This is a genomic window from Mesonia algae (assembly GCF_003253545.1).
In the GTDB taxonomy this organism is placed as follows: Bacteria; Bacteroidota; Bacteroidia; order Flavobacteriales; family Flavobacteriaceae; genus Mesonia; species Mesonia algae.
The window spans coordinates 113,574-171,244 of the sequence record NZ_QKYV01000005.1; the positions used below are offsets into that span (position 1 = coordinate 113,574).

The window sequence follows — 57,671 nt, forward strand, 5'->3', positions numbered from 1 at the left end:
CTTGTTCCTAAAGATCCAGAAGATGCTAAAAATGCAGTGGTAGAAGTACGTGCAGGAACAGGTGGCGATGAAGCGAGTATTTTTGCAGGAGACATTTTTAAAATGCTTACCAAATATTGCGAAAGCAAAGGGTGGAGTGTTAGTACTGTAGATTTTAGCGAAGGTACCAATGGTGGTTTTAAAGAAATACAGTTTGAGGTTTCTGGAGAAGATGTTTACGGAACTCTCAAATATGAAGCAGGAGTACACCGAGTACAACGTGTACCACAAACCGAAACGCAAGGTCGTGTACACACGAGTGCTGCGACGGTAATGGTTTTTCCTGAAGCAGAAGAATTTGATGTTCAAATAGAAGCTAAAGATGTAAGAATAGATTATTTCTGTTCTTCAGGTCCAGGAGGACAATCGGTGAATACTACCTATTCTGCAGTTCGTTTAACACACGAGCCAACAGGATTGGTTGCACAATGTCAAGATCAAAAATCTCAACATAAAAACAAGGAGAAAGCATTTAAAGTATTACGTTCTCGTTTGTATGATCTAGAGTTAGCCAAAAAGCAAGAAGAAGATGCTGCAAAACGTGGCTCTATGGTAACGAGTGGAGATCGTAGTGCTAAAATTAGAACTTACAATTACTCGCAAGGTCGAGTAACCGATCATAGAATTAACTTAACCCTTTATGATTTGCAAAATATCATAAATGGGGATATTCAAAAAATAATTGATGAGCTACAATTAGTGGCCAATACAGAAAAACTAAAAGAATCTTCGGATGCTTTTTAATAACACCGCCCGCTTTTGCGGGCTTTTTATTACAACCCTATGACTACCCAAGAACTTGTAAAGCAAATTCACACAAAGAAATCATTTTTATGTATAGGCTTAGATGTTGATCTAGAAAAGGTGCCAGCACATTTATTACAAGAAGAAGATCCTATTTTTGCATTTAATAAAGCCATTATAGATGCGACTCATCATTTGGCAGTTGCCTATAAGCCCAATACTGCTTTTTATGAAGCTTATGGGTTAGAAGGGTGGGAATCCTTAGAGAAAACGATAAAGTACCTTAACGAAAACTATCCTGAAATCTACACGATTGCCGATGCAAAACGTGGTGATATAGGTAACACCTCAACACGCTATGCTAAAACTTTTTTTAGTCATTTAAATTTCGACTCTATCACGGTGGCGCCTTATATGGGAGAAGATTCTGTGGTTCCTTTCTTAGAATTTGAAAATAAGCAGACTATTTTATTAGCTTTAACTTCAAATCGGGGAGCCTTTGATTTTCAGACCCAAAAAGTAGAGGGAGAAGAAGTGTATAAAAAAGTAATACAAACTTCTCAAACTTGGAAAAACCACCATAATCTCATGTATGTGGTTGGAGCTACTAAAGCTGAATATTTTAAAGAGATTAGAAATATAGCACCTAAAAACTTTCTCTTAGTTCCTGGAGTTGGCGCACAAGGCGGAAGTTTAAAAGAGGTTTGTAAATATGGTTTAAATGAGGACGTTGGTTTGTTGATCAATTCTTCAAGGGGAATTATTTACGCTTCCGCGGAAGCTAATTTTGCAGAGGCGGCAGCTTTAAAAGCTCAAGAACTTCAAACGGAAATGAAAGAGATACTCGACAAAATATAAGTAATAACATTTTAGTGAATTTTAAAGATCAATTAGGTAGAAGTATTACATTAAAAAAAATTCCGCAGCGAATTATTTCTCTAGTCCCTAGTCAAACGGAATTGTTAGTAGACTTAGGATTGGAAGACAATATCGTTGGAATTACCAAATTTTGTGTACATCCAAGCCGATTAAGAAATGAAATAGAAATTGTGGGTGGAACAAAATCGGTTCATCTAGAAAAAATTAAAGCCGCTCAGCCAGATATTATTTTGTGTAATAAAGAAGAGAACACAAAAGAAATGGTAAAAGAATTAGAGAAAGTAGCTCCAGTCCACGTTTCAGATATTCAAAATTTGGCCGAAAGTTATGAGTTAATTCTGCAGTATGGAAATATGTTTCAAGTTTCAAAAAATGCTCATAGTTTAGTAAAATCTATTCAAGAAGAACATCAAAAGTTTCAGCAGAGTATTTCTAATAAATCAGTAAAAAAAGTAGCATATTTTATTTGGAAAAACCCTTATATGGTAGCAGGAGGAGAGACTTTTATAAACTATTTACTGAAAGAAAATAAATTTAAAAATGTTTTTGAAGAAGTTCCTCGTTACCCAGAAGTAGACTTGAAGAATTTACCAGATTTAGATTATGTTTTATTGTCTTCAGAACCTTTTCCGTTTAACGAAAAACATAGTAAGGATTTTGAAAAATTTTTACCTAAGGAAAAAATTAAGTTTGTAGATGGAGAATTCTTTAGTTGGTATGGCTCACGTTTAGAAAAAGCCTTTTCTTACTTTCAAAAATGGCACGATATAGAAAACTAGGCATTGTTAGGAGGTAATAAATCTCTAGGATCTTTTCTTACTTTTAAAGGAATATCTTCTTCATTTCCGTAAAGTTTAAGTTCGGTAATATCTGCAGGTAAATTAAAGCCTGTATCACTAAGAGCTTCTTTTACGTTTTTAATAATTATCCCTCTTAAAATTCTTGAAGACACCCGATAATCTACCGTATTTACCCAGAAAAATACTTTGAGATTAACTGTACTGGCAGCGAGTTCGGTTTCGACTACAAAATTTTCGTGATTAATGTCATTCTGAATTACATCGGGGTGCGATTGAATGACTTCTAAAATAAGCCGTTTAGCCGATTCAATATTATCTTCATATCCTATCCCGACAATAAATTCATTTCTATAGAAACCATCTGCAGTATAATTTTCTACAGGTTTGGTAAGCACATCACTATTCGGAATATAAATATCTCTACCGTCTGAAGTTTTTATGTGAGTATAGCGAAAGTTTAATGCTTTAACTTTTCCAAAAATGTCACTTATTTGTATTGTATCATTCACATTGAAGGGTCTATTGAAAGCTAGTATAATTCCGGCAAGAAAGTTTTTTCCAATATCCTGAAAAGCAAACCCCAATATAATAGCAGCTCCACCTGCAGCGGTTAGGATACCAGTTGCAATGTTGCTAAGCCCTGCAGCTTCTAAAGCCAGCATGATAGTAATGATGATAAGGATGGTTTTTACAGCTTGTGCTAAAAACCTGGCCATTAATGCATCATTGGCTTTTTTTAAAAATTTATTCCGATAGAAATTAGTGATTAATTGAGCAATTAACACGCCCACAACCACGATAAAAATACCGAGTGCTATTCTAGGAATGACCTCAATGATATAATCATAATAATTACTCAGTGATTCTTGGATCTTCCCTGAAATAGATATATTCATAAATAAATAATGTAAAAGAGGTAACTGTAATTAATGTAAACGATTAAGCTCTAGTTTTCTAATCTCAATTAAAACAACTCTTGCTTTCTCATTGAGTTTATCACTTTTACGTTTATTTTTGGGAGCAATTTGATAAGCACGTTTCATAAGCTCACAATATTTTTCTTTTAAACGCTCCTTTTTGGTTTTCTTTTTTATCCAATCTAGCATCTTCATCATTGTGTTTTTACAAAGATAAGAGTAGACAATGCTTAGAAAGTATTAAAGATAGTTAATAGTGTTTTAAAAGTTGAGGCGTATAGTGAAGTTTTGCTTAATTAATTAACAAAAAAAAGCCGCAAGTTTCCTAGCGGCCTAACTTAACCCAAATAATATGAGACACCCTAAATCTCATGACAAAGATGACATTCTTTTAAAATTTAGGTGTTACCTTAATATGATGCTAAGGTTATTTGTTATCTTGTAGAGCAAACACCTTTCTTAAAAGATCTGTGGTTCTCGAAGAATAATTATTTCTAATTTCTTTTTCTTCTTCAGCAATCATAGTAAACACTCCGCTTAAAGCTTGTGTGGTGACATAGTCTGTAAGATCTGGATTTACATTTTGCGTAAGAGGAAGAGCGTTGTACTTGTTAATTAAATTGCTCCAAATTTGATCAGCTTCAACTTTAGCAAAGGAGTTTTTGATTACGGGATTAAATTTGTTGTACAAACTATTAGTTGTCTTATCTTCTAAGTAGCTTGTTGCAGCTTTATCATCTCCTAATAAAATATTTTTTGCGTCTGTAAACGTCATCTCCTTTACTGCAGAGACAAAAATAGGTGTAGCTTCTTTTACAGCATCTTCAGCAGCTCTATTAAGTGCTTTAATTCCTTCATCGGCAAGACTACCAAGACCAAAATCTCTTAATCCTTTTTCCACTTTTTGAAGTTCCTCAGGAAGTAGAATTTTTACAGCGGCGTTACCATAAAAACCATTTTCTTGTGTTAATTTTTGTACTTGGTCATCAATTCCTTTGTTAAGTGCTTGTTTCAATCCGTTTGCAATATCTTGCTCAGTCAGTCCATATCCTTGCTGAGGTAGGTTGTCGGCAATGGTTTGTAATTCGGCGCAGCTAAATGTGGCTAAAATTAAAAAGAATAACGAAGTCTTCTTCCAAAAATTATTCAATTGTAATGCTATCATCTTTTTCTAAGTTTTTATTATTAAAAGCGTTATAGTTAGAAGGATACCTAAAAGCCTTAAAGGTTTGATTTCCTGCTAATGGTATTTTATATTTCCAAACTAATGTTTTATTAATATCTATTTCATATATAAGACCACTTGTTCCTTGAGTAATAAGAGTATTTCCGTTCTCTAGTCTTCTAGCTCCAGAGACTCTTGGAGAATAAATGTCTGCATTTTGGTAGCTCCAAACTATACTCCCTAAAGAAGCATTAGCTGTAGGATAGCTTCCATCTGAGTTTTGAGGAATTTTAATTTCATCTACGGAAGACATCGTAGGTGAAAATGCATTATTGAAAACAAGAAAATTTCCGCCGTGATTTTGTTTGTTGCCTAGCCAAGTAACATCGTGCTGAGCGAATAGTGTTTGATTATTCTCATCACCACTTTTATATGCATAAGGATTTCCATACCTAAATAATAAATCTCCACCCTTATTGAAATTACCACCTGTATGTCCTTTAGCTTCTATTGTTGTCGTACTATGATCAATTACCCAAAATTCGTTGAATTTTCTTGAGCTAAGAATTATTTGATCAAATTCTTCAACATAATCAATACTATTAATATGATTAAAGTTAGCCTCTCCTAAGGTATGATTAATATTTACTAGTTCTGGATGATTTTCAATATTTCCAAAAAAAGATTTTTCATCATCATAATCTTGGATTAAATGATCCCATACCGTCCACTCCCATACAATTTCAGCTTCATTATTGCCTAGAATCTTAATCTCGATAACCTTGTCAGGCCACATTTCGTTCTCAGTAAGTAATGATGGGTCTCGACCCGCTTCAATAGCTTCATTTTTAGTCTTCTTTTCCCAAACACTTGCTAATATGTTTCCATTAGGCAAGAGAGCAATATCGTGGTGTAAAATTTTATGATCATCGCTATAAATCCATTGCCATACAAGATTACCTTCAAAATCAAACATTTCTATACCTCCCATACTACCACCTGAATTAAAATTTGAATTTTTTGTATCAAAAACTCTATATAAATTACCATTCTTATCTAAATAAGAAACTAGTCCTTTATGCTCTGAAACCCATTCTTTAACAGGGTGTCCTTCCATATTAATCAGAAAACTTTTATTTGAAACAGTGGGAGTGTATAATGTAAAGCCTGAAAGAAAATTATCTTCATCATAAATTGATATACTCTCACTCAAATTAACAGGAGTATCATCTATTGAAGAGTTTTTAATTTCATCATCATTCGAGCAAGAATAATTAATAAGCAATAATAATAGTATAAATTTCTTCATAATTTGTAAAACTTAAATTAAAATACTAAAGTAAAGTTTATTTGTTTTAAACAGAAATTTGAAGCGTAATTATAGAAATATAAAAAAAACCTATCACGATTAAATAATAATTTCCTTCAAGTCTTGTACTTTTATAGAAATCAAAAAGTTATATCATGAGTGAGAAAAAGAAATTAACAACAGCTTCGGGACGTCCTTACGTTGAAAATGAAGATTCTTTAACAGTAGGAAGAAGAGGACCAATACTATTAGAAGATTATGTGCTTCACGAAAAAATGGCGCATTTTAATAGAGAAAGAATACCAGAGAGGGTTGTACACGCGAAAGGATCGGGAGCTTTTGGTACTTTTACTGTTACTCATGATATTACAAAGTATACCAAAGCCAAAATGTTTTCTACCGTTGGTAAAAAAACTGATATGTTAGCACGTTTTTCAACCGTTGGAGGTGAAAAAGGTTCTGCGGATACTGAAAGGGATCCTAGGGGTTTTGCTTTAAAGTTTTATACAGAAGATGGAAACTGGGATCTAGTAGGAAACAACACTCCTGTATTCTTTGTGAAAGACCCTAAAAAGTTTAGTGATTTTATTCACACGCAAAAAAGACATCCATTTACTAATATGAAATCACCAACTATGATGTGGGATTTTTGGTCTTTAAACCCAGAGTCTTTACATCAAGTACTTATTTTAATGAGTGATCGAGGTACACCATTTGGATATAGACATATGAATGGATATGGTTCACATACCTATTCATTAATTAATGCAAATAATGAACGTCATTACGTGAAATTTCACTTTAAAACCGATCAAGGAATTAAGAATTTTAACGATGCTGAAGCCACAAAAATGAAAGGGGAGAACCCAGATTTTGCTCAGCAAGACTTAATAGAACATATCGAAAACGGAAATTACCCTAAATGGAATTTAAAAATACAGGTAATGACCGAAGAAGAGGCTAGAAATTATAAATGGAATCCTTTCGATTTATCTAAGGTTTGGCCACATGGAGACTTTCCTTTGATTGATGTTGGAGTTATGGAGCTTAATAAAAATGCAGATAATTATTTTGCGCAAATAGAACAATCTGCTTTTGCACCAGCGCATATTGTTGATGGTGTGGGGTATTCTCCAGATAAAATGTTACAGGGTAGATTACTCTCTTATCCCGATGCTCACCGTTACCGCCTGGGTGTAAATTATGAGCAGATACCTGTTAACCGTTGTCCATACGCAGTTAATAATTACGAAAGAGATGGATTTATGCGAGTAGATGGTAATCAAGGACGAGCTGAAAATTATTTTCCAAATAGTTTTGACGACATAAAGGTAGATGAAGATTATAAATTAAAATCTCCAGAGGTGAATGACGCTTCCGCGGATTGGTATGATCGAAATTCTGCTGCAGCAAATGAAAATGACCACTATACGCAGCCAGGGAATTTATACCGAATCATGAGTGACCAAGCTAAAACCAACTTAATAAATAATACGGTAGGAGCTATGAGTGGGATTGAAGGTCCTAAAAAAGAGGAAATCACTAAAAGACAACTAGCACATTGGTATAAAGCAGATGAAGAATTGGGAAGACGAATAGCTGAAGGCTTAGGTGTAAATATGTAAAAGCTACCACAACAAAATAAAAAAAGCTCTGCAATCGCAGAGCTTTTTGTTGTTAAGACAATAAAACAAATTGTAATATATATGAATACCCCTATAAATATATAAATCAAATATATGAGCCTTTTTCGCTTAGTACAATACCCAATAAAAGGTATATTTTTAAATGTGGGAATAAAAAAAGGCAACAATTTAATCAATTAAGAAAAAATCATTGCCAAAACAAACGTAAGTTGTTTAAAATTCAAATTATCTACCCCCTATAAGATAATATTGATATGGTAAAGATACAGATTATTAGAGATTTGCATATACCCAGTATTGGGTATATTCTAACTTTTCGATTAAAGGTGGGTTTGTGCGATTTGTTACAAATCATTAATTCTTAATCGCTTCTCTTAAGTCAGCGTTTTTTAGTAAATTTACGCTCCAAAAATTCAGAATAAATCCATGGAAGAACAAGCACCATATAAACCAAAACATAAAGTAAGAATTGTAACTGCAGCCTCATTATTTGATGGGCACGATGCCGCTATTAATATTATGCGTCGTATCATTCAATCAACAGGGGTAGAAGTGATACACTTAGGGCACGATAGAAGTGTAGAAGAAGTTGTAAATACAGCTATACAAGAAGATGCCAATGCAATTGCAATGACTTCTTATCAAGGTGGTCATACCGAGTATTTTAAATATATGTATGATCTTTTAAAAGAAAAAGGAGCAGAGCACATCAAAATTTTTGGTGGTGGTGGAGGTGTAATTCTTCCAGAAGAAATAAAAGAATTGCAAGAGTACGGAATCACGAGAATTTATGCTCCAGATGATGGTAGAGAACTTGGTTTGCAAGGAATGATTAATGATTTGGTGAAACAATCAGATTATGCAATTGGAGATAAGCTAAATGAAGAAGTAGATAATTTAGCTTCAAAGAATGATAAATCTATAGCAAGAGTTATTTCTTCAGCAGAAAACTTTCCAGAGATTGCAAAATCTGCTTTAGATCAAATTCACGAGAAAAATAAAAATATAAAAACTCCAGTTTTAGGTATTACCGGAACTGGTGGAGCAGGAAAATCTTCTTTAGTAGATGAATTAGTACGTCGCTTCTTAGTAGATTTTGAAGATAAAACCATTGGTATTGTATCTGTAGATCCTTCTAAAAGAAAAACAGGAGGAGCTTTATTGGGAGACCGTATTCGTATGAATGCAATTAACTCACCACGAGTTTATATGCGCTCTTTAGCCACACGTCAATCTAATTTAGCGCTTTCAAAATATGTGCAAGAAGCAGTTGAGGTTCTAAAAGCAGCAGAATACGATTTAATAATTTTAGAAACTTCAGGTATTGGGCAAAGCGATACCGAAATTTTAGATCATTCAGATGTTTCTCTATATGTGATGACACCAGAGTTTGGAGCTGCAACACAGTTAGAGAAAATCGATATGTTAGATTTTGCTGATATCGTTGCTATCAATAAATTTGACAAACGTGGTGCTTTAGATGCGTTACGTGACGTTAAAAAGCAATACCAGCGTAATCACGGGTTGTGGCACGAAGACCCAAAAACGCTTCCAGTATACGGGACAATTGCTTCTCAGTTCAATGATCCTGGGATGAATACCTTGTATAAAAAAATAATGGATACGCTTTCAGAAAAAACGGAAACTCCATTAAAAAGTGATTACCATATTTCAGATGAAATGTCTGAAAAAATATATGTAATTCCACCAGCAAGAGTACGCTACCTTTCAGAAATCGCTGAAAATAATCGCGGTTATGATGATAAAGTAGAATCTCAAGTAGAAGTAGCACAAAAGCTTTACGGAATTTATAAAACCATAGAATCTGTTACTGGTACTAAAATTCAGTTAACAAAAAATGGATTAGATGAAGAAGCTTTAAACGAAAATACTTCCGAAGAGAATAAAGAGCTAGTTAACTTATTAAAAAAGGAATTTGATCGTGTAAAAATGGATTTTGATCCTTACAATTGGGAAGAAATTCTTAAGTGGGAAGATACCGTTAAAAAATATCGTGATCCTATTTACAGCTTTAAAGTTCGTGATAAAGAAATAAAAATAGAAACTCATACCGAGTCACTTTCGCACCTACAAATACCTAAAGTAGCCTTACCTAAATATAAAGCTTGGGGAGATCTCTTAAAGTGGATTTTACAAGAAAATGTACCGGGAGAATTCCCTTATACTGCAGGTTTATATCCTTTTAAACGCCAAGGAGAAGACCCTACAAGGATGTTTGCAGGAGAAGGCGGGCCAGAACGTACCAACCGTCGTTTTCACTATGTAAGTTTAGGCTTGCCTGCAAAACGTTTATCTACTGCTTTTGATTCTGTTACTCTTTACGGAAATGATCCAGATCACCGACCAGATATTTATGGTAAGATTGGTAATGCAGGAGTATCTATTTGTTGTTTAGATGATGCTAAAAAACTATACTCTGGGTTCGATTTAGCTCACGCTTTGACATCTGTAAGTATGACTATTAATGGGCCAGCACCAATGTTGCTTGGTTTCTTTATGAATGCTGCTATCGATCAACAATGTGAGAAGTATATTAAAGAGAACGATTTAGAACAAGAAGTAGAAGATAAAATTAAAGCCATTTATAAAAAAAGTGGTTTAGAGCGTCCAACATACCGCGGAGAATTGCCAGAAGGTAATAATGGGTTAGGACTTATGTTATTAGGAGTTACTGGTGATCTAGTACTTCCAGATGATGTATATCAAAAGATTAAGTATGATACGTTAGCTGTGGTTCGTGGAACTGTACAAGCAGATATTTTAAAAGAAGATCAAGCTCAAAATACCTGTATTTTCTCTACAGAATTCGCTTTGCGTCTTATGGGAGATGTTCAAGAATATTTTATTGAGAATAAGGTTCGTAATTTCTATTCGGTATCAATCTCTGGCTACCACATTGCAGAAGCTGGAGCTAATCCAATTACTCAATTGGCGTTAACCTTAGCAAATGGTTTCACTTACGTGGAATATTACTTGAGTAGAGGAATGGATATTAATAAATTTGGACCTAACCTTTCTTTCTTTTTCTCTAACGGAATTGATCCAGAATATGCTGTGATTGGACGTGTATCTAGAAAAATATGGTCTAAAGCTTTAAAACATAAGTATGGAGCTAACGCTCGTGCTCAAATGTTGAAATACCACATCCAAACTTCGGGAAGATCACTTCACGCACAAGAAATAGATTTTAACGATATTCGTACTACGCTTCAAGCTCTGTACGCAATTTATGATAACTGTAATTCGTTGCATACCAATGCTTACGATGAGGCAATTACCACACCTACAGAAGAATCTGTAAGACGTGCAATGGCTATTCAGTTAATCATCAATAAAGAATTAGGTTTAGCGAAAAACGAAAATCCTATCCAAGGTTCATTTATCATTGAAGAATTAACCGATTTAGTTGAAGAAGCGGTCTTAGCAGAATTTGATAGAATTACAGAACGAGGAGGAGTTCTTGGAGCAATGGAAACCATGTACCAGCGTTCGAAAATACAAGAAGAAAGTTTATATTATGAAACTTTAAAACACAATGGTGATTTCCCTATCATTGGCGTGAATACTTTCTTGAGCAGTAAAGGTTCTCCTACCGTAACACCAGGAGAGGTGATTAGAGCTACAGAAGAAGAAAAGCAGTTTCAAATCACTACCTTGAAGAAATTACATAAAACCTATGAAGATAGTGCGCAAGAAGCTTTAGATAAAGTACAGAATGCTGCTATCCACAATAAGAATATATTCGAAGAACTAATGGAGGCAACCAAAGTTTGTTCACTTGGGCAAATCACCGAATCCTTATTTGAAGTTGGTGGACAGTATCGAAGAAATATGTAATTTCTTTATTTTATATAAAGATATTATTAAGAAAAACCCTGTTTAAGCAGGGTTTTTTCTATTTTAGAGGAGTTATAAAAATTCTGAAATGAAAAACCTCTATAAAATCACACCCAAAAATAGATGGCGTATTATTTTAGGCTTGTCGGTGGTGCTTCTTCTTATATTTCTTACCAGTCTGTTTGAAAATAAACAGCTTAAAGAAATTAATGAAAGTTTTGGATCGTTGTACAAAGACCGACTTATTCCTGCTTCAGAGATCTATCAAATCAATACTTATTTTACACAAAAAAGCTTTGTTTTAGAAGAGCTCAAAAATGTAAATGATAGTTTATCTTTTAATTTTTCGCCATTACTTTTAAAAAACAATAAAAAAATAGATTCCTTACTAAAAGCTTACGAAGAGACTTATTTTGTAAAAGAAGAAAAGTTAGCCTTTGTAAAGTTTAAAGAGAATTATGAAGATTATCAAAAAAAAGAGGTTCTTGTAACTCAAGGTATGAAAAATTGTGAGCTTTCTATTTCAGAAAAAAAAGATATAGGAGAAGCTTTAGTTTTTCTAAATAAAATTAATGTCAATTTAGCCGAACTTGTAGCTATTCAATCTTCTGTAGGGAAAGAACTTTTAGATGATTCTAAATTTAATTTTGGAAGCAGTACGCTGCTCTTTTATTTTAGGTTTGGTTTAACGTTATTAGTTACAGCTGGTATATTACTTTTAGTGAAAACCTCAGAAACTAATCAGCGAAAAAAAGATCCTCATATTAATACGATGAAAGTAATAAAAAATAAGAAAAATTTGTGAATAGACTCTTTCTAAAATTTTAATTTTACTGAAAATTTTTTACATGCGTTTTAATTTATACTTCACCAGCCTAGTTTTAATATTTAGCTTTCATTATGTTTCCGCACAGACGACTTTAGATAGTCAAGCTTTTCACGAAAAATTAAATAAAGAATTTAAAAATAAGAATTCTTCTCCCTTAAAAGAAAAAGATAGAAAAGATTTTAAAGGATTAGAAACCTTTGCAATTGATAGTAGTTACATTATTTCGGCTAATTTTAAAAGAACACCTTATGAGAAACCCTTTTTAATGCCCACAACAACAGACATGCAAAGTATTTTTGTAAAATATGGAGAAGTAAGTTTCGTTTTGGAAGGTGAAAAGGTGGTGTTAGAGGTTTATCAAAATCAACGCTTAAAGATGCAAAATGAGTTTAAAGATTATTTGTTTATACCTTTTTATGATCTTACCAATGGAGTTTCTACGTATGGAGGAGGCAGGTATTTAGATACTCAAATTCCTAAGGGAAATAGGATGATAATAGATTTTAATCAAGCCTATAATCCTTACTGTGCTTATAATGAAAAGTATTCTTGTCCCATACCACCAGAAATAAATTTTATTGATCTTGAAATAAATGCTGGAGTTAAAAAATTTAATAAAATCTACTAAATAGTTTTAGTAAGCCACATCCCTAAAAATACGGCTGCAAAACCTACGATGATACTTGCAGTAGCATAAAGACCAAAACTTAAAAAATCATTATTTTTCAACAAAATATGGCTTTCATAAGCAAAGGTTGAAAATGTAGTAAAACCTCCACAGAAACCTGTAGCTAATAATAGCATTGTATTTTGGGAAATGGTATTGGTTTTATAGAAATATCCTAAAATAATTCCGATAAGGAAACTCCCTAAAACATTCGCTAAAAAAGTACCATAAGGTAAACCTGTAGAAGGGCTATTTAGCCATTTTGAAAGTAAAAACCGAGCGACACTGCCTGTTCCCCCTCCTAAAAAGACAATTAGTAATTGCTTCATAATATTAGTCTACTGTTCTAGATTAGAGTTTTGTCTTGTAATTTTATCTGTAAATGAAGCCTCATTTTGCTGTTGTACGGGAATATACAATTCTGTTACCCAATCGGCTGGATTAGGGTATTTTGCTGGATCTGTAATATAAATCTCAAACGGTTCTGCATTAGGTGTTTTTTCTATGTTATGGTTTTTAATATAATCTTCGGCAACCATCCAAGTTTGAGCTAAATTATTATAATTACCTTTTAATGTGGTTTTTAATACTTGCTGAGAATTCATAAACCCACATAATATATTACTATCTAAAGGTGTTACTACTTTACTGTTAGTAGGAATTCCTGATGATATAATTACCGTATTATTTTGTTCGTCTACTTCTTTATAAACGGTCATAGGAGCGCCGCTAACCGTAATGTTATTACTCTCCATAAATTGAAGAACAGATGGAAGCATTTCCCCCATTTTCGCAGAAAGCATTTTACTGTTATTTTTTGATGCTGTAGTCGTGTACATATAGAAACCACCGCTATGTTGAGTAATTCCATCAACATTTATGTCGTAGGCTTTCATTTTGTTGGTAACAATGGTATCTATACTGGTTAATCCTTTATTTAAATAAGGCTTCCATATTTCAGTAGGTGTTTCTTTTTGCGTTAGACTGTAGGCTTTATCCCAAAAACTTTTGTTTGCTTTTACACCCCAAACTAATTTCGTTCTTCCGTTTTCAATTGGTTCGAAATTCCAATAAATATTACTCTTAGACTCACTTAACGGATTTTTAATAGTAACTTCTTGATGAATTTCTTTATTAGGAATTACGTCTGTAGTTATTATATTTCCATCTTCGGCAGTATCTCCTTGCCAAGAATAACCAGCGTCAACACCAGTAGTCTTTTGATTATAGGTAACCACCATATTAGGATCTTCTTTTCTCCAAGGACCCCAAACTTCCCAATTTTTGTAATTATTTACTTCTTTGAATAACAAAGAAGGTGGGGCATCTATGATTTTACTCTCTTCAATTTGATAATCTCCGTCTAAGGTCGCTATGTAAATTGAACCTCCAATAATAGCAATGAGAAAAAGTAAAAAGATATATTTAAAAATTTTCATAGATGGTTTGTTGGTTATATTTAGCTAATATAGTTATTTTACAAATTGTTAGGAATAACATAATTTAAAAACTTAATAATTAGCTAGATGAAATCTAAAATTATCCCCATTGCATTAGCAGCAGCATTAAGCTTTGTTTCTTGCGATGATAAGAAAAAAGAAAACGAAGAACCTGTTCAAAAAGAAGCAGTAAGTGAAACTACAAATTTTGATTATACTGCAGGTGAATTTGCAGATATCAAAGTATTAAGATATCAAATTCCTGGCTGGGAAAAACTATCTTTAAAAGAACAAAAGTTAGTCTATTACCTTACTCAAGCGGGACTTTCTGGTAGAGATATTATTTGGGATCAAAACTATCGCTATAACTTAACCATTAGAAAAGCGTTAGAAAATATCTTCCAAAATTACGAAGGAGATAAAACTACTGAAGACTGGTTGGCTTTTGAGGAATATTTAAAACGCGTGTGGTTCTCTGGAGGAATTCATCATCATTACTCTATGGATAAGATGAAACCAGGGTTTGATAAAGCATATCTAGGAACACTTTTAAAAGAGACTAATACTCAACTTACTGGAGAATCTCTAGAAGTAATCTTTAATGATAAAGACAGTAAGAAAGTAAACCTTAACGAAGATAAAGGCCTTTTAAAAGGATCGGCGACAAATTTTTATGGTCCAGATGTTACTGCTGCAGAAGTAGATGCTTTTTATAAAAAAATGAAATCTCCTAATCCTCAAAAACCACTTTCATATGGTCTTAACTCTAAGCTCGTAAAAGAAGATGGGAAATTGGTTGAGAAAGTTTGGAAAAGTGGAGGTATGTACGGTGAAGCTATCGATAAAATTATTTATTGGTTAGATCTTGCGAAAACGGTTGCAGAAAATGATAAACAAGCTAATGCATTAGGCTTACTTATTAAATATTACCAAACTGGAGACCTACAAACTTGGGACGATTATAACGTGGCTTGGGTAGAAGCAACCGAAGGAAATATTGATTACATCAACAGTTTCATAGAAGTTTATAACGATCCAAAAGGATACAGAGGTTCTTATGAAACGATTGTACAAATCAAAGATTTTGACATGTCTAAAAAAATGAAAGTTTTAGAAGATAATGTACAATGGTTTGAAGATAATGCACCTATTATGGAGGAGCATAAAAAAGATTCTGTAGTTGGAGTAACTTATAAAACTGTTATTGTAGCAGGAGAGGCAGGAGATGCTTCACCAAGTACACCAATTGGGGTTAATTTACCAAACGCAAACTGGATTAGAACAGAGCACGGGAGTAAATCTGTATCTTTAGGAAATATCATTAATGCTTACAGTCACGCCGGTGGTTCTGAAAAATTAGATGAATTTGCCTTAACGGAAGAAGAAAAAGAATTATCTAAAGAGTATGGAGAATTAGCAGATAAATTACACACCGCTTTACATGAAGTAGTAGGTCATGCATCAGGTAAATTGAATCCGGGAGTAGGTGAGACAAAAGAAACCTTAAAGAATTATGCTTCAACTTTAGAAGAAGGAAGAGCAGATTTAGTAGGGCTATATTATTTAATGGATCCTAAAATTGAAGAACTCGGTTTAACCGATAGTATCGAAAATTTAGGGAAAGCTGCTTATAATGATTACATCCGTAACGGATTAATGACACAGCTTACCCGTCTTAATTTAGGAGATGATGTAGAAGAAGCTCATATGAGAAACCGTCAATGGGTGAGTGCTTGGGTTTTTGAAAAAGGAAAAGACGCCAATGTAATCGAAAAAGTGAAAAAAGATGGTAAAACCTATCTTAAGATCAATGATTATGATAAACTAAGAGAGTTATTTGGAGACTTGTTAAAAGAAACTCAGCGTATAAAATCTGAAGGTGATTTTGATGCAGCGAAAAACTTAGTGGAGAATTACGGAGTAAAAGTGGATCAAGAAATTCATAAAGAAGTTTTAAAGAGAAGCGCTCAATTTAAGGCAGCACCTTATAGCGGATTTGTAAATCCTGTATTAGTTCCAGAAATGAACGAAGCTGGAGAAATTACAACTATAAAAGTGACTCAACCGGAAAGCTTTGAGGAGCAAATGTTGATGTACTCTAAAGAATATGGTTTCTTACCAGAAATGAACTAAGCTTAATAGTTGATTTTAAAAGCCCTTTCTAATTTAGAAAGGGCTTTTTTTGTTAAAAATCATATTTTTTCTCAATCGCATAACGTAGAAGTTCTCCTTTACCTTGGATGCCCAATTTTCTAATCATATTTTTTCGATGTGTTTCTACGGTAGAAACAGAGCAAAAACGAATATCGGCTATTTCATTAGAAGTTTTTCCTTGTCCTATTAACCGTAAAATCTCATTTTCGCTTTTAGAAAGAATAGATTTTTTTGGAGCTCGTGTATCTTCTTCTAAGAAAGATAAATTTAAAGCAGCATCATAATAGGTTTCTCCAGACATTACTTTGCTAATCGCATTTTTTACATCGCTTAATCCAGAATTTTTTAAAATATAACCAGAAGCTCCGGCATTTATCATTTGTTGGATAGCTTCCTGTTGATCGAACATTGTAAAAGTAATTACCTTAATGTTAGGGAATTTTTTCTTAATAATTTTTGTAGCGGTAATACCATCGATTTTTGGCATTCTTATATCCGTCAAGACAATTTCAGGTTGTATTTTTTCAACGATTTCAATAAGTTTTTCACCATCGTTTGCCATTCCAACAATAGAATAATTCTCCTCATGTTCAAAGAGTAAACAAACGCCATCAATTAATGATTGGTGATCTTCAGCAATAACTATTCTAGTCATAATGGTAGGTTTATAATTATACTAGTGCCTTTGTTGGGGAAAGAGTCTACTTCCAAAGTTCCTCCAATATTTTCTACTCTTTTTTCAATAGAAGATAATCCCATTCCTTTATTTTGGGAATAGGTGAACTTTTCATCAAATCCTTTTCCATTATCTTCCACAATAATATTTAAAGTAGAATTGTGATTGGTTAAAGATACAGTAGCTTCAGTGGCATTAGCATGTTTAATAATGTTGGTTACAAGCTCTTGAGTAATTCTAAAAATTCTTATTTCTAAGGTGTTTTCTAACCTATTTTCAAGTCCGTAATCTTCTACGATCACGGTAAAGTTATTGGTTGAAATTCTTTTCGCCATATCTTTTATGGCAGGTAGTAACCCGTTTTTGGCAATTACCCCAGTGCTTTTTTCGTGAGCAATGGTCCTTACTTTATCGTAGGCGTCATTAATAAGTTCAATACTATTTTTTATACTTTTAGAGTTACTTTCTCCAGTTTTAATATGTTGAATATTTAATTTTAAAGCAGCTAATGTAGCTCCCAGATTATCGTGTAAATTCTCTGCTAATCGTTGCCTTTCTTTTTCTTGTCCAGCAATTAAAGCGTCAATACTATTTAATTCTTGCTCTTTTAATCCCTGTTCTATTTCTTGGATTTTAATTTTTTGTTCTTGCTTATTTAGGAGTCTTTTTTTCTTAGCGTTTTTGGCAATTAGTAAGCTAATAGTAGTTCCTATTATGATGGAAGAGATAATGCCCAGCCACAAAATAAACTGCGTTTGTTTTTTCTTTTTTAAATCTGTTTTGAGAAGAATATTTTCTTTTTCTTTTTTCTCTGTTTCGTATTTAGTTTGAATGTCAGATAAAGCTATGTTTTGTTCACTTTGCTCTATACTGTCATTAATTATCTTTTCTTTTTTTAGGTAATTATAAGCATTTTTATAATCGCCCATACTCTCATATAAAGAAGATAAATTAGCATAGTAGATACGTTTTGTAGCTCCTATATTACCTTTAATTTCAATAGAATCTGCTTTTTGATAGTAAGCTAAAGCATCCTTATAATTTTGTTTTGACTGATGTATACGAGCTTGATTATTGTATAAATAAGACAATAATTTAGTGTCATTAGGATTTTCATTATAGATTTTTATTGCCTTTTTATTATAGAATAAAGCAGAATCAAAATCTTTTTTTAATAAAGAATATACGGTGGAGACATTAGCATAAGCCGAAATAGAAAATCTTTTATTCTTATGAGTTTTACCTATACTGTCATTTTTTAAAAAAAATAGTATTGCTTTTTGGGGTAAATCGTTATCTAAATAGCGAGAACCAATTCTAGTATTAAGGGTAAAAGCGGCTTTTGGGTCTTTTTGCTGATTAACATACGTTCTTAATTCTTCTTCTAGGTTTTTAGCTTTAAAATCGTAACCATCTTGTACATCTAAGATAGAAATAAGAAGAAGATTGCAGTCGAGTACATCGCTAGGAGCATCTTCCTGTGTGAATAGTTTTTTTGATATTAAGGTATGCGAAAAAGCTTCATCAAATTTTCCAACGTTCGATTCAGCTTCAGCTAAATAATAATAATAAGTGGCTTTATCATAAGAAGATAAATGATCAATATTAATATCTTCTAATTTTTGAATAGCTTTATATGGCTCTTCATCATCAATAAAAGCAACTATTTCTTCAAAGTTTTGATGCTGAGCGTTTACTGATAAACAAAAACCAATACATAAAATGAAGAAAAATAAGCGGTAATTTAAAATCATCTTATAGTAATAATGATATATCCATCTTTAGATCTAGGTTTGTCTGAATTAAAATTACAATTGTCTTTAAACTCATTCACTTGGCTAGAATCAATTACATTAAAAGAAAAATATGCTTTAGCGTTTAGTTCTAGATTTAAATGACCTAGCTCATTACCCTCAAGTATGTAGTTGCTATTTTGGTGTCCATCGTTAATTAATAAAACTCTAAAATTATAAGTACTTGGATGGTTTAAATTTTTTTTATTTCCGCAAAACTTTATATCTGCTATTTCAAATCGCGTTTCATTTTTATTTTCACAGCTAAAATCTATTCGTTCTACTAAAGTTTCATTTGAGAAAGTGATTCGGGAATAAACTTTTATATCATCATCTTCATAACAAATAAATTCTGGAGGATATGGAAGTTTTTGGTTAGTAACGCAGGTGATAGGAAAGTCAACATTCATAATTAAATATTTAAAAATTACTAACTCTAAAATTCATCATTTTCAGATAATAAAAATATACCCAATACAAGGTATTTAGGTGAAGTTTTAGATAAAGTTACATAAAAAAACACCTACAAAGAGGTGTTTTATATATTAAAATTTAAAGATTACTGTTTAGTAAACTCGTAAACCATTTCTCCTTGTTCGAGAGAAAGAGTGTAATCTTTAAAAGTAACAGTTATGCCTCCTGGTTTAAAAATAAATACATTTTGAGAAGTAGGCGTAAGTGGAAATGAAGACTGACCTGTAGCTTGAGCCGTTAAAGCTCCTTCTTCGTTGCGAATTGTAATGTCTAAAGGAAAACTGTCACTCGTGTAAACTCCTTCATATAAATTTAGAGTATTGTTATTAACAATAATTTCTTTCTCATAGGTAGGTAATTCATATGTATGGTTAAAATAAGTTGCTAAAACCACCAATGCAATATCATTAAGGTTAATGCTACTTCCGTTAGAAGTAAGTACAAAAGCCATTTTTTCTGATGGAAAGTAACCCGCCATAGAAGAAAAACCATCTATGCCACCCGTATGCCCATAGCCTCTATGTTCATTATAAGGTAATTGAAAAAGACCCAAACCATAGCTATCTTCAAAAATTTTCATATTTAATAAACTACCGGCAGAAAGTAATTTGCCATCTAACAAGGCTGTATAAAACTTAGCGATATCTGTAGGAGTAGAAATAATATTTCCTGCTCCTAAAGGAACACTCATATGAGTTTCTCTTTCTTTTTTCCACGTTCCCATTTTGCGTGAATAGGAGTAAGCTTCATTTTTCTTAGAGTTTATTACTTTCCCAACTTGAGTATTTTTTAACTTCAAAGGTTTAATAATTCTTTTTTCTACAATAGCATCAAAAGTTTGGTTTTCTATATCTTCAGCAATAAAGGTCAGTAATAAATAGTTGGTGTTAGAATACTCTCCTTTCTCTCCAGGTTCAAAAACTTTTCCGTTTTTTTTAATAAGTGCCAACAGCTCCTCTTTAGAAATTTTATTGCTGTTGATGCTTAAATAGTTTTCTGAATTAGTGAAATTAAATAAACCGCTATGGTGATTTAATAATTGCTGAATCGTGATTTTTGAAGAGTTTATAACCTCTGGATAAAATTCATCTAAAGTGGTGTTTAAAGTTAGTTTTTCTTCGTCAATCAATTGAAGAATGATAGTTGCAGTAAAAGTTTTGGTAATAGAGCCTATTCTATATTTAGTCTTTTCATTGGCTTTTTTCTTGTTTTCGACATCTGCATATCCCACGCTTCGGGTGTAGAGGTTTTCTCCATTTTTAGAAATAGCGACGCTACCCATCATCTTATCATATTTCTCAACTAAATCAAAAAGACTATCAAGTTTTTGTGTGTTTAAATCTTGCGCTTCCGCGGAAGCGAAAACAAAAAGGATACTTAATAAAGCAACAATATTTTTCATAGAAAAAAGTATTTACATTCCTGTCCTAATCGCCTCAACAGGATCTAATCGAGAAGCAGAAATAGCAGGAATAATCCCAGAAATTAAACCAATAATAGCCGAGACAGACATCCCGATAATAATATTGAAAGTAGAAAGTACAAAGTTAAAATCTTCTGTAAAGCTGGAAGCTACGAGGGTGATGATCCACACTAAAAACAATCCGACTAAACCACCAATAACAGCTAAAACAACAGCTTCAAATAAAAATTGAAGTAAGATAAATTTATTTTTAGCTCCCAATGATTTTTGAATACCAATAAGGTTGGTTCTTTCTTTAACCGAAACAAACATAATATTAGCAATTCCAAAACCACCTACGAGTAAAGAGAAGCCACTAATGATCATTCCCATAAAATTAAGCTGACCTGTAATATTATCTATAAAATCGGTAAAACCTTGTAACTGATTAATAAAAAAAGTGCTTACTTCATTAGGTTTAAGGCCTCTAAAAATTCTAAGTTGCTGTTCTAGAATAGCAATGTATTCGGCGTTATCAATATCTTTTTCGGGTTTTACAATAATTTGCGGAAAGGTACTTTTGTTGTTATCTCCATAGATTCTTCTGGTGACATTTACAGGTAAAAAAACACTGGCATCTTTAGATTGTCCAAACATACTAGCGCCCTCTTTTTCTAAAACGCCAATCACCGTAAATTTTCTTCCGTAAAGCCTTACTTTATTTCCTATAGAAGCGATGGCTTGCCCAAATAAATTTTCTGCAATCTCGTTTCCTAAGATAATTACGGGAGAACCACTATTGGCTTCAGCCTCATTAAAAAACCTACCATCTTCTAATTTTAAAGCTTCGATATCATAATACTCACTACCTACAGCTCCAATTTCGACTCCTTCAACTTGTTTCCCTCCAAAACTTATCGTCTCTCGACTTACATTTAAACTGTAAGTAATCGCTTCGGTTTGGGGTATGTTTTTTTTAAGGTATTGATATTCTGCATAAGAGACATCAGGAAATTGTTCTCTTTTCCATTGTGGTATCTCACTAGGACCAAAAGAAAAACGCATGATGATAATCGTGCTGCTATCTAAAGTGCTTAAACTCCCTTTTACTTCTTTTTCTAAAGAGTCTACAGCCGCTAAAACCGCAATGATTGAAAAAATACCAATCGTAACTCCTAAGAGCGATAAAAACGTTCTTAATCTATTGTTTTTTAGAGCGTTAATAGCAAAATTAAAACTCTCCTTTATAATTCGTAAATAAATTAGCATAAGCTCTTTTGGCTAAAATTTAATTGGTAGCTTTAAAGATAGGACGTTTTCCTTATTTTTTTGTTACAACTTTCTAAGAATAAAACCATATTCGTGTTTAAGTTTTATACTTAAAATATTACTTTTGTGCCCTGAAACAACAACACAACATGAGTCATTCAAAAACTGTAAAATCAGCCTTAATTTCGGTATTCCATAAAGATGGATTAGAACCAATCGTTAAAAAGCTTAACGAGCAAGGAGTAACTATTTATTCTACCGGAGGAACAGAAACATTTATTAAAAACTTAGGAATAGATGTAGTTCCTGTAGAAGATGTAACTTCTTATCCTTCTATTCTTGGCGGAAGAGTTAAAACCTTACACCCAAAAGTATTTGGAGGGATTTTAAATAGACAAGATCACGAAGGTGATGTAAAGGAGATGGAGCAGTATGAAATCCCACAATTGGATATTGTTATCGTAGACCTTTATCCTTTTGAGAAAACGGTAGCTTCTGGAGCATCTGAACAGGATATTATAGAGAAAATCGATATAGGAGGAATTTCATTAATTAGAGCGGCAGCAAAAAACTTTAAAGATGTTCTTTGTGTGTCTTCTATGAATGACTACGAAGATTTGTTAGAAGTGATTTCTAAAAACAACGGAGAAGTTTCTTTAGAAGATAGAAAACGTTTTGCAGCAAAAGCATTTAACGTTTCTTCTCATTATGATACTGCAATTTTTAATTATTTCAATCAAAATGAAGAAGAGGTAGTTTACAAACAAAGTATCACCGAAGGAAAGCAATTGCGATACGGGGAAAACCCACATCAAAAAGGATATTTCTTTGGAGATTTTGATGCTATTTTTGATCAATTGCATGGTAAAGAGCTTTCTTACAATAATTTACTAGATGTAGATGCTGCTGTAAATTTAATGGGAGAGTTTAAGAATGATAATCCTACGTTTGCTATTTTAAAGCATAATAATGCTTGTGGTTTAGCACAAAGAGCAACTGTTTTAGAAGCTTACAAAGATGCTTTAGCTGGAGATCCTGTTTCGGCATTTGGTGGTGTTTTAATTTCTAATACTGCTATTGATCTCGCTACTGCGGAAGAAATTCATCAATTGTTTTGCGAGGTGGTTATTGCACCAAGTTACCATGAAGACGCTTTAGAATTATTGAAAGGTAAGAAAAACCGTATCATTTTAATTGAGAAAGAAGTAGAGCAGCCTTCAACCACCGTAAGAACATGTTTAAATGGTGTTTTGGTTCAAGATAAAAACTTAAAAACCGATACTCAAGAAAACCTGAAAGAAGTAACCGATGCAAAACCTACCTCAGAACAAATAGAGGATTTATTATTCGCATCAAAAATTAGCAAGCATACCAAATCTAATACGATTGTTCTAGTAAAAGGTAAACAACTTTGCGCTAGTGGAACAGGACAAACTTCTCGTGTAGATGCTTTAAGACAAAGTATTGAGAAAGCGCAATCGTTTAAGTTTGATTTAAACGGAGCGGTTATGGCAAGCGATGCCTTTTTTCCGTTTCCAGATTGCGTAGAAATTGCAGATAAAGCAGGAATAACGTCGGTTATTCAACCTGGAGGATCAATTAAAGATCAATTAAGTATAGATTATTGCAATAAAAATAATATTTCTATGGTTATGACAGGAACACGTCATTTTAAACATTAACTTTATAGACTTACAAGTCACCCTAATTCAATACCTTTTATAAATTTATGGGATTTTTTGATTTTCTAACAGAAGAAATAGCGATAGACCTTGGTACGGCAAATACGCTTGTCATTCATAATGATAAAGTAGTAGTCGATAGCCCGTCTATTGTAGCTAGAAATCGGGTAACCGGAAAAATCATAGCGGCTGGAAAAGAAGCAGCTATGATGCAAGGAAAAACCCATGAAAATATTAAAACCATAAGGCCTTTAAAAGATGGGGTGATAGCAGATTTTGATGCAAGTGAGCAAATGCTTACAATGTTCATTAAAGAAATACCAGCCTTAAAAAAGAAAATTTTTACCCCTGCATTACGTATGGTGATTTGTATTCCTTCTGGAATTACAGAAGTAGAGATGCGAGCGGTAAAAGAAAGTGCTGAACGAGTAAATGGAAAAGAAGTTTATTTAATACACGAACCTATGGCTGCAGCCATAGGTATTGGTGTAGATATTATGCAACCTAAAGGAAACATGATTGTGGATATAGGTGGAGGAACAACAGAAATTGCTGTTATTGCCCTTGGCGGAATTGTTTGTGACAAATCTGTAAAAGTTGCAGGAGATGTCTTTACTAATGATATCGTATATTATATGCGAACTCAGCATAACTTATATGTTGGAGAACGTACTGCAGAGAAAATAAAAATACAAATAGGAGCAGCGACTGAAGATTTAGAAGTTCCACCAGAAGAAATGAGTGTTCAAGGACGTGATTTGCTTACTGGAAAACCAAAGCAAGTAGAAATTTCTTATCGTGAGATAGCCAAAGCTTTAGATAAATCTATTCTTCGTATTGAAGATGCAGTTATGGAAACCTTATCGCAAACTCCACCAGAGTTAGCAGCAGATATTTACAATACTGGGGTTTATCTTGCAGGAGGAGGGTCTATGCTAAGAGGTTTAGATAAACGTTTATCTCAAAAAACAGATTTACCAGTTTATATTGCAGAAGATCCTTTAAGAGCAGTAGTTCGAGGAACGGGAATTACCTTAAAAAATATATCTAAATTTAAAGGCGTTTTGATTAAATAGGGAAGAGATTAGAGTATGCAACAGATTGTCAATTTTCTTATCAAATATAAGAATACCCTACTTTTTTTATTTTTATTTCTGCTGTCTGTTTTCTTTACCATTCAATCGCATTCTTACCATAAAAGTAAATTTATAAGCTCTGCCAATTTTTTAACGGGAGGTATTTATTCTTGGGTTAATAACATTGATATGTATTTTAATCTTAAAGAATATAATGAACGCTTAGTAGATGAAAATAAATTTCTAAGAGAGAATTTAGCAGCTTTATCCGAAAAGGAATTAGATTCTGTTTTTTTAGATACAGCTTCGTATGATGCCCCTTATAAATTTATAACAGCAAAAGTTATTGCTAACAGGTATTCTAGATTAGATAATTTTTTATTGGTTAATAAAGGAGAAAATGATAGTGTTGCTACCGATTTTGGAGTGATTACTAGTCGAGGAATTGTAGGAATAGTAGATGAAACCAGTAATAATTATTCAAGGGTTATTTCTATTTTAAATACTAATTCGGCTATTAATGTAAAGCTTAAAAAGACGAATCACTTTGGTACATTAAAGTGGAATGGGAAAGACCCTAATATAGTTCAAGTAGAAGAAATTCCGCGTTTAGCGCCTGTAAAAAAGGGAGATACTATACATACTGAAGGTCGTTCTCTTATATTTCCGAAAGGGATTCCAGTAGGCGTGGTAGAAAACTATCAATTAAAAAACAATCAAAACTATTACGATATAAATGTAAGATTGTTTAATGACATGACTAATATTGGTTATGTATATCTCATTAAAAATAACAATCAGGAAGAAATTAAAAGTTTAGAAAGCAATGAATAAATTTTTGGTTTCAAATATTACTCGATTTGTTATTCTTGTTTTAATACAAGTTCTTATTCTTAATAATATAAATTTTTTAGGGTTTATTAATCCGTATTTGTACGTCCTGTTTATTTTATTGTTACCACTTAACCTTACTCATTATAAAGTTATATTTTTTAGTTTTTTAATGGGGTTAACAATAGACTTATTTGAAGATAGTGGCGGCATAAATGCTGCGGCAAGTGTACTCATTGGTTTTTTACGTCCTAGTTTTTTAAGATTCTCTTTTGGTATAAGTTATGAGCACCAAACGGTGAAATTTCATCAAACTCCATTTGCACAGCGATTCACTTACATTTCGTTGTTAGTAGTTATACATCATTTAGTTCTTTTTTCTTTAGAGATTTTTAACTTATCTTATATAATTTTAATACTAAAGAAGACGTTGTTTTCTAGCATATTCACTATCCTTTTAATCTTAATTGTTTCAGGAATATTTCAGCAGAATAAGAGATGAGAAAATTACTATCGTTATTTATCATATTAATTACGGGTTTTATCTTTATTGGTAGGCTTTTTTATATGCAAGTGGTTGATACTTCTTTTGTCGCTCTTTCAGAAAGTAATGCAATTAGTGTAGATTACGATTATCCTCAACGAGGTTATATTTTTGATAGAAATGGGGAGTTATTAGTATCTAATCAGCCATCGTATGATGTGATGGCTATCCCCAGAGAGATCAAACCATTTGATACTTTAGAGTTTTCGGGTTTACTAAATATATCAAAAGAACGTTTAGAAAACCAGCTAGATAAAGCCAAGATATTTTCTCCACGATTACCCTCTGTAATTGTCCCTCAATTAACTAAAAATGAGTTTGCCTATTTGCAGGAAAAAATGCGAAAATATGAAGGTTTTTATATTCAAAAAAGATCTTTACGGGATTATAAGACAGACAATTCGGCAAGTGTTTTAGGTTATATTTCTGAAGTGACAAATGCAGAAGTAGATGAGTTAACCTATTATAAATCTGGAGATTTAATTGGTAGATCTGGAGTTGAAAAACAATACGAAGATGTTCTACGCGGAGTAAAAGGGGTAAAGTACACACAAAAAGATCGTTTTAATAGAGAAATAGGCTCTTATAAGGAAGGTGTTTATGATACACTTCCTGTAAAAGGAAAAGACATTACGCTTACGCTGGATGCAAAATTACAAGCATATGGTGAGGAATTAATGAGAGGTAAACGTGGCGGGATTGTAGCTATAGAGCCATCATCTGGAGAAATTCTTTCTTTAATCACCGCTCCCTCTTACGATCCAGATTTGTTGGTGGGGAGAAAGCGATCTAAAAACTTTACTAAACTATGGTATGATAGTATAAACAAACCTCTTTTAAATAGAGGTCTACAAGCCATGTATCCGCCAGGGTCCCCTTTTAAAGCACTAACAGGCTTAATTGCATTAGAAGAAAATGTAATAGATACTAAAGAAGGGATTTCATGTCATATGGGTTTTAGCTATGGAAGAAGCGCTAGAATGGGATGCCATCACCATGCAAGTCCGCTTTCTATGACACCGGCTTTAGCTCAATCTTGTAATACCTATTTTGCAAAATCATATAGAAGAATAATAGAAAAATTTGAAAGCTCTGAAAAGGGTATGGATGCTTGGAACAAACATTTAGAGAGCTTTGGTTTAGGCGGATTCTTAGGTAATGATTTACCGGTAGGACAGCCAGGAAGAATCCCTGATGGTGAATATTATAATAAATGGTACCCTGGAGGGAGATGGACGGCAACTTATACATTATCTAATGCAATAGGACAAGGAGAGGTTTTGACGACTCCAATTCAATTAGCTAATTTTACTGCAGCAATTGCCAATAGAGGATGGTTTTATACTCCACACATTTTAAAAGAAATTGATGATAACCCCATCAAAAATGAAAAATTCACAAAAAAGAAACAAACTACTATCAGCAAAGAAAACTTTGAGCCGATTATAGAAGGTATGTTCGGAGTTTATGAATATGGTACAGCTAAGTTTTTAAAAATACCAGGAGTTGAAATTTGTGGTAAGACCGGGACTGCAGAAAATTTTACTAAAATTGACGGAGAGAGAACTCAACTAACAGATCATTCTATTTTTGTAGCTTTCGCACCTAAAGACAATCCTAAGATCGCTATTGCAGTAGTAGTAGAAAATGGATATTGGGGATCTAGATATGCAGGAAGAATTGCCAGTCTGATGATCGAGAAGTATTTAAAAGAAGAAATTTCAAGAACCGATTTGGAAAAATGGATTTTAAATAATTCTTTAGAAGAAGAATATGCAAAACCCTTTAGCGGAGAATCTTTTTTAATTAATCAATAAATGGGGAAATCTTCAGAAATAGATTGGATAACGATTTTACTCTTCTTAATTTTAGTAGGTTTTGGATGGATGAATATTTATTCAGCTTCGTTAAATGACGCTTCAAATGGTTTTTTTGATATGAGTCAAACTTACGGAAGACAAGCTTTATTCATAGGATTAAGTGTTCTTTTGGTAATTTTCATTCTCTCTATTGAAGCCAAATTTTATGAACGATTTGCAAGTGTAATTTATATAACCTCACTACTCTCCCTTTTAGGTTTATTCGTTTTTGGTAAGACCATTTCGGGAGCTACTTCTTGGTATAGTTTTGGTTCTTTTAGTTTACAGCCAAGTGAATTTGCTAAAGCAGCTACAGCGCTCGCCTTAGCAAAATATTTGAGTGATATACAAACAGACATCAAATTAATTAAACATCAAGTAGGAGCTTTCTTAATCATTTTTTTGCCTGCTTTAATAATCATTCCGCAACCAGACCCTGGAAGTGCTTTAGTATATTTAGCCTTCTTTTTTCCTTTATACCGTGAAGGTATTTCGGGAGTGTATTTACTCATAGGTTCTTCTCTAATAAGTATATTTATTTTAACTCTTTTAATTGGCTCCATTTGGGTTTCGTTAGCAATCATAGGATTAGGAATTCTTATATTTTTCTTTAGAAGAAATAAGAAAAAAAAATATATAAGTTACTATTTTTTAATAGCTAGTATAGCGATGCTTTTTTCCTTTTCTGTTAACTATATCTTCGAAAATGTTTTCGAACAAAGACATAGAGATCGCTTTAATATTGTATTAGGAAAAGAGGTAGATAGTAAAGGAATTGGTTATAATACCAACCAAAGTGAAATCGCTATTGGTAGTGGAGGATGGACAGGAAAAGGATGGACACAAGGTACTCAAACCAAAGGTAATTTTGTGCCAGAACAACACACCGATTATATTTTTAGTACGGTGGGGGAAGAATGGGGCTTCTTGGGAAGTAGTATTTTGGTAGTTTTATTTATGTGTCTTTTTATACGTATTTTGTTTGTAGCCGAAAGACAAAAGTCGCAATTTAGTAGAATATACGGCTACAGCGTAGCGGGAATACTCTTTATTCACTTTTTGGTAAACATAGGTATGGTTTTAGGAATATTTCCTACAGTAGGAATTCCGTTACCATTTTTTAGTTATGGAGGCTCAGGTCTATGGGGTTTTACCATACTTCTATTTATTTTTGTGAAATTAGATAGTAACCGAAAAAACTATCAATTTTAACCCTTTACAGAAATTTATTATCCTAAAAATCCATTTAGCGGATTACTTTCTTAAGTACTGATAGCTTACTAGTTAGGCTTGAATACTCAATACTGTTTATATAGATTAAAACTTAATATTCCTCTTGTTCGTAAGTTTATTGGTTGGCTAACGATTAATATCTATATTTAACTATAACCTAAAACGATAATTATGAGCAAAACTTATTACGATCCAGCAGATTTGAGAAATTTTGGGAAAATTACAGATTGGAGTGAAGAATTAGGAGAGAAATTCTTTGATTACTATGGCAAAGTTTTTGAAGAAGGGGCTTTAAGTGCGAGAGAAAAATCTCTTATAGCTTTAGCTGTTGCTCACGTAGTAAAATGCCCATATTGTATAGATGCATATACACAAGATGGTCTTCAACGCGGTATTACAAAAGAAGAAATGATGGAAGCCGTTCATGCAGGAGCTGCAATAGAAAGTGGAGCAACATTAGTGCACGGAGTGCAAATGATGAAAAAATATGATAAGCTTTCTCATTAGTACTGTAGAGAAAACTTATTTTTTTAATCTAAAATCTCAACTTTTATGGCGACGAAGTCCCTTAAAAAACAAAACAATAAACTAGCGCTTGCAAATAAACAATTGGAAGTTTTATCGAGTGGTATCTTCGAAAATGGAGAACTACCTACTTTTATAGATAAAATTTCTAAAACTAATAATTTCCCTTTACGCCCCAAAAAATTAGAAATACTTCAGCTCAACTTAGGTTATATGTGTAATCAGGTGTGTGAACATTGTCATGTAGACGCGGGGCCAGATCGTAAAGAAATTATGACTATAGAGACTATGCAACAGTGTCTAGAAGTTATTAAAACTACAGGAGCACATACTTTAGATCTAACGGGAGGAGCACCAGAGATGAATCCTAATTTTAGGTGGTTTGTAGAGGAGGCTTCAAAAGCAGGAGTTAAAGATTTTATTGTTCGTTCTAACCTTACAATTATTAGAGCGAATAAAAAATATTACGATTTACCAGATTTCTTTAAGAAACATAATGTTCATGTGGTTTCCTCTATGCCTCATTGGACACGTGGAAAAACAGATAAACAACGCGGAGAAGGTGTTTTCGATAAAAGTATTAAAGCTCTTCAAGAGTTAAATGAGCGAGGTTATGGAATGCCAGATAGTGATCTTCGATTAGATTTAGTATACAATCCAAGTGGAGCATTTTTACCTAGTGATCAAGCTTCGATGGAAAAAGACTTTAAAAAAGCTTTACACGAAGATTTTAACATACAGTTCCATAATTTATTTGCTATAACAAACCTTCCTATTGCGAGATTTTTAGATTATCTTATTGCTTCAGAAAATTACGAAGACTATATGTACAACTTAGTAAATGCTTATAACCCTGCTGCTGTACAAAATGTAATGTGTAGAAATACCATTTCGGTGAGTTGGGATGGATGGCTTTACGATTGTGATTTTAATCAAATGTTAGAGTTAAAAGTAGCCAGTAAGGTAAAGCATATATCAAATTATAATGAAGAGGTTTTAAATGATAGAAATATTATTGTTTCTCAACACTGTTACGGATGTACTGCAGGTGCAGGAAGTAGTTGTCAAGGTTCAGTAGCTTAAAAATCATATATTTACATAAATAGACAAAATGCCAGAAAAAGTTGTTATTATAGGAAATGGTATTGCTGGTGTTACAGCAGCTCGACATATTCGTAAATTTTCCGATAAGGAAATCCTTATTATCTCTGCCGAAAGCGAGTACTTTTTTTCTCGAACTGCTCTTATGTATATTTATATGGGACACATGAAGTTTGAGCATACTAAACCTTATGAAGACCATTTTTGGAAAAAAAATAATATTCAATTGCTACAAGCTTTTATTGAGGAAGTAAACGTGATTGACAAAACACTCCGTACACAAGAAGGAGAAACTATAAATTACGATCAACTTATTTTAGCTACAGGATCTCAAACTTTTTTTAGAGGTTGGGAAGGTGAAAATTTAAACGGCGTTCAGGGGTTAGTCACCAAACAAGACTTAGAACTGCTAGAAAAAAACTCCCAACATATAAAGAAAGCGGTAATTATTGGAGGTGGCTTAATTGGAGTTGAATTAGCCGAAATGCTTCATACCAGAAAAGTAGAAGTTAGTATTTTGGTGCGAGAAACTGGCTTTTGGGGAAGCGTACTTCCTAAAGAAGAAGCACAATTTATCTCTAAACATATCCAGAAAAACGGAATTGAAATTTTAGAAGCAACCGAACTCGATAAAATTATTGGCAATAAGAATAATCAGGTACAATCTATTGTTACTAAAGATGGGAGAGAAATATCCTGTGATTTCGTCGGGATTTGTACAGGAGTAAAACCTAATATCGATTTTTTGAAAGATTCAGGAATACAAACTAATAGAGGTATTTTGGTGAATAAGTTTTTAGAAACCAACGTTAAAGATGTTTATGCTATTGGAGATTGTGCCGAACAAAAAGAACCTCAAAGTCACCGTAAAAGTATAGAAGCCGTTTGGTATGTGGGAAGAATGATGGGAGAAACTGTTGCTCAAACTATTTGTGAAAATAAAACAGCTTATCAACCAGGGTATTGGTATAATTCTGCTAAATTTTTCGAAATTGAGTATCAAACTTATGGTCAAGTTCTCGCTAAAGCGGAAGACCATATTGGTAGCTTTTATTGGGAAGATTCTAAACACGAAAAAGCCATTCACATTCAGTATGTTAAGTCAGATGAAACCTTTTTAGGCATTAATACATTTGGAATAAGAATGCGCCATGAAGTAATAGATCGTTGGTTATCTCGACAAATGAAGCTGGAAGAAGTGATTTCTTGTTTAAAGGAAGCTAATTTTGATAAAGAATTCTCTAGAAAATTTGAGAAGCAAATTCAGTCCTCCTTTCAAGAACAATATTCAAAAGTAATATAATTATCTATGTATCAATCTCAAAAATCTATGGCTTTAGGAGGGCAGCCACCAAAAGCGCTTTCTACCCTACAAAAAGTAGCAGTAAGCTTGGGGATGTTAGGATTACTTATATTAGTTCTAGCAGCTTTTCAAGTACACTTACCTCAAAAAAGTCTTTGGTTAACCATTGCTTTAGGTGGGATAGGAGGCGGAGTTGTTTTATTTTCCGCAGCAGCATATAAAAATAAATTAGCAGGAATTAAAAATGACGGGGTTTGGTTTAAATCTATATCTAGTAGAGGCTTATGGGCTTGGCTATTTGGGGTTTTACTTACAGGTTTTTACGTTATTTTATATTTTTTCCCGGCCTTAATAGGACTTAGAAGTGAGGGTGATAACGTCGGTTTAATTGCACTTTTTGATCCGTTAAGTAAAGCGTTAAGTGGCAATCCTGCGAGCCAATGGTTTGTTTATGGTACGCTTTATACTTTAGCTATACTTTCTTTTGGGATTAAATTTTTATGGAAATACCGCCACAGTCGTTATGAAAAGCTTAGAACAATTTCGGTTATGTTTTTTCAAACTGCTTTTGCTTTTTTAATTCCAGAGTTTATGGCTCGTCTCAATGGAGAAGGGTTTTCACTTCCTTATTACGACCTAAAAAACATCTGGCCTCTCAATTATTATAATTTTGAACAGTATCGTGTAGATGACTTTATAAGTGCAGGAACTGTAGGTGTTGCATTACTTATTTTTGGAGTAGCTTCAATTTTTATTATTACTCCAATCCTTACTTACAAATATGGTAAACGTTGGTATTGTTCTTGGGTTTGTGGTTGTGGAGGTTTAGCCGAAACTGCTGGAGATTCTTTTAGGCATTTAAGTGATAAAAGCACATTTGCTTGGAAAGTAGAAAGATGGGTTGTTCATAGTGTGGTAGTCTTTGTGGTTTTAATGACCACCGCTGTAGTATATACTTATTTAGGATACGATCCTCAAAAATATTGGCTTACCAAAGATGTTTTCTTGTTGCTTGTAGGAGGTTTGTTAACCGTAGTATTTGCTTGGGCAATGATTTTTAAGCGTAAAGAATTAGAAAAAGATGCTCAATACGGTGCTATAGGTTATATGGTTATTATAGCCAGTTTAATTGGAATACATTTTTTTAGCGGAAATAATTTATTTTTATTTCAAGCAGAAACACTTAGATCTACTTACGGTTTCCTTATCGGAAGTATTTTTAGCGGAGTTATAGGTACTGGTTTTTATCCCATTTTTGGAAACCGAGTATGGTGTCGTTTTGGATGTCCTATGGCAGCTATATTAGGATTTCAGCAACGTTTATTTTCGAAGTTTAGAATTACTGTAAATGGCGGACAATGTATTTCTTGTGGAAACTGTTCTACCTATTGTGAAATGGGAATAGATGTGCGTGCTTATGCTCAAAAAGGAGCAAACATCGTACGTTCTTCTTGTGTAGGATGTGGAATTTGCGCTGAGGTTTGTCCGCGTGGAGTTTTAAAACTAGAAAACGATTCCCTTGACGGAAGAATCAACCCTAAAGACGTACTTTTGGGCAATGATGTAGATTTAATGAACTACGTGAATCACAAGTAATGACCCCAAAAATTAAAGTGATTATTCCTGCATTTAATGAGGAAGAATCTATAGGTTTAGTAATTAAGGATATTCCTGACTATGTAGAAGAGGTTATTGTCATAAGTAACAATTCTACAGATAGAACCGAAGAAAACGCCGCCAAAGCCGGTGCTACTGTTCTCAAAGAACCACGAAAAGGTTATGGTTATGCATGTCTCAAAGGAATGAATTTCATTGCCGAACAAGGTACTGTCCCAGATATTATAGTATTCTTAGATGGAGATTATAGCGATTATCCCGAGCAGCTTACTCAGCTCATAGCGCCTATCATAGAAAAAGATATAGATTTTGTAATTGGAGCTAGAGTGAAACGATTACGGGAAGCAGGTTCTATGACCCTCCCTCAAATTTTTGGAAACTGGTTAGCTACTTTTTTAATGAAACTTTTATTTGGTTCAAAATTCACAGATTTAGGTCCGTTTAGAGCCATAAAGTATCATAAACTACTTGCACTAGCTATGGAAGATAAAACCTATGGGTGGACGGTAGAAATGCAATTAAAAGCATTAAAGAAAGACTTTTCTTATCAAGAAATTCCTGTAAAATATAGAAATAGAATAGGAGTGTCTAAAGTTTCGGGAACAGTAAAAGGAGCGGTGATGGCCGGGGTTAAAATTTTAGGTTGGATTTTTAAATATGGTTTTAAAAAATGATTTTTGAATTAATCCTTGTAGGTATATATGGTTTATGCTTAGTGTTGGTTTTTTTATATGCCATAGCACAATTAGGCTTATATTTTAATTACATCAAATCTAAAAAAAAATCCGCGAAAGCTTTACAATATGACTTCTCCAATTGTGAGGAAATTCCGTTGGTAACCATACAACTTCCGTTATACAACGAAATGTATGTGGTAGAACGTTTATTAAAAAATATAGCTTGTATAGATTACCCTCGAGAAAAATTAGAAATACAGGTTTTAGATGACTCTACAGATGAATCTTTGATGAAAACACGACAGATTATCGAAGGTTTAAAAAAAGAAGGTTTAGACATACAACACATAACTAGAGTTAAGCGTACAGGTTTTAAAGCTGGAGCTTTAAAAGAAGGATTGATAAATGCAAAAGGGGAGTTTATTGCAATTTTTGATTCCGATTTTTTACCACAAAAGAATTGGTTATTAAAAACCATTCCATTTTTTAAAGATCCCCAAATTGGAGTTGTACAAACCCGTTGGGGGCATCTTAATAGAAACTATTCCATTTTAACACGTATTCAAGCTTTTGCATTAGACTTTCACTTTATTTTAGAACAAGTAGGAAGAAGTTTTGGTAACCATTTTATTAACTTTAATGGTACTGCGGGCGTTTGGAGAAAAGAATGTATTCTCGATGCAGGGAATTGGGAAGGAGATACTTTAACCGAAGATTTAGATTTAAGTTATAGAGCACAGCTTAAAAATTGGAAATTTAAATACCTTGAAGAAGTAGAGACTCCAGCCGAATTACCCGTAGCCATTAGTGCTGCTAAATCTCAACAGTTTAGGTGGAATAAAGGCGCAGCAGAAAATTTCCAAAAACTTTATTTTCAAGTTCTTAAAAACTCTCAAGTATCGTGGAAAACTAAATTTCATAGTCTTTTTCACTTATTAAATAGCAGCATGTTTTTAATCGTACTTACTATAGCTATTTTAAGTGTACCCATACTTTACATTAAAGCCAATCATCCCAATTGGAACTTTCTATTTTACGGTCTTGCTTTTTTTGGCATAAGTACTTTTATTTTTTTAATAAGTTATTGGCTTACTTATACCAAAATTCACGGTAGCGGATTCAAAAATTTCATCAATTTTATAGGTTTATTTTTTACATTTTTTTCGGTAGCGTTAGGGCTTTCTGTTCATAATTCTATTGCCGTTTTAGAAGGTCATTTTGGTAAGAAATCTGAATTTATTAGAACACCAAAATTTAATATTTCTAAAAAAGATGAGGTGTGGAAAGCCAATAAATATCTACAAAGAGAGTTTTCTTTCGCACAAGTTATTGAAGTGATATGCTTACTTTATTTTGGTTTTGCTATATATAGTGCTTTTAAAGTGAATGATTTTGGATTACTTATTTTTCATGCTATGCTTTTTATGGGCTTTGGTTTCGTAATTTTAAAATCTTTGTCATTTAGAAATTAATGTGGAAAGCACTATACATAAAATATAAAACACCACTTCTATTTTCAATCATATTATCGGTTTTGTATGCATCTTTCGCTTACGATTTAGAGAGGTATGATTTTATTAAGCTTATCTCCATTTTCACCGCGTTATTTTTTCTCACCTACAAATTAATTCAATTTAATCATGGCAATTTTAAATTTCTATTGCTGGTAGGAATAGTATTTAGATTGGTTTTTATAAGCGCATTGCCCAATTTATCACAAGATTTTTATCGGTTTATTTGGGATGGTCGGTTAATTGCAAATTTCATAAATCCCTACCTATTCACACCAAATGAGTACCTCTTGAATGGCTATAATTATATCGCTCAAGCGGAAACTTTAACAAGAGAAATGGGTTCGTTAAGCGTGGGTAATTTTAGTAATTATCCACCCATCAATCAATTAATTTTTGGAGTCGCAGGATTATTTTCTAAAACCTCTATTTTAGGATCGATTATCATTTTTAGAATTATAATACTTGCTGCCGATATTGGAATCTTATTTATAGGACGTAAAATCTTAATAAAAATAGGAAAAGACCCGAAGCATATTTTTTGGTACTTTTTAAACCCTTTTATACTTATAGAACTTACTGTAAACCTTCATTTTGAAGGAGTAATGTTATTCTTTTTTCTAGCTTCTATGTATGCTTTGATAAAAAATGAATGGTTAATCTCAGCCATTTTATTGGGAATTTCGGTTTCCGTAAAGCTTTTACCTCTACTTTTTCTTCCTTTGTTGTTTCAATGGTTTGTCAATAAAGATAAAAGCATTGACTGGAGAAAGAATATTTTTAAACTAAGTCTCTACTATGGAGTAGTATTTACTACCGTTGCAATTACTTTTCTACCTTTTATATCTCAAGAGCTGATTCAAAATTACAGTCATACTATTGGACTTTGGTTTCAAAAGTTCGAATTCAATGCGAGTGTCTATTATCTTTTTCGGTGGATAGGATATCAATTAGTCGGCTGGAACACGATTGCGACTCTAGGTAAAATACTGCCAATAATCGTATTGATTACCGTACTAACATTAGCATTTTTTAGAAAAAATACTTCCGTAAAGCAATTATTTAGTGCAATGCTTATAGGTAGTTTTTGCTACTTTTCCTTGTCTACTACAGTGCATCCGTGGTACATCGCAACCCCTTTATTATTGAGTATTTTCACTCCTTATCGTTTTGCAATATTGTGGAGCTTTATGGTCTTTTTTAGCTATTCAGCCTATACTATTGATGGGTTTCAAGAGAATTATATACTTATTACTTTAGAATATGGGGTTATTTTTATTTTCGCTTTCGCGGAATTTTTTCCTACTCTGAAGCAGAAGATGTTATCCCAATATAAACATTTCGTACATAAATAAAAGATCCGCCCAAATGCGAGGCTAAAAGTACAGGATCTTCTCTGTAAATTGCATACACCAAGACAATAGCTGATCCCACTAAACTCAGCCACCAAAAACCTAAAGGCAAACTAGACTTTTTCTTATTCTCAGAATATACCCATTGGTAAATAAATCTAAAGGTATATACCAACTGACCGACAATTCCTGTTATGAGTAGCCAGGTGCTAATTCCATTATTTTCTTGTTGAGAAAACATAAGGTTGTAGTCAATATCAGCACCAAAAATGCCGTACCAAACCGCAAAAAATGGAAAACCGATCACAATAAACTTAAAAATAAATGACGAAGGTTTCCACTCTTTTTGAAGAATAAGGTTACGTATAAAAACAAAATAGATAATTGCTTGTCCGAGCATTATTGAAAAATCCCGACGTAAATACCCATAGAAAAAGAAAATAATGGCGGCTATTAAACTAAGCTTCCAAAAGATGACAGGGGTTTTTAATTTTTTAGCTTTTTCAGATTGAAACCATTGAATAATAATTCGAGAAGCAAATAGAATTTGCGCGGTAAAACCAATACTGTAGATAATCCAATCGTGCATAAATAAAGAAATAGACTCGCAAATAAAACAAAATTTATTCAAGCGAGTCTAGTATTTGGTAAAAGCTTAAGACTTATTCGTTCTCTTTAGTTGATAAACGTCAGGTCTTCGATCTTTTAAATTGTGAACACTACCAAAGGTATGTAGTTCACGTAATAAATCTACATCTACATCGGCTACCAAAATCATTTCTGTATTGGGAGTAGCTTCTGCTTTTATTCCGTTAGACGGAAAAGAAAAATCACAAGGTGTAAATACCGCCGATTGTGCATATTGAATATCCATGTTATGAACATTAGGTAAATTACCAACGCTACCAGCAATGGCAACATAACATTCATTCTCTACAGCTCTGGCTTGTGCACAAAGACGAACACGGGAATAACCATTTTGAGTATCAGTTAGGAAAGGGACAAATAGAATGTCCATTCCTTCATCAGATAACAAACGAGAAAGCTCTGGGAATTCTACATCGTAACAAATAAGAATCCCTATTTTACCACAATCGGTGTCGAATGTTTTTAATTCATGACCGCGTTGCATTCCCCAAATTTTAGCTTCATCTGGTGTGACATGTATTTTTTCATAGCGTTCAACGCTTCCGTCTCTTTTGCACAAATACCCCACGTTGTAAAGGCTGCCATTAATTATTTCGGGCATGCTTCCCGAGATGATATTAATGTTATAAGAGATAGAAAGCTCAGATAGTTTTTCTTTTACTGTCTCGGTGTAACTTGCTAACTCTCGAATCGCATCGGGTTCAGAAAGGTGATTGTATTTTGCCATGAGCGGCGCATTGAAAAACTCTGGAAACAAAGCAAAATCAGATCGATAACCTGCAAGGCTATCAATAAAATATTCAGCTTGTTGCATTAAATCGTCCATGTCTTTGTATGAACGCATTTGCCACTGAATTAAACCTAATCGTACCACACTCTTATTCGCCGATGGCTTTTTTGTGGGTTTAGTATAATAAATATTATCCCATTCCATCAACACAGCATATTCTCCCGAAGCTTTATCGCCTTCTAAATAGCCTTTTAAAATACGTACAGGGTGAAAATCATTAGAAAGCTGAAAGTTAAGTACAGGATCGTGTATTTCTTTTGCTTTTACTTTATCAATATACTGTTTTGGGGTAAGTTCTTTTGCAAATTTATGGTAATTAGGAATCCTACCGCCAAACACGATTCCCTTTAAATTCAGATTCTCACAAACCTCTTTTCGGTAATCGTATAAACGTCTTCCCAAGCGTAAACCACGATATTCAGGTTTAATAAAAACATCAATTCCGTAAAGGGTATCTCCATTCTTATCGTGAACTTTAAAATTATCACCTCCTACAATATCTTGATAGGTATGATGATCTTCTACATCGTCTAATTCTACAATCATAGAAAGAGCGCAACCTGCAATATCACCATTAATTTTAATTACAATTTGCCCTTCTGGAAAAAGTGAAATTAATTGCCCAATTTCATCTAACTTCCAGTAGGAGTTGGGCATCGAGCCATAAGAGGAAACCGTAGCCTCTTTTAATTCTTCAAAATCCTCGATGGTGAGGTATTTTAACTCAATGTTTTCTATTTTATCCATAGTTGAATTTTATTTATTTGGGCGCTACCCAAGGGTCGGGCTTTCGGCAGTCGCTTTTAAGTTTTGCTGAGGCAAAAATTAAAGAGCTTCAACAATCGCCTTAAATATATTCACGAACTCCATAAAAACTGAATTAGTGAGTAATCCCTAGCGCAAAAAAGCTTTTCTTATAAATATTGTTATACAAGAAAGCGGAGCAACGTAAAAAAAATCATTTTTAAATTACTCCGCTTTTTTAATTTTAGCTTGTGCTACATATCTAATAAATAAGCAAAAATAAGCGGAGCTACAATGGTAGCATCACTTTCTATAATGAACTTAGGAGTGTCTAAATCTAATTTTCCCCAAGTAATTTTTTCATTAGGTACTGCTCCCGAATACGATCCATAACTGGTGGTAGAATCTGAAATCTGACAGAAATAGCTCCAAAATGGAGTGTCTGTTCTTTCCATATCTTGGTAAAGCATAGGAACTACGCAAATAGGAAAATCTCCTGCAATACCACCTCCAATTTGGAAGAAACCAATTCCGTTTTTAGAATTATCAGTGTACCAATCTGCAAGAAAAGTCATGTATTCTATTCCAGATTTTACTGTACTAGCTTTTAACTCTCCTTTCATAACATAGCTGGCAAAAATGTTTCCCATAGTACTGTCTTCCCACCCTGGAACAACAATAGGTAAGTTTTTTTCCGCGGCAGCGTACATCCAAGAATCTTTAAGGTCTATTTCATAATATTCTTCAAGAACACCACTTAAAAGCAATTTATACATATACTCATGTGGAAAATAACGTTCGCCATTTGCTTCTGCATCTTTCCAGATTTTTACAATATGTTTTTGTAACCTTCTAAAAGCTTCCTCTTCGGGAATACAAGTATCGGTAACTCTATTAAGTCCCTTTTCTAATAAACCCCATTCTTCTTTAGGAGTTAAATCGCGATAATTAGGAATTCTTTTGTAGTGACTGTGCGCTACTAAATTCATAATATCTTCTTCTAAGTTAGCTCCGGTACAAGAGATGATTTGCACTTTATCTTGGCGAATCATTTCTGCAAAGATCTTCCCTAACTCTGCGGTACTCATAGCTCCTGCTAAAGAAACTAACATTTTTGCACCTCCGTTAAGTTGATCTTCGTAAGCTTTTGCAGCATCTACAACACTTGCAGCATTAAAGTGCAAGTAATATTTTTCTATAAATTGAGATATGGCTCCTTTATTCTTCATCGTCATTTTCGTTATGGTTTTCGTATTTAAATTTGTAGCTCAACATTTTGTAGTAAAGTTTTGCGGCTAAAAAATCTGAAGATTTCTCTTCTTTATTAGGGCAAAGTTCTACAATATCAAAACCTACTACATTTTTCTTTTTAAAGATAAGTTTTAAAAATTCTAAGGTTTCATACCAAAAAAGTCCGCCTGGTTCTGGGGTCCCTGTGCTAGGCATAATAGAAGGATCGAATGCATCTAAATCTATCGTTAAAAATACATTAGGTGTCATTTGCCCAATGGCATCATCCATCCAATCTTCATATAGATCGTGAGCGAAATAGACTTGGTTTTCATCCATATACTCCAATTCTTCTCCGTCCATAGAGCGAATACCTACCTGAATAAGATTCGTGGTTTTACTCGCTTCGTGAACCGCACAAGCGTGATTGCAAGAAGAGCCTTCGTATTCTTTGCGAAGGTCTGCATGAGCATCTATTTGTACCACGGTTAAATCTGGAAAAGCCTCATTAAAAGCTCTAATGCTACCTATAGAAATTGAATGTTCGCCTCCAAAAAGAGTAACAAATTTATCTTGTTTAATGTAGTTTTTAGTGGTCTTATGCACTGCTTCTACCATTTTTTCTGGTGAAGTATTTTCGGTAACAGGAGGAGTTAAATAAACTCCTTTCTTGTAAACCTCAGATCGTGTTTCAATATCGTATAATTCCATATTTTCTGAAGCATCTAGAAAAGCTTGCGGACCTTTGTCTGCTCCCTTTTGCCAGGTGCTAGTCCCATCGTAAGGAACCGGAATTAATACCACTTTTGCTTCATCTAAACGAGCATATTTGTCTGGAATGCCAGCATAATTTTTTTTAGTTGTCATCGTAGCCTAAAATTTTAAGTAAGTCTTCACTTTTTTGTTGGTTGCTAAATAATTTTGTGGTGATGTTGCCATCTTTATCTTTATCGATTAAAATGTGTTTAGGGCTAGGAATAAGACAGTGTTGTAATCCTCCAAAGCCTCCAATACTTTCTTGGTAAGCTCCCGTATTAAAGAAGCCTATATAAAGAGGTTTTTCTTTTTTGTATTTGGGTAAATAAATAGCGTTCATATGCTGTTCACTATTATAATAATCATCACTATCGCAAGTTAAACCGCCTAGCAAAACCCTTTCATACTCATCTTCCCATCGGTTTATAGCCAACATAATAAAACGCTTGTTAATGGCCCAAGTATCTGGTAGAGTAGTAATGAAAGATGAATTGATCATGTTCCATTTTTCACGATCATTTTGTTGCTTTTGGTAAAGCACTTCATAAATAGCTCCGCCGCTTTCTCCTACCGTAAAGCTACCAAATTCAGTAAAAATATTAGGAACAGGAACTTCTGCCTCTTCACAGAAATTATTAATTTGATTAATAATCTCATCAATCATATATTGATAATCATACTCAAAGTGCAGAGAGTTTTTTATAGGAAAACCACCGCCAATATTAAGACTGTCAAGTGTCGGGCAGATTTTTTTTAATCTAACATACACTTTTAAACATTTTACAAGTTCGTTCCAATAATAGGCAGTATCACGAATACCAGTATTGATGAAGAAATGAAGCATTTTAAGCTCTACTTTCTCATTATTCTTAATTTGATCTTCGTAAAACGGAACAATATTTCGGTAACCAATTCCTAATCTTGAAGTGTAAAACTCGAATTTTGGTTCTTCTTCTGAAGCAATACGAATTCCAATCTTGAAATCCTCTTTTACTTCTTCCGAAAGTAAATCTATTTCTTCATAATTATCAATAATAGGAATACAGTTAGAATGCCCATTGTTAATTAGTCTTGCGATGTTAGAGACGTATTGAGCACGCTTAAAACCATTACAAATGACAAAGGTATCTTTATTGATTTTACCTTTTTTCATCATTTTCTCAACAATATCAATATCAAAAGCAGATGATGTTTCAATATGAATATCGTTGGTAAGAGCTTCATCTAAGACATGCTGAAAATGGGAACTCTTCGTACAATAGCAATAGTTATAATTACCCTTATAATTATTCTTTTCGATGGCGTTATTAAACCAGCCTTTAGCTCGTTGAATATTCTCTGAAATTTTAGGTAAATAGGTGAACTTTAATGGAGCGCCATATTCTTTAATCAATTCCATTAAGTTAATGTCGTGAAATTCTAAGTTATTATCTTTTAACTTAAATTCCTCTTGAGGGAAATAGTAGGTTTGACTTATAAGGTCAATATACTTTGTATTCATTATGAGTTTTTAAAATATTAAGCATTACTTGAAATACCTGTAAAAGGTAAATATAAATTTATAAAAGAAGCTTAAATTAAAGTAAAATTTGAAGTTCAGAGGTTGGCTTAAAAGCTAACTTCTGGAAGAAAGTAAGTGTTGGAGAGGAAGTAAACTTAAAAAACCGGTTGCTTACCTTGTAAACTATTGTTATAAAAAACTTCCTGTTTTTTAACAATCCGAAATTTGAAAGAGAGTTCAATTAAATCTGTTAAATTCGAAACAAATAAAATCTATTTTTTATTACTGTGGAATAGGCTAAATGTTAAATTTTAGCATAAAAAAAGAGCCTTAAAAAAGACTCTTAATACGTTTAAGGTATTGATAATTATATCATTCCTAAATTAATCACTTCTTGTTTAGTTAAGTGGCGATAATTTCCTCTAGGTAAATCTTTCTTAGTTAAGCCTCCGTAAACTACGCGGTCTAATTTTACGATTTCATAACCTAATTTCTTAAATAAACGCTGTACAATGTGTTGGCGAGTACTTTTAAGTTCGATGCCCACTTGTCTCTTAGGTTGATTATCTACATAACTAATATCATCTACCTTTAGACTACCATCTTCTAAGGTGATACCTTCTCTAATTTTTTCTAAATCGATTTGGTCTAAGTTCTTATTAAGTTCCACATGGTACAGCTGTCTAATACCTTGTTTGGGACTCGATAAATTTTTAGCCATAGTGCCATCGTTAGTAAACAATAATAGTCCCATGCTACTGGTATCTAATTTTCCTACTGGACTCAGTTTAGATTTTGAGGCTCCGGCAACCAAATCCATAACGGTACGGTTGTTTCTTTCTAAGCTTCCGGTAACGTAAAAACCACTTGGTTTATTAAGTAGTACATACTCTTTACGCTCAGGAGTAATTTTTCTTCCGTCAAATTTAACTTCATCAGTAAGTTTAACTTTATAGCCCATCTCTGTAATGACATCTCCATTTACACGTACACTTCCTGCAGAGATGTATATATCTGCATCTCTACGAGAACAAACTCCCGCATTAGCAATGTATTTATTAAGACGCATTCCTGCTTGAGGATCTTTAACTTGTTGATCTACTTTTACTTTATTTTTTGGAGCAGATTTCCTGTCTTTATTAAAAGGCTTATCCTTCTTCTTCATATTTCCTTTTCCTGTATTTCTTGAGTTGCCCATAATGGTAATTTTTTGCAAAGGTACAATATAAATAAATGATTACCGTACTATTTATTTTTCTTAAAAAATTCTGTTAAGAACTATGTCGATATCAATTAATAAAATACTAAAAACACCCAGTACAATAATAAGTTTTAGCAAGTTATGCAAGAGTGTATATTGAAGTTTAGAAGTAGATTTCCATAAAAAATAGAGAAAAGTAATGAGTAAAAAGTAAGCTATTAAAAAGTAATAATACATATAACCTATATGAAAATCTTTAAACAAGAGAAGTAGAGTAGGTATAGAGGTAAGCATAACTAATGCAGTGGCAATTTTTTTGGTAAACCTAGCTCCATACACTACAGGAATAGTATGATATTCTTGCGTAAAGTCTCCTTTTAAATTCTCTAAATCTTTTACTAACTCCCTTATAGATATAATTAAAAATAAGTAGGTGGCATGAATGAAAATAATAAGGTCGAAGTTTAAATAAAATACAAACACAACAAAAAATGGAGCTACAGCAAGAATAGAAGCAGTTAAATTACCTATAAAAGGATATTTTTTAAGCTTGTGTGAGTAAAACCATAAGAAAAATATATATACAGAAAAGAACAATACCGCTTTAAAGGAAACATAACTTGCTAGTATAACCGATAAAAAATTGAGTGTAAAGTAAACCGAAAGTTTAGTTTTCTGACTAATATAATTATCTAAAAAAGTTTTTTGCGGTCTGTTAATTAAGTCTTTTTCGGTATCATAAAAATTATTAATAATATATCCCGATGCAATCGCTAATGCGGAAGCAAAAACAATAATAAACAAATTAACATCAAATAAGACTTTGCCTAGTGGTTTATCTGGCGCTAAAATATAAATAGAGGTAAGATATTGAGCCGCTATAATAACTAAAATATTATAGCCTCTAACTACAGAGAACAAACTTGCTAATTTTAGCAGCAGATGCTTGCTCTTTTGCGAAGACATTTATAGTGTTTTAAAAATTGTAGACTACTTCTAATTTGTAATTCTTTAGGGCTTTTTGGGCTTTCTCTAAATCTTCGGTAAACCCTAAAATATAGCCACCGCCACCAGAACCACATAGTTTTAAATAATAGGCATTGGTATCAATCCCCTCTTTCCAAAGCTTGTGAAATTGCTTAGGAATCATAGGTTTAAAGTTATCTAAAACCACGTGCGAAAGTTGTTTAATATTTCCGAAAAGAGATTTTACATCACCTTTTAAGAAATCGTCTACACAAGCATCGGTATGTTTTACAAATTTATTTTTGAGCATTTGCCTAAAGCCTTCTTGCTTCATATTTTCCATAAAGATGTTTACCATAGGAGCAGTTTCTCCTACAATACCACTGTCCAATAAAAATACAGCACCTTTACCGTTTGTTGCTTGGGAAGGGATACCAGCAGCTTCAATATGATCTTTAGAATTAATAAGAATAGGTAAGCTTAAGTAACTATTTAAAGGATCTAATCCAGAAGATTTGCCGTGGAAAAATGATTCCATTTCTCCAAAAATAATTTTTAAGCTTAAAAGTTTTTCGCGAGTTAAACTTTCTAAAACCGTAATTTTTTCTTTTGCGTATTTTTCATAGATCGCAGCAACTAATGCACCACTACTCCCCACACCATAACCTTGAGGGATACTACTGTCAAAATACATTCCTTCTTGAATATCTTTTTCTAAAGCTCCAAAATCGAAAGTAACTAAGTTAGGTTTTTCTACTGCTAAATCTTTTAAATATGCTGCAAATCGATTTAAATTTTGATTTGATTTTAAATGCTGTCCGCTAAGGGAATCACTAGATTTTAAAGCTCCATTATAAAAATTATAAGGAATAGATAAACCTTTTGAATCTTTTATAATGCCGTATTCACCAAATAATAAAATCTTTGAATAAAATAGTGGTCCTTTCATAGTATCGATTTAATGCTTTAAAGCAAAATTCTTTAATTATAAGGGTTTTGCTCCGAAGCCTACCTCATCACAAATATACATCCCTTTTTGACAATAACCAACTAACTGATTCTTAATGAAATCTAAAACTTTAGCTTTTTCATTCTCTGGGTATAAAACATGTACATTAGCGCCCGCATCTAAAGTAAAACAGATTTTACTTTTATGTGTTTCTCTATATTCCCAAATTTTATTAATAATCTCTAGCGTATTGGGTTTCATGAGAATAAAGTAAGGAGAGCTACTCATCATCATAGCGTGCAAAGACAAAGCTTCTTGTTCTACTATGAATATAAATTCATCTAAGTTTCCAGATTGCAAAACGGTTAATATTTTCTCTAAATTGCTGTTGGCTTGTAAAAACCTTTGTTCAGCAAAAGGGTGATTGTACATTAAATTATGTCCAACCGTACTACTTACTTGCTTTTCTCCGCGATCAACTAACAGTATGGTATCTTGATAATTTTTAAAAACTTCATGAACCTTATCAGAAAATTCTACCCCATATAAATTAGAACTTTTATTTACTGCGGTATGTTCTCCCCAAACAACTAAATTTCCTTTAATACTTCTTGCGGCACTCCCAGAACCTAGACGAGCTAAAAATGAAGCTTTTTGATTAAAAAAATCATCAGTCATAACGGAATTTGCTTGTCGTTCTAATGCTAATAAACATAAAGCTAAAGCGCTCATTCCGCTGGCAGAAGAGGCTATTCCGCTACTGTGTGGAAAAGAATTTTGAGTTTCAATTTTAAAGTGATAGTCTTTGAGAAATGGAAGGTACTTTTCTATACGTTCAAAAAATTTCTCAATTTTAGGTTCAAAACTTTCGGTTCTATTTCCGTCAAGGTACACTTCAAAAGAAAATTTTTGAGAACTATTTTTTTTCTGATAACTTAGTTGTGTGGTGGTTTTACAATGAGAAAGCGTAAAACTAATAGAACTATTTTTAGGTAATTGTTCGCCGTATTTTCCCCAATATTTTACCAAAGCAATATTACTAGGAGACTCCCATTTTACTTCTCCTTTTTCTGGAAGTTGGTAGCTTTTAGATGGAATAAATTGCTGCTCTTGCATAACCGCATTTTTTGTGCAAATATAATCTTCATAAGTGCATTTTTAATGAGATTGTAAAAATAAATTTATAAATTACACTTGTCTAATCCTTTAGGTGATATGAGTAGTAAGCTAAAACATATTTCGATATCTATATTAGTCTGTTTGTTAATAGGATTTATAGGAGCTATTGTAACACAATCTGGATTTGATAATTGGTACTTAAATATTCAACGACCTACGTTTAAACCTCCAAGCTGGATATTTGGTCCCGTTTGGACCGTATTATATATTTTAATGGGAGTGGCTTTGGGGCTAGTATGGGACAAAGGCTTACATCACGCTTGGGTTAAAACTGCTTTGTATCATTTTGGTTTTCTTCTTTTACTTAACACAGCTTGGTCTATTGTTTTTTTTGGTTTTAAATTGCCTATATTAAGTTTACTTATTATTGTCTCCCTATTAATACTTGTAATCTTTACTATTAAATGGTTTAAAGTAGTTTCTCCATTTGCTGCCTATTTGTTAATTCCCTATTTAATTTGGTTGGCATTCATTACATTGCTTAACTATGAAATTTGGAGACTTAATTAAAATAATATTATGAAAGAATGGTTTACGGCTTCGGCTACATCGTTGTATGCGATAATTTTGACAGCAATCGGAATTTACATATGTACAATTGTTTATACTCGCTTAGCGGGTAAACGTAGCTTTTCAAAAATGTCTAGTTTTGATTTTGCTATGACGGTAGCCATAGGTTCTATTTTAGCAACAACTATATTATCAAAATCTACTTCATTATTACAAGGTGCTATAGGATTGGCTTCGGTATATGTGTTACAACTATTTGTCGCTTTATTGAGAAGAAATAAGCAATTTCAAAGGTTAGTTGATAATAAGCCTGTATTGTTAATGGACGGACAAGAAATTTTACATGAGAATTTAAAAAAATCTCACGTTACCTTAGACGATTTAAAATCGAAACTTCGCGAAGCAAATGTATTAGAACTAAGTCAGGTTAGAGCGGTGATATTTGAAGCTACAGGCGATATTGCAGTCCTGCACACCAAAGATGAAAATCAACGAATAGAGGATTTTATTCTAGAAGATGTCAAGCGTTAATTTTGCTGAAGAAATCAATAATTTGTCGTATTTCTTTGTTCTAATTTATTGGCAAAAATAGCAATGACAATTAATTGCAAAATATGATAAAGCATAATAGGTATTAGAAAAATACCAGCATTAGGCGAATTGCCAAATAGAATTTTTAGCATAACACTCCCGTGCACTAAAGATTTTTTAGAACCGCAAAACTTGGCTGTAATTTGATCTTCTCTAGAAAAATGTAATCTCTTAGAGATATAATTTACTAAATAATACACTGTAAAGAAGAGAATAGCTACTCCAGTTAGTATCGCCAAGAAATCCCAAACAGTTAATCCGTTAAAAATATTAGCTTTAAAGGAATGACTAAAACTGTTATATACAATAAGTACAATAACACTTTTATCAAAGATTGTAATTTTACTTTTGTATTTATTTACTAATGTTTTAGTGAATTTATGCAATGCGAAACCTAAGAAAAGAGGAAGTAAAATTTGTATGCTAAGCTTAGCAATTACATCGTAAAAAGAAATACTTCCCTGAGTATCTTCCATAAAAAAACTTAGCCATAGCGGAGTTATCACCAAACCAATAATTCCCGATAAACTAGCATTAAAAATAGCTGCAGGAATATTTCCTTTGGCCAATGAAACCATCACAACAGAAGATGATACTGTAGAAGGTAATGCTGCTAAAAATAAAAAAGCTAACCAATAGGTTTGGTTTTCTCCTTCAGTAACTAAAGGATAGAAAGTTAATACCAGTAAGGGGAAAATTACAAAAGTAGCCGCTTGAATTAAGATGTGGAGTTTATAATTACGCATACCAGCTTTTAGTTCGGCTGTAGATAATTTTAATCCGTAGAAGAAAAAAATAAAACCAATTCCCACATCGGTTATAGTTTCTAACGGTAAAACTTCAGAAAGTTGAGGAAAAACATAGCCTAAAAATATGGCGACCAATAAAGCTAGAATAAACAGGTGTTTTTTCATTACCTATTGCTTATTTCTTGAGCGGCTATAAAACTGCTTGTCCAAGCGTTTTGAAAATTGAACCCGCCTGTGATGGCATCTATATTGGTTACTTCGCCAGCAAAAAACAAGTCTTTGTGTAATTTGCTTTCCATGGTTTTAAAGTTAATTTCTTTCAATTCTACACCTCCAGCAGTTACAAATTCTTCTTTAAAAGTGCTTTTTCCTTGAATATGATAAACACCTTGCGTTAGTTCTTTTACTAAAGCTTGTAATTCTTTATGGCTTACTTCTGCCCAAATTCTATTTTCGGGAATACTGGCCACTACTAATTTTTGCCATAAACGTTTAGGTAGATCAAATTGGGCGTAGGTAGCCATTTGTTGTTTAGGATTTTGCTTTTTTAATTTTAAAAGTTGCTCTAATGTCGCTTCCGCGGAAGCGTAGCCAAGCCAGTTAATTTCTAACTGAAACTGATAGTTTTTCTCAAAAAGCCTTTGAGCTCCCCATGCCGAAAGTTTTAAAATTCCAGGTCCGCTAAACCCCCAATGCGTAATAAGTAAAGGACCCTCGCTCTCTAATTTTTCTCCAACCACCTTAACGGAAGCAAAAGTGCTAATTCCTGCTAAACCTTCTACACGAGAATCTCTGGTGTTAAATGTAAATAAGGAAGGGACAGGACTAATTATTTGATGATTTAAATGTTGGAGTTGATTCCATATTTTTGGATTACTACCTGTAGCAATAACCAGTTGTTGGGCTTGGTAATGACTAGATTTACAAGTTATTTTCCATAATTCGCCTTCTTTTACAAAATCTTTTACGGGTTCTAAGGTGTTTATTTTGATGTTTAAATCTTGGGTTCTTTGCAAGAAACAATCAATAATGGTTTGGGAAGAATCAGATACAGGGAACATTCTTCCATCTTCTTCAATTTTAAGTTCTACACCTTGTTTTTCGAACCATTCAATCGTATCTCCTGTCATAAATTGATGAAAGGGTCCTAGTAACTCTCGTTCTCCTCTAGGATAGTTTTTTACCAATTCTTGCGGAATAAACTCTGCATGAGTGACATTACAACGTCCTCCACCAGAAATTTTTACTTTGGTAAGCACCTCCTTACCACGTTCTAGAATTAGAATATTTTTGTTTGGGTTATGTTCGGCAATTTGAATGGCGGTAAAAAAGCCAGCTGCACCACCACCCACAATAATAACATCAAATACATTTCGCATACGACAAAGATAGAATGCTATTAAAAACAAAAAGAAAAGTTTTCACTTTTCTTTTTGTAGACAGTTTAAATTTTACCTCTTATTGAATAATCAATTTTGTAAAAGCTTTTTTCTTGTTATTCTTAAATTCTAATAGGTAAAGCCCAGAAGATAAATCTGTGTTAATCTCATTAAGGTTGTTTGTCAATGAAAATGTTTTTATCTTTTTTCCGTTAAGGTTATAGATCGTTAATTGTTGAAAATTCTGTGTGTTTTCTATAGAAAAGTTTCCAAAAGAAGGATTGGGGTAAACATTAATTTGTAAAGTCTCGTTAGAAGAAGCACTAAAATCGGCACAAGTAAAAGGAGTAAAAATTACTTCTCCTAAAGATGCATCATCTGTTTGATGAAAAATATATGGCTCAACTGCATTAGCATCACTCAAGGTAATATCTTCTTCCCAGCAGTTATAGACAGCCTGTATGGTATTATCGGTATTATTATAAAGCGCGTAAACAACTCCATTATTACCGTTTTCAGAAAAAATATTATCTCCAGGATCATTGAGGGTTCCTAAGTCGATAGAAGCTTCTCCTATAAGTGTAATTCCCCAAAGGTTGTTTCTAATCTCATTATTTCTAGCAACCACTGTTTGAGTCTCGGCATTTGAATTTAGAGAAATACCACTACCTCCAGAAAAAGGAAGGTTTTGAGTATTGTTGTCTTCAATAATATTGTTTCTTATGTAAGCAAATGAATTACCTCCAGCGATGGTTATACCATAACGGTTATTGGTTATGGTATTGTTGTCAATTATAGCTCTTACTTCTCCTCCCAAAATATTTGCTATGGCAATACCACCAATTAAATCTAAAGAAGTATCTCCCAAAATAGTGTTGTTAGTAATTCTTAAAGTATCTATACCTGTAGCTCCCATGTTTATTTGAGGTCTATTTAAGTTAGACTGGCTATTCCCTTCTAAGTAATTTCCTTTTATCGTTGCAGATACTGTTTGATTAGCTCCCGATGAAATAGCTGGTAAATCATTATATGTGAAATTGTTATTTTCTATAAGCGGAGCTCCGTTAGATAAAGAAACAACAGCTCCTGTTGCTACACCAGAAACATTATTAGAAAGAAAACTTTCGGTTAATGTAAAGTTGGGTGTGATAACTTTTAAACCTCCACCGTAGGTTATAGAGGTGTTATTAATAAGAACATCAGCATTTTGTTCAAATCTAAAACCTTCGTAAGGATTGGTATTATCAACTGCTTTGATTACAATTTGATCATTTCCTGCATCGCACGTAAAGAAACCTTCAATAGTAATTAAAATATCAGCAGCGATATTTAAAGTTTCGGGAGTACTAATTGTAAAAGTATCGGTAGGAGCTATAATTAAATCTTCCGTTAAGGTATACTCCGTTCCGTTGTAACTCAATGTACTCGGACTTAGATTTAAGATATCGTTCAAATCGTAATTTCCTCCAATATTTGGAGTAGTATAGCTTTGAGCTGAAACTATCAACGTACAAGCTAAAAAGAGAAATAGTGTTGTAATTTTTTTCATAGTATAGTTTTAATGATAAAACTACGATTTTCTCTGCATAACAAAAAAAGGAATGAGATTGACTCAGGAAGTCGAAAATAGAAGTGGTTTCAAATCAATTAAGTAAGCAATTTAATTTTTTGATAATCTTTAGGTAATCTACGCCTAAAAATACTCTATTAAGTTTACTGCATAACTTTTATCACTTATGCGACTTTCTTTTAAAACACTTAGTTTTTTTTTGTCTTGCTTGCTTGTTATGCTATTTTTTGTCTTTTCTTCTTTTTCTGAAAAAACTGATTATCTGTATAAAAGTAATAGATTTTGGGCTTATGCAGATGAGCTACAAACGTCTTTGGTACATTTAGATTCGACTGCTAATGCTTATAAATTACATACAACAGAAATTGAAAATGTAAGGGCGGCAGTTAAATTGGCTCGACTTTCTTATAAAAAGATTGAGTTCTACTTAGCTTTTTACCATCAAGAATATGTAAACGAACATATTAATGGAGCACCTTTATTACATATAAAAAAATCGGGTATGCTGCCTGATGTTATTCCGCCGGAAGGCTTACAGGTATTAGATGAATTAGTTCATGAAGATGAGGAAAATTTAGACGCTAATCTAATCGCTTCTAATAGTAGAAAACTTTTTAATGCTTATCAATTATTATATAAAGGCTTAAAAACAAAAACAATTGAACCCGAGAACGAAATTGCTGCTATGCGATTGGGGTTGGTTAGAATTTTCACATTGGGAGTTACAGGTTTTGATACTCCAGGTTCACTCAACGTTATAGAGGAAGCTAGAGTCTCGATGGAAGCTATGAATGCCTTTTTAGAAGATTTTTATCAACATGCTCCGTCAAAAGAATTAAAAGAAGTAATTAGTCTTTTTTCTAAATCTATTCACTATTTAAAACAACCTACTTCTTTTGAAGATTTTGATAGACTGGTATTTTTAAAAACCTATATCAATCCTTTATATCAAAAATTAGGAAAATTAGAACAAAAAGAAGTTCCAGACTTTCTCTCTTATGTTTCTGCGTGGAATCCTAAGAGTAAATCTATATTTTCTGAAGATTTTCTTAACCCTTATTTCTTTACGGAATTAAAAAATGAAGAAGACTCTAAAGCCTTAAATAGCCTAGGAGAGAAACTTTTTTATGATTCCGCGTTAAGCGATAATCAACAAATAAGTTGTGCTTCTTGCCATAATCCTAAGTTAGCGTTTACCGATGGGCAACCAAAATCATTAAGTAATATAGAAGGGAACACGGTGTTAAGAAACTCTCCCACATTACTTAATGCAGTTTATGCCGAACGGTTTTTCTATGACCTACGAGCTTTTTCGTTAGAGCAGCAAGCAGAGCATGTTATTTTTAATCCAGAAGAATTTAATACTGCCTACGATGCGATTTTAAAAAAATTGACAAGCAATGGAGTATATGCTAGTAGTTTTAAAAAGATTTTTGGTAAAGATCAAATTAATAGAGAAAACTTTTCTAAAGCTCTATCCTCTTATGTGCTTTCCCTAACCAGTTTTGATAGTGAGTTTGATAAATTTATAAACAATGATGATGTTACATTATCAAAAGATATAAAAAATGGTTTCAATTTATTTATGGGAAAAGCCAATTGTGCTACCTGTCATTTTCCACCTACTTTTTCGGGACTTGTACCTCCTTTTTATAGTGATTCTGAAAGTGAAATTTTAGGTGTCTTAAAAAATCCACAAACTCAAGAAGTTGTATTAGATAGTGATGAAGGCCGTTGGGAAAATAAAATTTTTGAAGAAAAAGCTTGGATCTATGAAAAATCATTTAAAACGACAACCGTAAGAAACGCTGGACTAACAGCGCCGTATTTTCATAATGGAGCTTACAATACTTTGGAGGAAGTTATTGACTTTTATAATGATGGAGGAGGAGAAGGCAAAGGCTTAAAAGTGATTAATCAAACCTTATCTCCAGATCCTTTAAATCTTTCTGATAAAGAAAAACAAGATTTAATAGCATTTATTAAATCTTTGAATGGAGAAGAAGCAGTAAAATTAAATCAATGATTTTACGTAAGCTGTTATTCTTTAGAGTTTTGATTAAAACCACTTAACAGGGAGTTTACATTCATAACTTTAATCTAAGGCTAACTTAACCTAGCTAACTTTTATATAAAATAAGCTTAAAGCGGAATTTAGGTCAAGTACATATTCAACCTCTACTTTTGACTTGAAATTATAAACCTCAAAAACTTTAACAATGAAAAAAAATTCCTTTCTAGGTCTTGTTGCACTTTCAGTTTTTTCTGTAGGAGTTCAAGCAAAAAATTTTAATGACAATTGTAGAGAGCTACCTCAAAAAGAATTAAACGAAAATTCTTCAGTAGTGCTATCAAGTGTTGAAACATTTATAAATACAGGAAGTCTGTGGTCTTACAATGATACAGGAGTAGATTTAGGTTCTTCTTGGAAAGATGCAAATTATGACGCGTCTGCTTGGGCAACAGGAAATGCTATTTTAGGATATGGAGATGGAGTAGAAACCACCGCTTTAAATTATGGTCCAGATGCAAATAATAAGTATCCTACGTATTACTTTCGTCATGAGTTTCAAGTAACTAATGCAGCTTCATATGAAGACTTAGTGTTAAATATCATGCAGGATGATGGCGTTGTGGTTTACCTTAACGGAACTGAAGTATCTAGGTTAAATATGCCTACAGGAGCTGTTACCTATAATACTTATGCAACTTCTACTGTGGGAGGTTCTAGTGAAGGTGAATATACCGCTATTAACCTAGTAAATAACTTACAAGAAGGTAATAATGTAATTGCTGTAGAGTTGCATCAAGCCACGGCTAGTAGCTCAGATTTGCGTTTTGATTTATACTTAGTAGAAGAATTTGTATCAAATTTTGACTGTAGCAATCCACATATTGGATGCTTTTCTTCTATAGTTCCTACCGCTCAACAAAGTCATATGATAATTCCTCAAGAACATCGTTTCCAAATGATCTTTAAACAAGGTGATGCTTATATGGATGGTAGTGGTAACGTCCCAGGAAATAATGACTTTACAGGATATGTGCCAATTAATGGGAGTAGTGAATTAGGTTATGTATCGGTTAATCATGAAAATAACCCTGGAGGAGTTTCAATTTTAGATGTAAACTTTAACGATCAAACTTTATTGTGGGAAGTAAGCAATACGAGACCAGTAGATTTATACAATACCGCTTTGGTAACTACGGTAAGAAACTGTTCGGGTGGAGTAACACCTTGGGGAACCGTGGTTACTGCAGAAGAGTCTACTAATGGTGGAGATGTTAACAACGATGGGTACGAAGATGTGGGATGGTTAGTAGAAATTGATCCAGTAACTGCAGAAGTAATGGATTATGGAAATGGTCAAGAGAAACTTTGGGCTATGGGAAGAATGAAGCATGAGAATGTGGTAGTAAGCGACGATTCTACTACAGCTTATTATGGTGAAGATGGTGGTACAGATTGTGTGTACAAATATGTTATGGACACTCCTGGTGATTTAACTGCAGGTACCTTATATGTATTAGTTTTAGACGCACCGCTTGTAAATAATGATCCTACTTCTACAACCGCACAGTGGGTTCAAGTTCCTAATACAACCACTGCAGAAAGAAATAATGTAACCACGGCTGCAGCTGCTCTTGGCGGAACAAATTTTAATGGAGTTGAAGACTGTGAAATAAGTCCGCTTGACGGAAAAATTTACTTCACTGCTAAAGGAAAAAGTAGAACCTATAGATTTACAGACAACGGATCTACAGTTGCAAATTTTGAAACTTTTGTAGGAGGAATGAGTTACGAAATTTCATCTACACAAGGAAGTTATACAGAACCTTGGGGAGGAGGAAATGACAATCTTACTTTTGATGATAAAGGAAACCTTTGGGTATTACAAGATGGTGGTAACAATTACATTTGGGTAGTGCGTCCAGACCATACACAAACGACGCCTAATGTAGAGTTGTTTGCTTCTATGCCTGCAGGATCGGAGCCAACAGGATTAACTTTTACACCAGATTTTAAATATGGTTTCTTTTCTATACAACATCCAAGTGGCTCTAATGTAGCTCAACAAGATGCTACTTTTAATGATGTGACATTTAATGCTTCAGCAACGGTGGTATTTGCATTAAACGAGAATTTAGGAGCTCAAACACCAGTAAGTGATTTTATCGCAGATGAAGTTCTAGTTGAAGAAGGTGATGCCGTTACTTTTACAGATCTTACTTCTAACAATCCAACGACTTGGGAATGGACTTTTGAAGGAGGTACTCCAGCAACGTCTACAGATGAAAACCCAATGGTGACTTATGATACAGAGGGGATTTACTCGGTAACATTAAAGACGACTAATGTTGCAGGAAATAATGAGGTAATTAAAACTGATTATATCGTTGTAGAGGATGAGCTAAGTGCTGTAAGTAATTTGAAGGATATCGTAAGTATTTATCCTAATCCAACTCAGGGAAATGTATATGTTGGAATAAAAGATGTTTCAGGTCAGGATATAGAAATTCAGGTATTTGATCTTTTAGGAAGAAAAGTAACCGAAATCAACGGAATGCAAACAACAGGAAGCAAGCAAGAATTAAGACTCAACTTTTCTGAGTTTTCTAGCTCAGATCAATTGTATATCGTTGAGGTAAAAATTGGAAATAAAACAGCTAGATATAAAGTTTTAAAGTCTAACTAAAAACTTTTTTCAACCATGTTTATGGTAAGGATCGGTGCGAGGGCAAAGCATCGGTCCTTTTTTTCATTTAAAGATTATATATATGAAATACTTTAAAAATACTTTGATAATTTGTTTGTTCTGTTGTGCATGTAGTTTGTGCTCACATTCTATTTACGCACAAAGTGCAAATCCGTTAAGAAATAAAGTTTACGATAAATTAAATGTCGCTGTAGCGGAAAAAAATGATGTGAAGAGTCTCAATTTAAGAGATCAACAGTTATTTTTTATTCCAGAAGATTTAAAAGAATTTCAAGAATTAACGTTTTTAAATTTAATGCGAAATCATTTATCACATTGGGAGTCATCTCTTTTTCAGCTAAATAAACTCGAAACACTTAACTTAAAATTAAATTCCTTCCAGTACTTGCCTCAAGAAATAAGCGAACTAGATAATTTAAAATCACTAGATATAGCAGACAATTCTCTTGCACAAATACCGAGATCTATTGGAAAATTAAAGGAATTACAATTTTTACATTTATCTTCAAATTCATTAACTGCCTTACCAGAAGAAATAGGGGATTGTAAAAGTTTAGAGGTGCTAGAATTGGCACACAATCAACTTAGTTATTTACCGCAAAACATACGAGGATTAAAAAACCTGAAAACTTTAAAACTTGGTTTTAATCAGTTTCATGAATTTGATAGAGAATGGGCAAAGCTTAAGTCTTTAGAGGAACTTAACTTAGAACATAATAAATTAAGGAATTTGCCAGAAGAGATAAGGAATTTACGTCATTTAAAAATTCTTATCATAAATGATAATGAACTAAACGTATTACCAAAATTCTTTTCAGA

General features: G+C 33.0%; 49 protein-coding genes (2 of these 49 cut by a window edge). 26 read left to right on the plus strand and 23 right to left on the minus strand.

Translation table 11 applies throughout. From position 1 onward, the window contains the following. The 3 genes in view from prfA to LX95_RS09830 are tightly spaced (at most 39 nt apart) and all read left to right on the plus strand, a layout consistent with a single transcriptional unit that may run on beyond the window. Positions 1-783: the 3' portion of a peptide chain release factor 1 gene (prfA, locus tag LX95_RS09820; protein ID WP_111541445.1), read on the plus strand. 294 nt of this gene lie to the left of the window's left edge; the window shows 783 of its 1,077 coding nt (coding positions 295-1,077); its start codon lies beyond the left edge, outside the window; its stop codon occupies positions 781-783. A 39-nt stretch (positions 784-822) separates the two neighbouring features. Beyond that, positions 823-1,641, plus strand: a complete 819-nt coding sequence (gene pyrF, locus LX95_RS09825; protein WP_111541277.1) for an orotidine-5'-phosphate decarboxylase — start codon at positions 823-825, stop codon at positions 1,639-1,641. Positions 1,642-1,655: 14 nt separating this feature from the next. Continuing rightward, a complete protein-coding gene (locus tag LX95_RS09830) occupies positions 1,656-2,441 on the plus strand; it encodes an ABC transporter substrate-binding protein (RefSeq protein WP_111541278.1) in 786 nt (261 codons plus the stop codon). Here LX95_RS09830 and LX95_RS09835 read toward each other — a convergent pair. From LX95_RS09835 to LX95_RS09850, 4 genes are all read right to left on the minus strand, one after another. Continuing rightward, on the minus strand, positions 2,438-3,358 hold the full coding sequence (locus tag LX95_RS09835) for a mechanosensitive ion channel family protein (RefSeq protein ID WP_111541279.1): 921 nt from the start codon (positions 3,356-3,358) through the stop codon (positions 2,438-2,440). The genes LX95_RS09830 and LX95_RS09835 overlap by 4 nt on opposite strands. A gap of 30 nt (positions 3,359-3,388) precedes the next feature. After that, on the minus strand, positions 3,389-3,568 hold the full coding sequence (locus LX95_RS09840) for a Lacal_2735 family protein (protein WP_111541446.1): 180 nt from the start codon (positions 3,566-3,568) through the stop codon (positions 3,389-3,391). 238 nt (positions 3,569-3,806) lie between these two features. Next, entirely contained in the window at positions 3,807-4,544 is a 738-nt protein-coding gene (locus LX95_RS09845; RefSeq protein ID WP_111541280.1) for a DUF4197 domain-containing protein, read from the minus strand. Next, positions 4,522-5,853 (minus strand): aryl-sulfate sulfotransferase, encoded by a 1,332-nt coding sequence (locus LX95_RS09850; protein WP_111541281.1) that lies wholly within the window; start codon positions 5,851-5,853, stop codon positions 4,522-4,524. Before LX95_RS09850 ends, LX95_RS09845 begins: the two co-directional genes overlap by 23 nt. A 155-nt stretch (positions 5,854-6,008) precedes the next feature. Here LX95_RS09850 and LX95_RS09855 point away from each other — a divergent pair, with 155 nt between their 5' ends. The 4 genes from LX95_RS09855 (at position 6,009) to LX95_RS09870 (ending at position 12,814) form a co-directional block, all read left to right on the plus strand. Beyond that, positions 6,009-7,478, plus strand: coding sequence for a catalase (locus LX95_RS09855; protein WP_111541282.1), 1,470 nt, complete (start codon positions 6,009-6,011; stop codon positions 7,476-7,478). Between the two features lie 447 nt (positions 7,479-7,925). After that, on the plus strand, positions 7,926-11,357 hold the full coding sequence (locus LX95_RS09860) for a methylmalonyl-CoA mutase family protein (RefSeq protein WP_111541283.1): 3,432 nt from the start codon (positions 7,926-7,928) through the stop codon (positions 11,355-11,357). Positions 11,358-11,445: 88 nt separating this feature from the next. After that, positions 11,446-12,162, plus strand: coding sequence for an MCP four helix bundle domain-containing protein (locus tag LX95_RS09865; protein WP_111541284.1), 717 nt, complete (start codon positions 11,446-11,448; stop codon positions 12,160-12,162). A gap of 43 nt (positions 12,163-12,205) precedes the next feature. Next, complete coding sequence (locus LX95_RS09870; RefSeq protein WP_111541285.1) at positions 12,206-12,814, plus strand: DUF1684 domain-containing protein; 609 nt, start codon at positions 12,206-12,208, stop codon at positions 12,812-12,814. Here LX95_RS09870 and crcB read toward each other — a convergent pair. Beyond that, positions 12,811-13,182: a fluoride efflux transporter CrcB gene (crcB, locus tag LX95_RS09875; protein WP_111541286.1), complete on the minus strand. Its 372-nt coding sequence runs from the start codon at positions 13,180-13,182 to the stop codon at positions 12,811-12,813. The two genes, LX95_RS09870 and crcB, sit on opposite strands and share 4 nt — an antisense overlap. A gap of 9 nt (positions 13,183-13,191) precedes the next feature. Next, entirely contained in the window at positions 13,192-14,292 is a 1,101-nt protein-coding gene (locus LX95_RS09880) for an SRPBCC family protein (protein ID WP_211307655.1), read from the minus strand. A gap of 87 nt (positions 14,293-14,379) precedes the next feature. Between LX95_RS09880 and LX95_RS09885 the strand changes: the two genes are divergently transcribed. Beyond that, entirely contained in the window at positions 14,380-16,425 is a 2,046-nt protein-coding gene (locus tag LX95_RS09885) for a dipeptidyl-peptidase 3 family protein (RefSeq protein ID WP_111541287.1), read from the plus strand. Positions 16,426-16,477: 52 nt separating this feature from the next. Here the strand turns inward: LX95_RS09885 and LX95_RS09890 are convergent, their stop codons facing one another. The 5 genes from LX95_RS09890 to LX95_RS09910 form a co-directional block, all read right to left on the minus strand. Next, entirely contained in the window at positions 16,478-17,101 is a 624-nt protein-coding gene (locus LX95_RS09890) for a response regulator (RefSeq protein WP_111541288.1), read from the minus strand. Then, on the minus strand, positions 17,098-18,876 hold the full coding sequence (locus LX95_RS09895; protein ID WP_111541289.1) for an ATP-binding protein: 1,779 nt from the start codon (positions 18,874-18,876) through the stop codon (positions 17,098-17,100). The genes LX95_RS09890 and LX95_RS09895 overlap by 4 nt, the downstream gene beginning before the upstream one ends. Further along, positions 18,873-19,325: a hypothetical protein gene (locus LX95_RS09900; protein WP_111541290.1), complete on the minus strand. Its 453-nt coding sequence runs from the start codon at positions 19,323-19,325 to the stop codon at positions 18,873-18,875. The genes LX95_RS09895 and LX95_RS09900 overlap by 4 nt, the downstream gene beginning before the upstream one ends. Positions 19,326-19,474: 149 nt before the next feature. Next, positions 19,475-20,791, minus strand: coding sequence for a serine hydrolase domain-containing protein (locus tag LX95_RS09905; RefSeq protein ID WP_111541291.1), 1,317 nt, complete (start codon positions 20,789-20,791; stop codon positions 19,475-19,477). A gap of 12 nt (positions 20,792-20,803) precedes the next feature. Beyond that, the gene (locus LX95_RS09910) at positions 20,804-22,060 is read right to left on the minus strand and encodes an ABC transporter permease (RefSeq protein WP_111541292.1); all 1,257 of its coding nucleotides are present in this window, start codon (positions 22,058-22,060) and stop codon (positions 20,804-20,806) included. Between the two features lie 149 nt (positions 22,061-22,209). Between LX95_RS09910 and purH the strand changes: the two genes are divergently transcribed. The 13 genes from purH to LX95_RS09975 all read left to right on the plus strand — a co-directional run bounded on the left by purH (position 22,210) and on the right by LX95_RS09975 (position 37,374). Beyond that, on the plus strand, positions 22,210-23,742 hold the full coding sequence (purH, locus tag LX95_RS09915; RefSeq protein ID WP_111541293.1) for a bifunctional phosphoribosylaminoimidazolecarboxamide formyltransferase/IMP cyclohydrolase: 1,533 nt from the start codon (positions 22,210-22,212) through the stop codon (positions 23,740-23,742). A gap of 47 nt (positions 23,743-23,789) precedes the next feature. Next, positions 23,790-24,818, plus strand: coding sequence for a rod shape-determining protein (locus LX95_RS09920; RefSeq protein WP_111541294.1), 1,029 nt, complete (start codon positions 23,790-23,792; stop codon positions 24,816-24,818). A gap of 15 nt (positions 24,819-24,833) precedes the next feature. After that, entirely contained in the window at positions 24,834-25,652 is an 819-nt protein-coding gene (gene mreC / locus LX95_RS09925; RefSeq protein ID WP_111541295.1) for a rod shape-determining protein MreC, read from the plus strand. A 169-nt stretch (positions 25,653-25,821) separates the two neighbouring features. Further along, positions 25,822-26,151, plus strand: a complete 330-nt coding sequence (locus LX95_RS09930; RefSeq protein ID WP_317047027.1) for a hypothetical protein — start codon at positions 25,822-25,824, stop codon at positions 26,149-26,151. After that, positions 26,148-28,010, plus strand: a complete 1,863-nt coding sequence (gene mrdA, locus LX95_RS09935) for a penicillin-binding protein 2 (RefSeq protein ID WP_111541297.1) — start codon at positions 26,148-26,150, stop codon at positions 28,008-28,010. The genes LX95_RS09930 and mrdA overlap by 4 nt, the downstream gene beginning before the upstream one ends. Further along, positions 28,011-29,264 carry a rod shape-determining protein RodA gene (gene rodA, locus LX95_RS09940; protein WP_111541298.1) on the plus strand — a complete coding sequence of 418 codons (1,254 nt, stop codon included), beginning with the start codon at positions 28,011-28,013 and terminating at the stop codon, positions 29,262-29,264. A 192-nt stretch (positions 29,265-29,456) separates the two neighbouring features. Next, entirely contained in the window at positions 29,457-29,792 is a 336-nt protein-coding gene (locus LX95_RS09945) for an arsenosugar biosynthesis-associated peroxidase-like protein (RefSeq protein ID WP_111541299.1), read from the plus strand. A 45-nt stretch (positions 29,793-29,837) separates the two neighbouring features. Then, complete coding sequence (arsS, locus tag LX95_RS09950; RefSeq protein WP_111541300.1) at positions 29,838-30,893, plus strand: arsenosugar biosynthesis radical SAM (seleno)protein ArsS; 1,056 nt, start codon at positions 29,838-29,840, stop codon at positions 30,891-30,893. Positions 30,894-30,921: 28 nt separating this feature from the next. Further along, positions 30,922-32,214 carry an NAD(P)/FAD-dependent oxidoreductase gene (locus LX95_RS09955; protein ID WP_111541301.1) on the plus strand — a complete coding sequence of 431 codons (1,293 nt, stop codon included), beginning with the start codon at positions 30,922-30,924 and terminating at the stop codon, positions 32,212-32,214. 6 nt (positions 32,215-32,220) lie between these two features. After that, complete coding sequence (locus LX95_RS09960) at positions 32,221-33,810, plus strand: 4Fe-4S binding protein (protein ID WP_111541302.1); 1,590 nt, start codon at positions 32,221-32,223, stop codon at positions 33,808-33,810. Further along, complete coding sequence (locus LX95_RS09965) at positions 33,810-34,505, plus strand: glycosyltransferase family 2 protein (RefSeq protein WP_111541303.1); 696 nt, start codon at positions 33,810-33,812, stop codon at positions 34,503-34,505. Before LX95_RS09960 ends, LX95_RS09965 begins: the two co-directional genes overlap by 1 nt. After that, a complete protein-coding gene (locus LX95_RS09970; protein WP_111541304.1) occupies positions 34,502-35,980 on the plus strand; it encodes a cellulose synthase family protein in 1,479 nt (492 codons plus the stop codon). Before LX95_RS09965 ends, LX95_RS09970 begins: the two co-directional genes overlap by 4 nt. Continuing rightward, complete coding sequence (locus tag LX95_RS09975) at positions 35,980-37,374, plus strand: glycosyltransferase 87 family protein (RefSeq protein WP_111541305.1); 1,395 nt, start codon at positions 35,980-35,982, stop codon at positions 37,372-37,374. The genes LX95_RS09970 and LX95_RS09975 overlap by 1 nt, the downstream gene beginning before the upstream one ends. Here LX95_RS09975 and LX95_RS09980 read toward each other — a convergent pair. From LX95_RS09980 to LX95_RS10020, 9 genes are all read right to left on the minus strand, one after another. After that, entirely contained in the window at positions 37,322-38,002 is a 681-nt protein-coding gene (locus LX95_RS09980) for a lipid-A-disaccharide synthase N-terminal domain-containing protein (protein WP_317047028.1), read from the minus strand. The genes LX95_RS09975 and LX95_RS09980 overlap by 53 nt on opposite strands. A 24-nt stretch (positions 38,003-38,026) precedes the next feature. Next, the gene (locus LX95_RS09985) at positions 38,027-39,556 is read right to left on the minus strand and encodes a carbon-nitrogen hydrolase family protein (RefSeq protein ID WP_111541307.1); all 1,530 of its coding nucleotides are present in this window, start codon (positions 39,554-39,556) and stop codon (positions 38,027-38,029) included. Between the two features lie 251 nt (positions 39,557-39,807). Next, positions 39,808-40,782: a deoxyhypusine synthase family protein gene (locus LX95_RS09990; protein WP_111541308.1), complete on the minus strand. Its 975-nt coding sequence runs from the start codon at positions 40,780-40,782 to the stop codon at positions 39,808-39,810. Further along, positions 40,772-41,650, minus strand: coding sequence for an agmatinase (gene speB / locus LX95_RS09995; protein ID WP_111541309.1), 879 nt, complete (start codon positions 41,648-41,650; stop codon positions 40,772-40,774). The genes LX95_RS09990 and speB overlap by 11 nt, the downstream gene beginning before the upstream one ends. Then, complete coding sequence (locus tag LX95_RS10000; protein WP_111541310.1) at positions 41,640-43,040, minus strand: arginine decarboxylase; 1,401 nt, start codon at positions 43,038-43,040, stop codon at positions 41,640-41,642. The genes speB and LX95_RS10000 overlap by 11 nt, the downstream gene beginning before the upstream one ends. A gap of 367 nt (positions 43,041-43,407) precedes the next feature. Continuing rightward, positions 43,408-44,238 carry a pseudouridine synthase gene (locus LX95_RS10005; RefSeq protein WP_370451150.1) on the minus strand — a complete coding sequence of 277 codons (831 nt, stop codon included), beginning with the start codon at positions 44,236-44,238 and terminating at the stop codon, positions 43,408-43,410. 60 nt (positions 44,239-44,298) lie between these two features. Then, positions 44,299-45,207 (minus strand): geranylgeranylglycerol-phosphate geranylgeranyltransferase, encoded by a 909-nt coding sequence (locus LX95_RS10010; protein ID WP_111541311.1) that lies wholly within the window; start codon positions 45,205-45,207, stop codon positions 44,299-44,301. 10 nt (positions 45,208-45,217) lie between these two features. Further along, entirely contained in the window at positions 45,218-46,156 is a 939-nt protein-coding gene (locus LX95_RS10015) for a mevalonate kinase family protein (protein ID WP_111541312.1), read from the minus strand. Positions 46,157-46,192: 36 nt separating this feature from the next. Further along, positions 46,193-47,272 (minus strand): diphosphomevalonate/mevalonate 3,5-bisphosphate decarboxylase family protein, encoded by a 1,080-nt coding sequence (locus LX95_RS10020; RefSeq protein ID WP_111541313.1) that lies wholly within the window; start codon positions 47,270-47,272, stop codon positions 46,193-46,195. Positions 47,273-47,350: 78 nt separating this feature from the next. Between LX95_RS10020 and LX95_RS10025 the strand changes: the two genes are divergently transcribed. Next, entirely contained in the window at positions 47,351-47,845 is a 495-nt protein-coding gene (locus tag LX95_RS10025; RefSeq protein ID WP_317047029.1) for a TspO/MBR family protein, read from the plus strand. A gap of 9 nt (positions 47,846-47,854) precedes the next feature. After that, positions 47,855-48,376: a DUF421 domain-containing protein gene (locus tag LX95_RS10030; protein WP_111541314.1), complete on the plus strand. Its 522-nt coding sequence runs from the start codon at positions 47,855-47,857 to the stop codon at positions 48,374-48,376. A 14-nt stretch (positions 48,377-48,390) separates the two neighbouring features. On the opposite strand, the gene LX95_RS10035 is transcribed toward LX95_RS10030, so the two are convergent. The 3 genes from LX95_RS10035 to LX95_RS10045 all read right to left on the minus strand — a co-directional run bounded on the left by LX95_RS10035 (position 48,391) and on the right by LX95_RS10045 (position 52,113). Then, positions 48,391-49,350, minus strand: coding sequence for a bile acid:sodium symporter family protein (locus tag LX95_RS10035; protein ID WP_111541315.1), 960 nt, complete (start codon positions 49,348-49,350; stop codon positions 48,391-48,393). Continuing rightward, positions 49,350-50,564 (minus strand): BaiN/RdsA family NAD(P)/FAD-dependent oxidoreductase, encoded by a 1,215-nt coding sequence (locus LX95_RS10040; RefSeq protein WP_111541449.1) that lies wholly within the window; start codon positions 50,562-50,564, stop codon positions 49,350-49,352. Before LX95_RS10040 ends, LX95_RS10035 begins: the two co-directional genes overlap by 1 nt. Positions 50,565-50,643: 79 nt before the next feature. Then, positions 50,644-52,113 (minus strand): T9SS type A sorting domain-containing protein, encoded by a 1,470-nt coding sequence (locus LX95_RS10045; protein WP_111541316.1) that lies wholly within the window; start codon positions 52,111-52,113, stop codon positions 50,644-50,646. A 238-nt stretch (positions 52,114-52,351) separates the two neighbouring features. Between LX95_RS10045 and LX95_RS10050 the strand changes: the two genes are divergently transcribed. The 3 genes from LX95_RS10050 to LX95_RS10060 all read left to right on the plus strand — a co-directional run. Further along, a complete protein-coding gene (locus LX95_RS10050) occupies positions 52,352-54,160 on the plus strand; it encodes a cytochrome-c peroxidase (RefSeq protein ID WP_245924760.1) in 1,809 nt (602 codons plus the stop codon). Between the two features lie 193 nt (positions 54,161-54,353). Further along, on the plus strand, positions 54,354-56,831 hold the full coding sequence (locus LX95_RS10055; protein ID WP_111541318.1) for an alkaline phosphatase PhoX: 2,478 nt from the start codon (positions 54,354-54,356) through the stop codon (positions 56,829-56,831). An 82-nt stretch (positions 56,832-56,913) separates the two neighbouring features. Beyond that, positions 56,914-57,671 carry the 5' portion of a leucine-rich repeat domain-containing protein gene (locus tag LX95_RS10060; RefSeq protein WP_111541319.1) on the plus strand. 172 nt of this gene lie beyond the right edge of the window, so the window shows 758 of its 930 coding nt (coding positions 1-758); its start codon is at positions 56,914-56,916; its stop codon lies off the right edge, out of view.

Coding starts and splice junctions, on each gene's coding strand:
- pyrF (WP_111541277.1), top strand. CDS start 823: ATGACTACCCAAGAACTTGTAAAGCAAATTCACACAAAGAAATCATTT.
- LX95_RS09835 (WP_111541279.1), bottom strand. CDS start 3,358: ATGAATATATCTATTTCAGGGAAGATCCAAGAATCACTGAGTAATTAT.
- LX95_RS09840 (WP_111541446.1), bottom strand. CDS start 3,568: ATGCTAGATTGGATAAAAAAGAAAACCAAAAAGGAGCGTTTAAAAGAA.
- LX95_RS09845 (WP_111541280.1), bottom strand. CDS start 4,544: ATGATAGCATTACAATTGAATAATTTTTGGAAGAAGACTTCGTTATTC.
- LX95_RS09850 (WP_111541281.1), bottom strand. CDS start 5,853: ATGAAGAAATTTATACTATTATTATTGCTTATTAATTATTCTTGCTCG.
- LX95_RS09855 (WP_111541282.1), top strand. CDS start 6,009: ATGAGTGAGAAAAAGAAATTAACAACAGCTTCGGGACGTCCTTACGTT.
- LX95_RS09860 (WP_111541283.1), top strand. CDS start 7,926: ATGGAAGAACAAGCACCATATAAACCAAAACATAAAGTAAGAATTGTA.
- LX95_RS09865 (WP_111541284.1), top strand. CDS start 11,446: ATGAAAAACCTCTATAAAATCACACCCAAAAATAGATGGCGTATTATT.
- LX95_RS09870 (WP_111541285.1), top strand. CDS start 12,206: ATGCGTTTTAATTTATACTTCACCAGCCTAGTTTTAATATTTAGCTTT.
- crcB (WP_111541286.1), bottom strand. CDS start 13,182: ATGAAGCAATTACTAATTGTCTTTTTAGGAGGGGGAACAGGCAGTGTC.
- LX95_RS09880 (WP_211307655.1), bottom strand. CDS start 14,292: ATGAAAATTTTTAAATATATCTTTTTACTTTTTCTCATTGCTATTATT.
- LX95_RS09885 (WP_111541287.1), top strand. CDS start 14,380: ATGAAATCTAAAATTATCCCCATTGCATTAGCAGCAGCATTAAGCTTT.
- LX95_RS09890 (WP_111541288.1), bottom strand. CDS start 17,101: ATGACTAGAATAGTTATTGCTGAAGATCACCAATCATTAATTGATGGC.
- LX95_RS09895 (WP_111541289.1), bottom strand. CDS start 18,876: ATGATTTTAAATTACCGCTTATTTTTCTTCATTTTATGTATTGGTTTT.
- LX95_RS09900 (WP_111541290.1), bottom strand. CDS start 19,325: ATGAATGTTGACTTTCCTATCACCTGCGTTACTAACCAAAAACTTCCA.
- LX95_RS09905 (WP_111541291.1), bottom strand. CDS start 20,791: ATGAAAAATATTGTTGCTTTATTAAGTATCCTTTTTGTTTTCGCTTCC.
- LX95_RS09910 (WP_111541292.1), bottom strand. CDS start 22,060: ATGCTAATTTATTTACGAATTATAAAGGAGAGTTTTAATTTTGCTATT.
- purH (WP_111541293.1), top strand. CDS start 22,210: ATGAGTCATTCAAAAACTGTAAAATCAGCCTTAATTTCGGTATTCCAT.
- LX95_RS09920 (WP_111541294.1), top strand. CDS start 23,790: ATGGGATTTTTTGATTTTCTAACAGAAGAAATAGCGATAGACCTTGGT.
- mreC (WP_111541295.1), top strand. CDS start 24,834: ATGCAACAGATTGTCAATTTTCTTATCAAATATAAGAATACCCTACTT.
- LX95_RS09930 (WP_317047027.1), top strand. CDS start 25,822: ATGGGGTTAACAATAGACTTATTTGAAGATAGTGGCGGCATAAATGCT.
- mrdA (WP_111541297.1), top strand. CDS start 26,148: ATGAGAAAATTACTATCGTTATTTATCATATTAATTACGGGTTTTATC.
- rodA (WP_111541298.1), top strand. CDS start 28,011: ATGGGGAAATCTTCAGAAATAGATTGGATAACGATTTTACTCTTCTTA.
- LX95_RS09945 (WP_111541299.1), top strand. CDS start 29,457: ATGAGCAAAACTTATTACGATCCAGCAGATTTGAGAAATTTTGGGAAA.
- arsS (WP_111541300.1), top strand. CDS start 29,838: ATGGCGACGAAGTCCCTTAAAAAACAAAACAATAAACTAGCGCTTGCA.
- LX95_RS09955 (WP_111541301.1), top strand. CDS start 30,922: ATGCCAGAAAAAGTTGTTATTATAGGAAATGGTATTGCTGGTGTTACA.
- LX95_RS09960 (WP_111541302.1), top strand. CDS start 32,221: ATGTATCAATCTCAAAAATCTATGGCTTTAGGAGGGCAGCCACCAAAA.
- LX95_RS09965 (WP_111541303.1), top strand. CDS start 33,810: ATGACCCCAAAAATTAAAGTGATTATTCCTGCATTTAATGAGGAAGAA.
- LX95_RS09970 (WP_111541304.1), top strand. CDS start 34,502: ATGATTTTTGAATTAATCCTTGTAGGTATATATGGTTTATGCTTAGTG.
- LX95_RS09975 (WP_111541305.1), top strand. CDS start 35,980: ATGTGGAAAGCACTATACATAAAATATAAAACACCACTTCTATTTTCA.
- LX95_RS09985 (WP_111541307.1), bottom strand. CDS start 39,556: ATGGATAAAATAGAAAACATTGAGTTAAAATACCTCACCATCGAGGAT.
- LX95_RS09990 (WP_111541308.1), bottom strand. CDS start 40,782: ATGAAGAATAAAGGAGCCATATCTCAATTTATAGAAAAATATTACTTG.
- speB (WP_111541309.1), bottom strand. CDS start 41,650: ATGACAACTAAAAAAAATTATGCTGGCATTCCAGACAAATATGCTCGT.
- LX95_RS10000 (WP_111541310.1), bottom strand. CDS start 43,040: ATGAATACAAAGTATATTGACCTTATAAGTCAAACCTACTATTTCCCT.
- LX95_RS10005 (WP_370451150.1), bottom strand. CDS start 44,238: ATGGGCAACTCAAGAAATACAGGAAAAGGAAATATGAAGAAGAAGGAT.
- LX95_RS10010 (WP_111541311.1), bottom strand. CDS start 45,207: ATGTCTTCGCAAAAGAGCAAGCATCTGCTGCTAAAATTAGCAAGTTTG.
- LX95_RS10015 (WP_111541312.1), bottom strand. CDS start 46,156: ATGAAAGGACCACTATTTTATTCAAAGATTTTATTATTTGGTGAATAC.
- LX95_RS10020 (WP_111541313.1), bottom strand. CDS start 47,272: ATGCAAGAGCAGCAATTTATTCCATCTAAAAGCTACCAACTTCCAGAA.
- LX95_RS10030 (WP_111541314.1), top strand. CDS start 47,855: ATGAAAGAATGGTTTACGGCTTCGGCTACATCGTTGTATGCGATAATT.
- LX95_RS10035 (WP_111541315.1), bottom strand. CDS start 49,350: ATGAAAAAACACCTGTTTATTCTAGCTTTATTGGTCGCCATATTTTTA.
- LX95_RS10040 (WP_111541449.1), bottom strand. CDS start 50,564: ATGCGAAATGTATTTGATGTTATTATTGTGGGTGGTGGTGCAGCTGGC.
- LX95_RS10045 (WP_111541316.1), bottom strand. CDS start 52,113: ATGAAAAAAATTACAACACTATTTCTCTTTTTAGCTTGTACGTTGATA.
- LX95_RS10050 (WP_245924760.1), top strand. CDS start 52,352: ATGCTATTTTTTGTCTTTTCTTCTTTTTCTGAAAAAACTGATTATCTG.
- LX95_RS10055 (WP_111541318.1), top strand. CDS start 54,354: ATGAAAAAAAATTCCTTTCTAGGTCTTGTTGCACTTTCAGTTTTTTCT.